Source organism: Ancylobacter sp. IITR112 (genome assembly GCF_041415945.1).
Classification (GTDB): domain Bacteria; phylum Pseudomonadota; class Alphaproteobacteria; order Rhizobiales; family Xanthobacteraceae; genus Ancylobacter.
The window spans coordinates 4,262,779-4,317,993 of sequence record NZ_JBGCUS010000001.1 but is presented as its reverse complement, the minus strand read 5'-3'; the positions used below and the strand labels follow the sequence as shown (position 1 = coordinate 4,317,993).

Genomic DNA, 55,215 nt, shown 5'->3' with positions numbered 1-55,215 from the left:
GTGGCGGCACCGAAGGCCGCCGCGTGGCGGTAGAACATGCCGAAGCCTTGCGCCGCGCCGAGCCAGGCGGCGCCCAGCACCAGCATCGGGAAGGCGCCGAGCGCCATCGCATAGGCCGCCATCAGCCCGCCGGCGACGCCAAGGCTGGCGCCGAGCGCGAAGGCGGCGCGCCGGCCGAAATTGTCGAGCAGGACGCTGGCGGGCAGGCTCGCCAGCGCCGCGCCCAGCAGCAGCGCGGCGAGCGGCAGGGCGGCGAGGTCCGGGCGCGGCGCCAGCATCGCCCCGGCGAGCGGCAGCGCGCCCAGCGTCAGCGCCTGCGCCAGCACCACGAGGGCGAAGCCGCCGGCCAGCCGCCCGAGCCCGAGCGAGCGGCGCAGCACGCGCGGCGCGTCTTCCGGGCAGGCGCAGCCGAGCCGGCCGGCGCGCGCCGCCTCGGTATCGGCGTCGAAGTACTCGCTCGCGCTCATGCCCGCGGCTCGCCGGTCAGCGCGTTGCGGTCCGGGCGCTCATGCCCCGCTTCGTGCAGATCGTCATCGGAGAGCACGCGCACCGCCGCGCCCTCGATATCGTCATACTGCCCGCTGCGCAGCGACCAGAGGAAGGCCACCAGCCCGAGCAGGCCGAGGCTCAGCGCCGCCGGCACCAGATAGAGCAGCACGCTCATGCCGCCTCCTTTTCCCCGGCGGCGAGGCCGCCCTGCCGCGCCCGCAGCGCGTTCAGCGTCACGATAACCGATGAGCCGGACATGGCCAGCGCCGCCACCAGCGGCGTCACGAAACCGGCCACCGCCAGCGGCACGGCGACGAGATTATAGATCACCGCGATGACAAGATTCTGCCGCATCAGATGCCGCGCCTGCCGCGCCACCTTCAGCGCGATGGCGACAGGCGCCAGCTTATCGCCGAGAAACACCGCGTCGGCCTGCGCGCGCGTCACATCGGCGGCGCTGATCGGCGACAGCGAGACATGGGCGCTGGCGAGCGAGGGCGCGTCATTGAGGCCGTCGCCCACCATCAGCACGCCGTGCCCCTTGGCGTCGAGGCTTTCCAGAACGGCGATCTTGTCGCCCGGACGCATCTGCGCCCACCAGTCGCTGACGCCGAGTTCGCCCGCCACCGCCGCCACCGCCGCGCGCCGGTCGCCGGAGAGCAGCACCACCTTGAGCCCGGCGGCGCGCAATTCGTCGATCACCGCACGGGCGTCGCGCCGCAGCGCCTGGCGAATGTCGAGCACGGCGCAGGCCTCCCCCAGCCGCACCGCGACCAGCGAGGCTTCCGGCGCGCGGGCGGCGCGTTCGGCCGCCAGCGCCTCGCAGCCGCAAAAGGCCGGGCTGCCGAGCCGCGCCGTCACACCGTCGATCTCCACCTCGACACCCGCGCCCGGCACCTCGCGCACGCCGTCGAGCGGCAGGGCGTCGGGATGCGCGGCGGCGATCGCCCGCGCCAGCGGATGGGTGCTGGAAAGCGCCAGCCGCGCCGCGATGGCGAGCAGCGGCGCCGGCACATCGCCCGCGTCGGAAAGGCTCGGCTCCGGCAGGGTCAGCGTGCCGGTCTTGTCGAAGGCGACCGTGTCGATTTCGGCGAGCCGCTCGAACGTGTCGCCGGAATGGATCAGCACGCCGGCGCGCATCAGCGTGCCCGCCGCCACCACCTGCACCGCCGGCACGGCCAGCGCCAGCGCGCAGGGGCAGGTGATGATCAGCACCGCCACCGCGATCAGCACCGCCTGGTGCAGCGAGGCGCCGGCGATCAGCCAGCCGATCAGCGCCAGCAGCGCCGTGGTGTGGACCATCGGCGCGTAGAGCCGGGCGGCGCGGTCGGCGAGGCGGATATAGCGCCCGCGCGCGGTCGAGGCCTTGTCGAGCAGCCGCTCGATCTCGTCGAGAAACGTGTCCTCGCCGGCCGCGACGGTCTTCAGCCGCAGCACGCCGTCATGAATGAGGCTGCCGGCATGCACCGTGGCGCCGACGCTGAGGCTGCGCGGCAGCGTCTCGCCGGTGACGAGGCTTTCATCGACCGAGGCGGTGCCGGAGAGCACGAGGCCGTCCACCGGCGCGCGTTCGCCCGCCCGCAGCATCACCTCGTCGCCCGGCTTCACCGCGGCGGCGGGCACGGTGACGAGCCGCCCGTCCGGTTCGATGCGGTTGGCGGACACGGCTTTCAGCGCCGCGAGATTGCCGGCCTCCGCCCGCGTGCGCCGGCGCATCGCATGGTCGAGATAGCGGCCCGCCAGCAGGAAGAACAGCAGCATCACCGCCGAATCGAAATAGGCGTGCTCGGCATGGTGCAGCGTCTCGAACACGGAGACACTGAGCGCCAGCAGCACGCCGAGCGTGATCGGCACGTCCATGTTCAGCGCGCGTAACTTCAGGGCGCGGATCGCGCTCTGGAAGAAGGGCTGGCCGGCATAGGCGGCGGCGGGAAGCGCGATCAGCGCCGACAGCCAGTGGAAGAAATCGCGTGTCTCGGGGGTGATGTCGGTGACATTGCCCGACCACACCGACACCGAGAGCAGCATGATGTTCATCGCCGCGAAGCCGGCGACGCCGAGGCAGCGCAGCAGGTGCCGCGAGGTGGCGTTGTCGATCTCCTCCAGCCGGTCGGCCTCGAAGGGATAGGCGCGGTAGCCCGCCTTCGCCAGTGCCTCCAGCACCCGCGCCGGGGCGGGCTCCGCCTTCGCCTCCCAGCCGATGGTGAGGCGGTGGGTGGTGTAGTTCAGCCGTGCCCGCGCGATTCCGGGCAGCGCCTCGCAGCCATCCTCGATCTCGTCGATGCAGGCGGCACAGTCGATCCCCTCCACCGCGAAGGCCATTTCCGCCTGTCCGGCCGGGTCGCGGCGCAGGAACAGCGAATAGTCCTGCGCCGCCGGGGTAGCGGGCAGGGAGGCGGTCGCCGGGAGAGAAAGAGCCTGCGCAGCCATGGTACGCTCTGGTCTAGCGGATGACGACGCGGTTGGTGGAGCGGAACAGTCGCTCGCCGTCGCGGGAAAGCTCGATCACCAGTTCCCATTGCCCGGCGGTGACGGCATCGCTGGCACGCCACTTTCCAGCGCCGATGACGACGGGATCGAGGGTCACGTCGAAGCGGCGGTCGGTCGGGTGGCGCAGTGTCGCCGCGAGGTCGACATCGGCGAGCGGGCGGCCGCTGGCATCGCGCGCGGCGACCTCGACACGGCCCGGCTCGACATGGGCGTCGACCTGCCAGTGGCGGGCGGCCTGCGCGGCGGCGGCCTCGGCCTCCGCCTTGAAGGCGAGCCCGGCCTTGTAGGAGCTTTCCGTCTCCACCCCGCCGAAGCTGGTCACCGCCGCCCGCACCAGGAAGAAATTGGCGGTGAACACCACGCCGAAAAAGGCGATGAGGCAGACCAGCACGGTCCGGCCGGTCAGCGGCCGACCGGCCTGCGGCTCGCGCGCGCTCATGGGTGGGGCCATGTCATCCTCCGCTTCGGCTCAGGGGCCCTTGAAATGGTCGGGTGCGGTCGAGGTCTCGCCGCCGACGACATCGGTGACGGAGAAGGTGACCGGCAGCGAGGCATTGGCCGGCAGCTTGGCCGAGGTGGAGACGAGCGCCCGCAGCTCATAGGTCTGGTCCGGCCCGACCTCGACCACGGGATGGCCGTTCTCGGTCTCGGAAATGCCGCCCACCACCTCCAGCCGCGCCTCCGGCACACCCTCGACCGCGATGGCGAAGCGGCGCGGCAGCGACTGCTTGTTGACGATGCGCAGCGTGTAGGCATTGCGCAGCGAGCCGTCCGACAGCCGCACGAACAGCGGGTTGCGGTCATGGATGACCGAGACGCCTTCCGAGCCGCGCATCGCCAGCGTCGCCACCATGATGCCGCCGACGATGACGATCAGCCCGGCATAGAGCAGGGTGCGGGCGCGCAGCACCCGGGTCACCGGCGCCAACCCCTTCATGCGGCGCTCGACATTCATCTCGGTGTCGTAGGCGATCAGCCCGGTGGGGCGGCCGACCTTGTTCATCACCGTGTCGCAGGCGTCGATGCACAGGCCGCACTGGATGCAGGCGAGCTGGCTGCCGAGGCGGATGTCGACCCCGGTCGGGCAGGCGGCGACGCATTGCTTGCAGTCGATGCAGTCGCCGGCCGCCACGCCCGCCGCGCGCAGCGCCTCGGTCTTCTTGAACGAGCCGCGCGGCTCGCCGCGATCATAGCGGTAGGTGACGTTGAAGGCGTATTCGTCTGTCAGCGCCGCCTGGATGCGCGGCCAGGGGCACATATAGGTGCACACCTGCTCGCGCATATGGCCGGCGAGCACATAGGTGGTGAAGGTGAGAATGCCGATCCAGAGATAGGCCATCAGCGGCGCGGTGCCGGTGAAGAGCTGCCACACCAGCGTCGGCGCGTCGGCGAAATACAGCACCCAGGCGCCGCCGGTCCACCACGCCACCATCAGCCACAGCGAATGCTTGGCCGCCGCCTCGAAGGCGCGCTGGGTCCGCGAGGCGGTCTTCAGCTTTTCGCGCCGTTCGCGCGGGTCGCCCTCGACCATGCGCTCGATCGCCTGGAACAGGTCGGTCCACACGGTTTGCGGGCACAGATAGCCGCACCACAGCCGCCCGGCGACCGCGTTCATCAGGAACAGCACCAGGGCGGCGAGGATCAAGAGGCCGGTGACGTAGTAGATTTCCTGCGGCCAGATTTCGATGAAGAAGAAATAGAACCGCCCATTGGCGAGGTCGACCAGCACCGCCTGCGAGGGCGCGTTGGGCCCGCGGTCCCAGCGCAGGAAGGGCAGAAGGTAGTAGATGCCCAGCGTGATGATCAGCAGCGCCCATTTGATCCGGCGGAAGGTGCCGTGCACGGCGATGGGGTAGATCTTGCGTCGGGCCTCGTAGAGCGGGGCATCGTCGTCATATTCCGGCTCTTCCAGCCGTTCCACCTTGGTCGCCATGTTCATGTCGGTCCCCGAGCCTCGCGCCGGTGAGGGTTCGCGCGTCGCATGGAGCTGTTCTAAACCCGGCTGCGGAAGCCGTTGATCCGGGGCTTGCCGGGCGGAAAAATGCTTATGCGGCGGGACGTCGCTGAAACGCCCCGCCGCATGGCCTCAACCCGTCAGGGTGCGCGCGCTACTGTCCACCCCCGAGCGCGTGCACATAGACGGTGAGGGCCTTGATGGTGGTCGGATCGAGACGCCCCGCCCAGGCCGGCATGATGCCGGCACGGCCATTGGTGAGCGTGGCGATGATGGTGTCGCGGTCCGAGCCATAGAGCCAGATGCCATCGGTCAGGTTGGGCGCGCCCATCTCGACATTGCCCTTGCCGTCGGCGCCGTGGCAGGCGGCGCAGTTGGCTTCGAACACCTCCTTGCCCTTGGCGAGGTCGGGGGTCACGCCCTTCGGCACCGGCAGGTTGGACAGCGAGCGCACATAATCCGCCACCGCCACGATCTCCGGCCGCTGCAGAATGCCGTCGCGGCCGAAGGCGGGCATGTCGCCGACATGGGCGTCGGCATCGGTGGAGCGGATGCCGTGCAGGATGGTCTGCTGAATCTGCGCCAGCGAGCCGCCCCACATCCAGTCGTCATCGTTCAGGTTCGGATAGCCCTTGGAGCCGGCGGCACCCGAGCCGTGGCAGGGAGCGCAATTGTCGCCGAAGGCGGCGCGACCCTGGGCGCGGGCGAAGGCCAGCAGTTCCGGGCTCGCCTCGATCTGCTGCAGTGAGGCGGCGTCCAGCTTCTCGGCGAAGGCGCCGCGCTGCGTGCGAAGATCGGCGAGCTGCACCTGCACGGCCTCGCGCGACTTCCAGCCGAGCACGCCCGAGGTGTAGTTGGACACCAGCGGCCAGGCAGGATAGGCGATCCAGTAGAGAAACGCCCAGACGATGGTGGCGTAGAAGGTCCACAGCCACCAGCGCGGCAGCGGGTTGTTCAGCTCGCGAATGCCGTCCCACTCGTGGCCGGTCGTCGACACGCCGGTGACGGCGTCGACTTCGTTCTTGTGATGCTCGGCCATGATCAATCCTCGCGCAGCGGCATGCGGGCAGCGTCCTCGAACTGCGCCTTGCGCCGCGGCGAGAGCGCATAGGCGAGCACGCAGAGGAAGATGCCGACGAAGTAGAGAAGCCCCCAGGTCTGAGCGAATTCGGCGAGGGCGCGATAAGTCTCGTTCATCCCAGCCTCCTCAGCGGATGTTTGCCTTGTCGTCGTACAGCTTGAAGTCGACCATGGTGCCGAGCGCCTGCAGATAGGCGATCAGCGCATCGGCTTCCGACAGCACCTTGGGATTGCCGTCGAAGTCGCGCTGCTGCGCGCCGGGATAGCGCTCGGTCAGCCCGTCGGCATCGGCGTCGGGGTTGGCCTGGGTCCGCAGGTCGGCCAGCGCCTCGGCGATCATCGTCTCGGAATAGGGCACGCCGAGCACGGCGTTGACCTTCATGTCGTCGGCGATCTCGTAGGTCTTGAGCGGGGTCTGCGCCAGGAAGGGATAGCCCGGCATGATCGAACCCGGCACCACCGAGCGCGGATCGGCGAGGTGCTGGCGCTGCCACTCGTCGGAATATTTGTTGCCGACGCGGGCGAGGTCCGGCCCGGTGCGCTTGGAACCCCACTGGAACGGGCGGTCATACATGCTCTCGGCCGCCAGCGAATAGTGGCCGTAGCGTTCCACCTCGTCGCGCAGCGGGCGCACCATCTGCGAGTGGCAGTTGTAGCAGCCCTCGCGGACATAGATGTTGCGGCCGGCGAGTTCCAGCGGCGTCCAGGGACGCACGCCGGACACCTTCTCGATCGTGCTCTTGAGGTAGAACAGCGGCACGATCTCCACGAGGCCGCCAATGGCGACCACGAGCAGGATGCCGATCACCAGCCAGATCGAGTTCTTCTCAAGGAAGGCGTGCTTGGCCCAGAGGGATTTCTTCGGAGCGACGGCTTCAGCCATGATCTTGTCTCCTCACTCGGCCGGCACAAGGGACGGGGTGGGGGCACCGGAACCGGCTTCCGCCATATCCGGCTGGCGGATGGTCATGATCAGGTTGAAGGCCATGATCAGCCCGCCGATCAGGAACAGCACGCCGCCCACCGCGCGGATGATGTAGAAGGGGTGCATCGCCTCGACCGTCTCGATGAAGGAGTATTCGAGGAAGCCGAGCGAGGTGTAGGCGCGCCACATCAGGCCCTGCAGGATGCCCGCCACCCACATCGCCGAGATGTAGAAGACGATGCCGATGGTCGATATCCAGAAGTGCCAGTTGACGAGGCGGAGCGAATACAGTTCCCGCTTCTGCCAGAGCCACGGCACCAGGCAGTAGACGGCGCCGAAGGAGATGTAGGCGACCCAGCCCAGCGCGCCGGAATGCACATGGCCGATGGTCCAGTCGGTGTAGTGGGACAGCGAATTCACCGCCTTCACCGACATCATCGGGCCTTCGAAGGTCGACATGCCGTAGAAGGCGACCGACACCACCATCATGCGCAGCACCGGGTCGGTGCGCAGCTTGTCCCAGGCGCCCGAGAGCGTCATCAGGCCGTTGATCATGCCGCCCCAGGAGGGCATCCACAGGATGATGGAGAAGGTCATGCCCAGCGTCTGCGCCCAGTCCGGCAGCGCCGTGTAGTGCAGATGGTGCGGGCCGGCCCAGATATAGATGAAGATCAGCGCCCAGAAGTGGATGATCGACAGCCGGTAGGAATAGACCGGCCGGTCGGCCCGCTTGGGGATGAAATAATACATGATGGCGAGGAAGCCGGCGGTCAGGAAGAAGCCGACCGCATTATGGCCGTACCACCACTGCACCATCGCGTCCTGCACGCCGGACCAGACAATGTAGGATTTGGGCGAGAACACCGAGACCGGGATGCTGGCATTATTGCCGAGATGCAGCATCGCGATGGTGACGATGAAGGCGAGATAGAACCAGTTCGCCACATAGATGTGCGGTTCCTTGCGGCGCCAGAGCGTGGCGAGGAACACCAGCAGATAGGTCACCCACACCACGGTCAGCCACAGATCGGCGTACCATTCCGGCTCGGCATATTCCTTCGACTGGGTGATGCCCAGGAGATAGCCGGTGCCGGCGATGACGATGAAGAAATTATAGCCCAGCACCACGAACCACGGCGCGAGATAGCCGGCGAGGCGGGCGCGCGAGGTGCGCTGCACCACATAGAAGGAGGTGCCGATCAGCACGTTGCCGCCAAAGGCGAAGATCACCGCCGAGGTGTGCAGCGGGCGCAGCCGGCCGAAGGCGGTCCAGGGCAGGTCGAGATTCAGCCAGGGGAAGGCGAGCTGGAAGGCGATGATGACGCCGACCAGGAAGCCGGCAATGCCCCAGAACATCGCCGCCACGGTGGCGAACTTCACCGGGCCGAAATTGTAGTTCGGCTTGCCGTCGATCTCCAGCGCCGGCAGCGCCGCCGGGCGGTCCACATAGCGGTTGAGGATGACGAACACCGCCGCGAGGCTGGCGAAGGCCGAGAGATAGGCGTGGAAGGCATAGGCGGCATCGTGCGTCTTTGCCGCCACGGTGATGCAGGACAGCGCCAGGACCGCGAACACGAAGGCAAGGCCGCCCTCGCCGAAGGTCATCTTCTTTCCGCTCTGGTCGACGCCCGGCTCGGTGGCACCCGAGCCGCGTCCAGCGGAGCCTTGTAGCTGCGTCATTCGACCCTCCACGTTCCGATCGGCCGATCTGGAACGACTCCATGATGTGGAGGGAGCTTTCGCGCCGCGGGCGAGCGGCAACCTTGATCCACATCAAGGCTAAGGGTCTTCACGGACCCGCGAGGCAGGCGGCGGAATGCCGCGCGCGGGCAGGCTTTGCGCCGCGCTCGCGGCCCCGCCGCGCGGCGCGCGGGCCTTGCCTCCCCCGCCCGCCCCGCCTACAGACGGTCGGACGCGACAGATGCGCCCATCGCGCATGAGGACCGGGACGCCGCGCATGATCCGCTTTTTCTTCCGCTTCGTCGGTCTGTGGGTTCTGGCCGGCGCTTTCGTCGCCCTGGTGCTGGACGGGGTGCGCTCCATCGCCTCGGCGGAAATCGTCACCACCCCGCTCGGCGTCACCTGGCTTTCCGTCGCCCCGGACCTGCTCACCCGCTTCCAGGCCTTCGTCACCCGCACCCTCTCCGCCACGGTGTGGGACTATCTCGTGGTGCCGGTCCTGGGCGCGCCGCTCTTCGCCGTGCTCGGCGTCGCCGGCGCGCTGCTTCTGCTGATCGGCCGCCGCAAGGCGGGGTGATGCCGCGCGCGTGAACGCCGCCGCCGGCCGGCGCCCTCGCGAAACGCCGCCGCCCTCCCCATATCGGCGCCATTCCAGCAAGGGATCTGCCCCATGTTCTTCTTCAAGAAGAGTATCGACCTGCCGACCCCCGCGCAGGCGCTGCCCGGCCGCGCCCGCCCCCTGCCCACCGCCGAGACCCATTTCGTCAATGGCCATGCGCTCAAGGGCCCCTATCCGGAAGGCTTCGAGACCGCCATTTTCGCGCTCGGCTGCTTCTGGGGCGCGGAGCGCAAGTTCTGGCAGACGCCGGGCGTGCATGTCACCGCCGTCGGCTACATCAACGGCATCACCCCGAACCCGACCTATGAGGAAACCTGCACCGGCCTTACCGGCCATGCCGAGGCGGTGCTGGTCGTGTTCGACCCCGCCAAGGTCAGCTACGCGCAGCTTCTCAAGCTGTTCTGGGAGAGCCACGACCCGACCCAGGGCATGCGCCAGGGCAATGATGTCGGCACCACCTACCGCTCCGGCCTCTATGTCACCTCCGCCCAGCAGCGGGCGCAGGCCGAGGCCAGCCGCGACGCCTATGAGGCGGCGCTGAAGGCCAAGGGCTTCCCGGCCATCACCACCGAGATCGTCGATGCCCCGGTGTTCTACTTCGCCGAGGACTACCACCAGCAATATCTCGCCAAGAACCCGAACGGCTATTGCGGGCTCGGCGGCACGGGGGTCTCCTGCCCCGTCGGCTCGGGCGTGACGGCCTGACGGAGGCGGGCGCGGCGGCGCGTCCGCCGTGCCTTCCGCCCGTCTATTCTTGGTCGCATCGCCATCTGCGTCTTCCCCTCGTCGTCGGCCGCGCCTTACCTTTCGCGCCTCGCTGACTGAACGAGGAACGACCGTGACCCTTTCCCGCTCCCTTCTCTCCGCCCTGTTCGGCCTGATGCTCCCGCTCACCGGCGGCGCCGCGCTGGCGCAGCAGCCGATGCCGGGACCCACGCCGACGCCGAAGCTGCCGGCCGTGCTGCGCGATGCACGCTATTGCGAGCTGGTGGCGGTGCATGTCACCATGGACGGCCTCCTGGCGTCGGTGTTCAACACGCTCGGCTTTGACGACTGCCCCGCCGACAAGTGGAATGCGCTCACCCGGGTCGAGCTGTTCCGCGCCTTCGACACGCTCGCCGTGGTCATGAACGGCCCGCGCCATTTCATCATGGACGGCATCTCCGCCTCGGGCGACACCAAGACCGGCGAGATCATCTCGGTCGGCGGCATCGTCATGGCCAAGCGGGCGGAAGTGGGCCTGTCGCTGCATCAGGCGATGGGGCCAAGCTATACCGAGCAGACCATCGACCGCGACACCACCTACCGCTTCGACGCCGGCAAGCCGATCTTCCAGCTCACCGCGCCGGACGGCGCCGTCTATGTGATGCAGTCCTATGCGCAGATCGTCGAGCCCACGCTCAGCTATGCCGACCTGCCCGGCCTCGGTGCCAAACTGAAGCCGCCGGCGGGCTGGAGCTACAGCACCCGCACCCCGGACAAGGACCTGCTGCTGGTTGCCAAGGGCACGGCCATCGTCATTCAGGACGAGCTGAAGAACACCTACCAGAAAGTGACGGCGAACTAGAGCCTGATCCGATCAGCTTGAATCAAGCTGATCGGTGAAACAGTCTCTCGATTATTGCTAGAGAACGTTTTTCCGATCTGATTGCGATGCAAACCGATCGGAACGTTCTCTAGCCCGCCGTCGCCCGCGAGGGACGCACGACGCCCCACATGCGCCACTCGCACCTTCTTCGCACCTCCTGCGCAAAGCCCCCGCCCCAGCGCACCGACCTCACCCCTTGCCGCCGTCGCGGCGCCATGGCACCCCTCTCGCATCCGCGCGAGGCGCGGTCCTCTCGAAGGCGACGGGCGCATGGAAAAGGTCATCGAGCGTTTCATCTTCGTCAGCCGCTGGATCATGGCGCCGTTCTATCTCGGGCTGGTGATCGCGCTGCTTGTTCTGCTGTTCAAATTCGGCGTCGAGCTGCTGCATTTCGTCACCCACGCCACCGAGTTCGACGAGAGCGACACCATTCTCGGCATATTGGCGCTGATCGACCTCACCTTCACCGGCTCGCTGGTCATCATCGTCATCTTCTCGGGCTATGAGAACTTCGTCTCCAAGATCGACGCATCAGGCCATTCCGACTGGCCGGAATGGATGACCAAGGTCGATTTCTCCGGCCTCAAGCAGAAGCTGCTCGCCTCCATCGTCGCCATCTCCGCCATCGCGCTCCTGAAAGCCTTCATGAATCTCGACCGCGGGGTCGACGAGAAGCAGCTCATGTGGCTGGTCATCATCCATGTCGTGTTCGTGCTGTCCGGCGTGGTGCTGGCCTGGACCGACAAGCTGTCGGAAAAGGCGCACTGATATTTTCCGCGAAAATTTCGTTCATTGACTTCAATAGACGTTATTCTTGTGTGATAAAGCGCAGGACCCTTTACGGACGACCGCCGCGATGACCGATTTCGCCTCCCCCACCCCGCCCGGCGAACGCCGGGCCCGCCGCGCTTCCGGGCGCATGGACCCGCTCGCCCGCCTGCCGGTGTTTTTCGCGCTGGCCGGGCGCCGCGTCGTGCTGGCCGGCGGCTCGGAGGCGGCGGCGTGGAAGGCGGAGCTGCTCTCGGCCGCCGGCGCGCGGGTGGAGGTGATCGCCCCCGCCTTCTGCGAGGATCTGGTCGAACTCGCCGCCGCCCCGCCGGACGGCGCGCTCATCCTCATCGCCCGCGACTGGACTCCGGCCGACCTTGACGGCGCGGCGCTGGCCATCGGCGCCATCGAGGAAGACGAGGAGTGCGCGCGTTTCGCGCAGGCCGCGCGGCATGCCGGCGTGCCGGTCAATGTGGTGGACAAGCCGGCCTTCTGCGATTTCGCCTTCGGCGCCATCGTCAACCGCTCGCCGCTGGTGGTCGGCATTTCCACCGACGGCGCCGCGCCGGTGTTCGGGCAGGCGGTGCGGGCCAAGATCGAGGCGGTGATTCCGCAGGGTTTCAAGCGCTGGGCGGAAGCCGCGCGCGGCTGGCGCCCCGCGGTGTCCGCCCTCGCGCTTTCCTATCAGGGCCGTCGCGGCTTCTGGGAGCGCTTCACCCGCGCCGCGCTGGAGACGCCGGAAGCCGAGCCCTCCGACACGCTGCGCGCGGAGCTTCTCGCCCGTGCCGAAACCGACCGCACGGAGACCCCGCAGGGTTCCGTCGCGCTGGTCGGCGCCGGCCCGGGCGACCCGGAACTCCTCACCCTGAAGGCGGTGCGCGTGCTGCAATCCGCCGATGTGGTGCTATATGACGATCTCGTCGCCCCGGCGGTGCTCGATGTCGCGCGCCGCGAAGCCCGCAAGATGCTGGTCGGCAAGACCGGCTACAAGGCCTCCTGCAAGCAGGACGACATCAACGCGCTGATGGTCTCGCTGGCCAAGCAGGGCAAGCGCGTGGTGCGGCTGAAGGGCGGCGACCCCATGGTGTTCGGCCGCGCCGGCGAGGAAATCGCGGCGGCACGCCATGCCGGCCTGCCGGTGGAAGTGGTGCCGGGCATCACCGCGGCGCAGGGGGCGGCGAGCCGGCTCACCACCTCGCTCACCCATCGCGACCATGCGCGGCGGCTGCAATTCGTCACCGCCCATGCCCGCGACGGCAAGCTGCCGCGCGATCTCGACTGGGCGGCGCTCGCCGATCCCGCCGCCACCACGGTGGTCTATATGCCCCAGCGCACCTGGGGCGAGCTGGCGGGCAAGGCGATGGCGGCCGGTCTCGATCCGGCGACGCCGGCCATCGCCCTGTTCTCCGCCACACGGCCGGAGGAACGGCAGGTGCCGGCCACCGTCGCCACGCTGCAGGCGGCGCTGGAGGCAGCCGTGGCGGACGGCGCCACCGGCCCCTGCCTCATCCTGTTCGGCCACGCCATCGGCGAGGCGGCAGCCTTCGCGGTACCTGTCGAGGCGGCGGAAGAGGCACACGCCGCGCGGGGGTAAGGCCCCTTCATCGTCATCCCGGACGGCCGCAGGCCGATCCGGGATCGCGCGCCAATACTGAGGACGATCCCGGCTCTCCGCTGCGCTTCGGCCGGGATGACGGGACTATCCCTCCCTCATCCCCGGGCTTGACCCGGGGATCCAGCCTTTGGACCCGTCAAAGCGGTTCCCGGCGGTGCTGTTCCTGGGTGGCCGGGTCAAGCCCGGCCATGAGGGGGCAAGGACCGCCCGCCCCTACCCGATCCGCTCTTCCAGCTTTTCGTAAAGCGGGTTCTCCGCCGCGAACACATAGTCGAGCGGGCCGACCGAGACGGTGGCCGCGCCCTGTTCGCGCAAAAACACCGCCAGCGGGTGCAGCGTGTCCGGCGGGCAGTGCAGCGTCACCATGCCGGAGGAGGTCGGCGCGCCGAACGGCGCCAAGGCGCGGAAGCGGCGCACCGCCTCCTGCACTACGCCGGCATCGCAGGCGGCAAAGCGCGTCTTCACCTCGCGCATGGTGGCGGCGCGCTTGGCCGCCGTCACCCGGTCGAGCAGCGCCCGCGCCGCCGCCTTCGCCGCCGGATTCCAGTCGGCATTGAGCGAGGCGACGAGATTGGCCTCGGAGCGCAGGATCACCCCGTCCTCGATCACCTTCAGCGCGTTGGCCGCCAGCGTCGAGCCGGTCGTGGTGATGTCGACGATCAGCTCCGCCGTGCCCGCCGCCGGCGTGCCCTCGGTGGCGCCCAGGCTTTCCACGATGCGGTAATCGACAATGCCGTGGCGGGCGAAGAAGCCGCGCGTCAGGTTGAGATATTTGGTCGCCACCCGCACCCGCCGCCCGCGCGTGGCGTGGAAATGCGTCGCCACGTCATCGAGGTCGCGCATGGTGCGCACGTCGATCCAGGCCTGCGGCACCGCCACCACCACATTGGCGTGGCCGAAGCCGAGCCCTTCCACCAGCAGCACCTTGGAATCGGCGTCGGGGATGCTCTCGCGCACCAGATCCTCGCCGGTGACACCGAGATGCACCGCGCCGGCCGCGAGCTGGCTGGCGATCTCGGAGGCGGAGAGATAGGCAACCTCCACCCCTTCAACCCCGGTCAGCACGCCGCGATAGTCACGCGCGCCGCGCGACTGGGTCAGCGACATGCCGGCGCGGGCGAAGAAGCCGGTGGCGTTTTCCTGCAGCCGGCCCTTGGACGGCACGGCGACGATCAGCGCGCTCATAGACGAGCCTCCACGGCATCGAGCCGGCCGAGCCAGACGGCGAAGCCGACGGCGGGAATGGGCTCGCCGGCGCCGAGCCGGCCGAGCAGCCCGTCATAACGCCCGCCGGCGACCAGCGGGGCCCCCGCGCCGTTTTCGTGCAGCTCGAACACCATGCCGCTGTAATAGTCGAGCGGCCGGCCGAAGGCGGTGGCGAAGGAGAGGCGCTCGGGCTCGATGCCCTGCGCGGCGATGAAATGGGTGCGGGTCTCGAAGGCGTCGAGCGCGCCGTCCAGCTCCAGCCCCGCCTCGCCCGCCAGCGCCCGCAGCCGCGCCGCCGCCTGGTCGGGCGTGCCGGCAATGGCGAGATAGCGCTCGATCACCGCCACCTTCTCCGGCGACAGGCCTTCGGCATCGCCGGGCGCCGCCTGTTCGAGAAAGCGCTCGGCGATTTCCGACACGGAACGCCCGCCGACGGTGGAAATGCCGGCGATGGAGAGCAAATCCGTCACCAGCGCCCGCGCCGCCGCCGGGTCGGAGCCCGCCAGTGCCGAGAGCACGCCGGCATGGGCGGTGACGCCGCCGGCCTCCGGGCGCTGCTTCAGCAAAGCGAGATCGGCGCCGAGATCGCCGGAGCGGGCGAAGTCCTTGATCAGCCGCCGCCGCCAGACCGGGGGCAGGGCCAGCGCGTCGAGCAGCGTGGCGAAAAGCCCGGCATCGCCGAGCCGGATGGTGGGGTCGATCACCCCCCACAGCGCCGCCGTCTCCAGCCCCAGCGCCAGAAGGTCGGCATCCGCCGCCTCGCGGTCATGCCGGCCGAGGGATTCGACACCGGCCTGCAACAATTCGCCGCCTGCCACATCGGAGCGGAACACCGGGCCGAGATAGGCGAAGTCGCGCGGCTGCGCGGCGCCTTCGGCAATGTAATGGCGGCACACCGGCAGAGTGAGGTCCGGCCTCAGGCACAGTTCGCGCCCGTCCGGGTCCATGGTGATGAACATGGTGCGCCGCATTTCCTCGCCCGACAGGTCGAGAAAGGCATCGGCGGGCTGGAGCACCGGCGGCTCGACGCGCGTGAAACCGGCGCGCGCATAGAGCGCGAGCAGTTCCTCGGCGTGGCTTTGGTCGGCGGGCATGGGCGGGTCCGGTCTGCGGGAAACGGGGCGTTTATAAGCTGCGCGCTTCTAGCAAAGCCCCGCGCGCGGGTCCATGCACGGGGCGTGACATGGTTTCGGGGTGGGCGACGCGCCGCCCGTTACCGTGCGCCTCTCGCCCTCTGGCATCCCGGCGGGTCCGCGCCTATCTCCTCGCCGCTTCTGTATCCTGCCAAGGACTTCCGCGATGAAAGGCGCCCTCGACGAACTCTCCGCCTGGCTTCAGGCCAACGGACTCAACCCCGCCGATTTCCGCCTCCGGCTGGAGGCGAAGACCATCACCGCCCAGCGCGACGCGCTCAAGGCGTTCAAGGCCGAGGTTGAGCCCCACCTCGCGCCTCCCGCCGCGCCCCATCGCAAGGGCACGCTGAATGGGGTGGAAATCTCCGTCGAAGGCCCGCTGCACGGCTTCTGAGAGAGGCCGGCGGCTGGCGCTGCGCCGGCGCCGGCCTCACGCCAGCTTGTCACCATGCGGCACGCCGTGATGGTCGAGCAGCTCGCGCACCTTTTCCACCAGCTCGGCCTCGGCGCAGGCGAACTGCGCCGGGCGGCTTTCGCGCCACTCGGCATTGTCGGTGATGGCGGCGGCGGCCTTGGCGCCCTCGATCAGGTCCTTGATCTGCACCTGACCCGCCGCGCGCTCGTCCGAGCCCTGAATGACCACGCAAGGCGAGTTGCGGCGGTCGGCATATCTAAACTGGTTGCCGAGATTTTTCGGGTTGCCGAGATACATTTCGGCGCGGATGCCGGCCTGCCGCAGCTTCGCGACGAGGCCCATATAATGCGCGGTCTGGTCGCGATCCATGACGACCACCACCACGGGGCCGAATTCCGGCGTGGCGTCGGTCTTGAGATAGGACAGCGCCGAGGCGAGCCGCGAGACGCCGATGGAGAAACCCGTAGCCGGCACCGCTTCGCCGCGGAAGCGCCCGACCAGCCCATCATAGCGCCCGCCACCGCCGACCGAGCCGAAGCGCACCGGGCGGCCCTTCTCGTCCGTCACCTCGAAGGTCAGCTCGGCCTCAAACACCGGGCCGGTGTAATATTCGAGGCCACGCACGACGGAGGGATCGATCTTCACCCGGTCGCCATAGCCGGCGCCGTTGATCAAATTACTAATCTCGTGAAGCTCGCGGAGACCGTCAGTAAACGAACCACTTGCCATGAGAGCGTCTGCACCAGCCCATCCCAGTCCAGACACCTCAGTAAATTGTCCAGTCGTAGGCAAGGAAGCAGGGCCGCCACGGACAATTTGGGCAACATGACCGTTAGGATCAATATAACCTAAGATTACGGAGCTCTGCCCCTCATCCAGCCCCGCGCCCTTGGTGAAGTCGCCGCTCTTGGCCTCCGGGTTCTCCCAGCGGCCTGCGCCGAGCAGGTCGCGCACGCCCGCAATGCCCACCTTGTCGAACTTGTCGATGGCGCGCAGCACCGTCAGCCGGCGGCCGGCATTCTCCTCGCCCCCGAGGCCGATGGCTTCCAGCACGCCGTCCAGCACCTTGCGGTTATTGACCTTGATGACGAACTTGTCCTTCAGCCCCAGCGCTTCCAGCGTGTCCGCCATCATCATGCAGATCTCGGCATCCGCCGCCACCGTGGGGGCGCCCACCGTGTCGGCGTCGAACTGCATGAACTGGCGGAAGCGGCCGGGGCCGGGCTTCTCGTTGCGAAAAACCCAGCCGGCGCGGTAGCTGCGGAAGGGTTTTGGCAGCTTGTCGAAATTCTCCGCCACATGGCGGGCGAGCGGCGCGGTCAGGTCGTAGCGCAGGCTCAGCCACTGCTCGTCATCGTCCTGGAACGAGAACACGCCCTCATTTGGCCGGTCCTGGTCCGGCAGGAACTTCCCCAGCGCGTCGGTATATTCGATGAAGGGGGTTTCCAGCGCCTCGAAGCCATAGAGCTCATAGACCTTGCGGATCGTCTCCAGCATCGCCCGCGTGGGGGCCAGCTCCGCCGGGCCGCGATCGGCGAAGCCGCGCGGCATGCGGGCGCGAAGCTTGGTGGGTTTGTCCTTGGCCATGGGCGCCGTCCTTCTCGAAGTACGGCGCGGGTTTAGAGGATGGGGCGCGTGGCGGCAATGCCAGTGCGGGAGACGCGCCTCAGTCGAACAGCTCCGCCACCGCTTCCTCGGCAAGGGCGAAGCCGGTGGAGGCGCCGGTGCCGCTGGTCACCACCACGAGGCGGATATGATCGTGCGGCCGGTCGATGAAGGCCAGCCGGTCGGAAGCCGAGGCATAGGTGCCGATCCAGCGTTCCGTCACGCGCGGCCGGCGGCCGAACAGGGCTTCATATTCGTCGAGGATCAGCTCATCGACGAAATCCGGGGCAAAGGGGTCGGGCGTCGCGGCGTAGTGGTGGCTGTCGCCGACCACGAGCGAACCGTCCGCCGACTGCACGACGATGAGATGAACCCCATGCGCGAGGTGCTCGGCCTGCTCGGCCTGCAGCACGCGCTTCAGCGCCTCCGCCTCCGGCAGTTCGGCATAGCCGAGATAGCGCCCGAGCGAGAGGTCGGTCATCACCGAGCCCGGCAGCCGCCCGAGCGCCGGGTCGCTCACGCGCAGCATGTGCAGCTTGCAGCGTGTGACGCCATAGGCTTTGAACCGGTCCTCGAACAGCGTGTGGAAATCGTCGCCCGGCGCCACCACGATGCGCTCGGCCGATACCGTGCCGGACGAGGTGACGACGCGCCCCGGCTCCACGGCGGTCACCGCGCTTTCGCGGCGGAATTCCACGCCCTCGCTCGCCAGCCAGGCGGCGAGGCGGGGAATGGCGTCGCGCGATTCCACCCGCATGTCGTGCGGGCTCCACAGCCCGCCGGAAAGCGGGCCGGTCAGCGCGGGCAGCCGCTCGCGCGCCGACTCGGGGGTGAGCAGTTCGCAGCCCTCGCCCATTTCCGTGGCAAGGAAGGCTTCCAGCACCGGCATCGCCTCCGGCCGGCGCACGGCGACCAGCAGGCCGCGATGCTCCACCGCGATGCCGGCCTTGGGCGCCACCTCGGCCCAGATGTCGCGCGAGCGCATGGCGCGGCGCCAGCACTCACCGCGCTGCTGGCCGGTGACGGTGACGAAGCCGAAATTGCGCACCGAGGCGCCATTGGCCTGCGCGTCGCGGTCGATGACGACCACCTTCAGCCCGCGACGGCGGGCGGCAAGGGCATGGCCGAGGCCGACGACGCCCGCACCGACAATGGCGAGATCGAAACTGTCCGACATGAGAGGGGTCCGCGTGGAAGGGGTGATCCGGGCGGACCAAGCCTATAGCCGCTTCGGCCCGCCCGCGCCACGCGACCTTGGGCGCGCCGGCGGCGCCGGTTCAGTTCGCCGCGGCGGAATCGTGCCGCTTCAGCCCGAGAGCGGCGAGATCGGCCCGCACCTTGCGGGCGACGCCGGCATCGGGGAAGAAGCGGGCGATCATGGTGTCGGGATCGCGGCCCCAGGCGGGGGAAATGGCGACCAGCCGGGCAAGGTCGGCCCGCGCCGCCTCATCCTCGCCGGCGAGATGGCTGGCCAGCGCCCGCGCCAGCAGCCCGGGCGCGTAGCCCTCGCCCATCAGATGGTCCGCGGCGGCGGCGGCGCCGGGCGCGTCGCCCCTGAGATAGGCGGCGATGACGCGGTGATAATCCACCCACGGCGGCATGCCCGGCGCGGCATGGGCGGCCTGCGCCAGCATCGCCTCGCCGCGCGCCGTGTCGCCGAGCGCGATCAACCGGCCGCCGAAATCGGCGATGATGTCGACATCATAGGGGTTGAGTTCCAGCGCGGTGCTGCCCGCCGCCAGCGTCGCCGCGCGCTCGCCGCGAAAGAAATGCACATCCATCAGCACCCGGCGGGCGAAGGCGCTGGTGGGGGCGAGTTCCACCGCCTGCTCCGCCGCCGCCAGCGCGCGGTTGAGCGCCGGGGTGGCGGCGCGCGAGGGGGCGCCGGCGCGGATCTCGTCGAGATAGAGTTCGGCCAGCAGCGCATAGCCGAGGGCGAAGGTGCGGTCCTCCGCCACCGCCTTTTCCAGGCAGGCACGCGCCGCCTCATGCTCGGCGGGGAGGTAGGAGCGCCAGTAGGCATAGGCGGTGAGCACGCAGCCATAGGGCCCGGCGGCGCCCGGCCCGCCGGCGGCGGTGACGCGGGCCCGCGCCCGCGCCTGGATCACGCCATAGGGCTCGGCGATTGCCGCCATGATGTCGCGCACCAGCCCGATTTCCAGCGCGGTCGCGTCGCCGCCGCGCTTGAGGCTGTCGAATTCGCGCGACCAGACAATGGTGCCATCGCACAGGTCGGAAAGCCGCAGCAGGACGGAGAGCGTGCCGTCGTCATGATTCTCCACCAGCCCGCCCAGCGCGAAGGCGGAGCTGGCGGAGGCGCCCTCGCCGGCGCAGCGCAGCGCCGGCCGCGCATCCGGGCTCGCCAGCACGTCGAGCAGGTCGAAGCGGGCCAGCGCGTCGCGCACCCGCACCTCGATCCCCTCGGCGGTGAAGTCGCCGCTGCTGCCACTGGCCGGCGGGCGGCCGGCGGTCTCGAAGGCCCGCACCTCGATCATCGGAATGCCGAGCCGGTTGGTCCGCTCCAGCGGCTGCCAGCCGGAGCCGGCAAGCCATTCCCGCAGCCCGAACGGGTCGCGGCTGCCGGTGACGAGGCCGATCGCGACCACCGCCAGCGCCAGCGCCAGCAGGCCCATGGCGACAGCGCGGCCGAGGCGCCGGGCCGCCTTCTGCGGGCGGGCCGGCACGCCTGCGGGAGAGCCCGCCGCAATGCCCGCCGGCGGGACGGGGGGCGGGGTCACGGCATCCACATTGGCGTCGAGGCCCGCGGACTCCACCTCGCCCACCTCCCCGCCCGCCGCCAGGCGCGGCAGGAACTGCGGCACATAGCTGCCGCGCGGAATGGCGATCTCAATGTCGTCGCCGGCCCCCGCGCCGGCATAATAGCGCTCCAGCGCCCGGCGCAGCCTCGTGGCCTCCACCCGCACGATCGGGTCGGCCTGCGGGTCGAAGGAGGGGTCGCGCCCCAGCGCCTCGACGGCGATGGTATAGCCCTTGATCGCCTCGCGGCGCCCGTCCAGCGTCGCTTCCACCACGAAGCGCAGGATAGTGGCGAGCTGGGGCGAGGAGCGCAGCTCGTCGGAGGCGAGCACGAGCGACAGCGCGTGGCGCACCGCCTCGGGGCTGGCGGCGCCGGCGTCGGGCAACTCCATTGTCGTGCTCTCGGGCACCGCAACGTCCTATTCTGCGCCGTCCCCGGCTCCCCCGCCCGGGACACGGCAGAAACGCTTCCTGGGAAACCCGCCACGCCACCGGCTGACGCAACGTGACCGCTTTCCCTCTGCCGCGCCTTGATGGCCGCGATGAGGCCGCCGGGTCAAGGCGGCCAGTGACGCAGACCCCCGGCAGAAAGGAAAGTGATCACATCATGATTATTTCTCGTGAGCCTAAGCTGCTTACGTATTATACATGACTAAAAAAGCGCGGCTTGTCCCCTTTTCGCCGTATCAGCCGGAGACCTCCATGTCTGCTTACTCATCCGCAGCCGCCAGCCCCAACGATCTTGACGCCTTCTTCATGCCGTTCACGCCCAACCGGGCGTTCAAGGCGCGGCCGCGCCTGCTGTCCCGCTCCAAGGACATGCACTACTACACGCCGGAAGGGCGCGGGGTGCTGGATGCCACCGCCGGTCTGTGGTGCGCCAATGCCGGCCATAACCGCGACCCCATCGTCGAGGCGATCCAGAACCAGGCGGCGGAGATGGATTTCGCCCCGCCCTTCCAGTACGGCCACCCCAAGGCGTTCGCCGTCGCCGCCCGCATCGCCGCGCTGGCGCCGGGCGATCTCGACCATGTGTTCCTGTGCAATTCCGGCTCGGAGGCCGGCGACAGCGCGCTGAAAATCGCCCTCGCCTACCACGCCACGACAGGCAATGCGACGCGCACCCGCCTCATCGGCCGCGAGCGCGGCTATCACGGCGTCGGCTTCGGCGGCATCTCGGTCGGCGGCATGTCGCCCAACCGCAAGATGTTCGGCTCGCTGCTGCCGGGCGTCGACCACCTGCCGCACACCTATAACCGCGAGAAGCAGGCCTTCTCCAAGGGCGAGCCGGAATGGGGCGCCGAGCGCGCCGACGCGCTGGAGAACATCGTCGCCCTGCACGATGCCTCCACCATCGCCGCCGTCATCGTCGAGCCGATGGCCGGCTCCACCGGCGCCATTCCCGCCCCGGTCGGCTATCTCAAGCGCCTGCGCGAGATCTGCGACAAATACGGCATCCTGCTGATTTTCGACGAGGTCATCACCGGCTTCGGCCGCCTCGGCTATGCCTTCGCCGCCGAGCGCTATGGCGTGGTGCCTGACATGATCACCTTCGCCAAGGGCGTCACCTCGGGCGCGGTGCCGATGGGCGGCGTGCTGGTGCGCAAGCACATTTACGACGCCTTCGTGAAGAGCGACGCGCCAGTCATCGACCTGTTCCACGGCTACACCTATTCGGCCCATCCGCTGGCCTGCGCCGCCTCGCTGGCGACGCTGGACCTCTACCGCGAGGAAGGGCTGTTCGAGCGCGCCCGCGCGCTGGAACCGGTGTGGGCGGACGCCTTCCACTCGCTGCGCTCCAAGCCCGGCGTGCTCGACATCCGCACCGTCGGCCTCGTCGGCGCCATCGACTTCGCCTCGCGCGAGGACGGGGTCGGCCGCCGCGCCTATGAAGGCATGGAGCGGCTGTTCCACGATGAGGGCATGATGGTGCGCACCGCCGGCGACACTTTCGCCGTCAGCCCGCCGCTCATCGTCAGCGAGAGCCAGATGGGCGAGATCGTCGAGAAGATCGGCCGCACGCTCGACCGGATCTTCTGAGCCGGGCGGCCTTCCGCCTCCCTCATCCCCGGGCCTGTCCCGGGGATCCAGCGGTCCCGCTTTGCACCGCTGAGAAGCCTGGGTGGCCGGGTCAAGCCCGGCCATGAGGGCACAGTGGGCGGCAGGCGTCTTGGGTCCGCCCGTTCCCGCGCACGGCAACAGGCTGTATAGCCCTGCGCCATGCCCGCGCCCCTTGCTCCCCTCCCCATCGACGACGCCCTGCCGGAGCTGACCGCCGCCCTGCGCGCCGGTAATGCTGCCGTGCTCGTCGCCCCGCCCGGCGCGGGCAAGACCACGCGGGTGCCGCTGGCGCTGCTGGATCAGCCCTGGGTCGCGGGGCGGAAAATCCTCGTGCTGGAGCCGCGCCGGCTCGCCGCCCGCGCCGCCGCCACCCGCATGGCGCAGACGCTGGGCGAGGAGGCCGGGCAGAGCGTCGGCTACCGCGCCCGCTTCGGCTCGAAAATCGGGCGCGCCACCCGCATCGAGGTCATCACCGAGGGCATCTTCACCCGCATGATGCTGGACGACCCGGAGCTTTCCGATGTCGCCGCCGTGCTTTTCGACGAATTCCACGAGCGCAGCCTCGACGCCGATCTCGGCCTGGCTTTGGCCCTCGACGCGCAAGGCGCCCTGCGCGAGGATCTGCGCATTCTCGTCATGTCGGCGACGCTGGACGGCGCCCGCGTCGCCCGTCTGCTCGCCGGCGCGCCTGTGGTGGAAAGCCTCGGCCGCGCCTTCCCGGTGGAAACCCGCTATGCCGGGCGTACGCCCGGCGCCCCGGTCGAGCGGCAGATGGCCGATCTCATCGCCCGCGCATTGCGCGAGGAGACCGGCTCGCTGCTCGCCTTCCTGCCGGGCGCGTCCGAGATCCGCCGCACCGAGCGCTTTCTGCGCGAGATGGTGCACGACCCCGCCCTCGACATCGCCCCGCTCTATGGCGCCCTCCCCCCGGCGGAGCAGGACCGCGCCATCGTCCCGGCCCCGGCCGGCCGGCGCAAGGTTGTGCTCGCCACCTCCATCGCCGAGACCAGCCTCACCATCGAGGGCGTGCGCGTCGTCATCGACAGCGGCCTCGCCCGCGTGCCGCGCTTCGAGCCCGGTGTCGGCCTCACCCGGCTGGAAACGGTGCGTGTCTCCCGCGCCGCCGCCGACCAGCGGCGCGGCCGCGCCGGGCGCACCGAGCCGGGCCTGTGCCTGCGGCTGTGGAGCGAGCCGGAAACGGCGAGCCTGCCGGCCTTTGCGACGCCGGAAATCCTCGCCGCCGATCTCTCCCGCCTCGTGCTCGACCTCGCCGTGTGGGGCGTGCGCGATCCCGCCAGCCTCGCTTTTCTCGACCCGCCCCCCGCCCCGGCGGTGAAGGAGGCGAAGGTGCTGCTCGCCAGCCTCGGCGCCTTTGACGCCGACGGGCAGGTGAGCCCGCTCGGCCGGGCCATGGCAAGGCTGCCGCTGGAACCGCGCCTCGCCCGCATGGTGATCGAAGGCGCCCGGCGCGGCGCGGGGGAAGAGGCCGCGCGCATCGCCGCCCTCGTCTCCGAGCGTGGCCTCGGCGGCGACGCCCCCGACCTCGCCCACCGGCTGATGGATTTTTCCCGCGACCGCTCCCGCCGCGCGGAAGAGGCGCGCCGTCTGGCCGAGCGCTGGGCGGAGGAGGCAGCGCGGCAGCTAGCGGGGACGCGAGGGGCCGGGTCGCGGGCGGCGGGCGAGGCCCCCTCGCCCGCCGCGCTGCTGGCGCTGGCCTTTCCCGACCGGGTGGCGCGCGGGCGCGGCGACGGGCGGCGCTTCGTGCTGGCCAATGGGCGCGGCGCGGCCATCGACCCCGCCACTTCCCTCGCCCGCGCCCGCTTCCTCGCCATCGCCGAACTCACCGGCACGGCGGATGAGGCCCGCATTCTGCTGGCTGCTGAACTCTCCGAAGCCGATATCGAGGCCGAATTCGGCACCGCCATCACCGAGGGTGTCGAGACCGCCTTCGACCCCGCCTCGGGCGCCTTGCGCGCGCGCCATGTCCGCCGGCTCGGCGCGCTGGTGCTGGCGGAGCGCACCGCGCCGCTGAAGCCGGGACCGGAGACCGCCCGGGCGCTGGCCAGCGCCGCCGCCATGCGCGGGCTGGAGCGGCTCGCCTGGTCCGACGCGCAGCGGCAATGGCTGGACCGTGCGCGCTTTCTCCACGCCAGCGCGCCCGATCTCTGGCCGGACCTGTCATGGGAGGCGCTGGCGGGCACAGTCGAGGACTGGCTGGCCCCGGTGCTGGACGACATCACCTCCCTCAGTGCGCTCGACGCGGAGCGGCTCGGGCGCGCGCTGTCCGGCCTGCTGCCATGGGAATTGTCGCGCGGCATGGAGGCGGCGGCGCCCACCCATTACGAGGTGCCGACCGGCTCGCGCCTGCCCATCGACTATGCCACTGACGGCGGCCCGACGCTGCATGTGCGGGTGCAGGAACTGTTCGGCCTGAAGACCCACCCCAGCATCGCCGGCGGGCGTGTGCCGCTGGTGCTGTCGCTGCTCTCCCCGGCGCACCGGCCGATCCAGCTCACCCGCGACCTGCCGGCCTTCTGGGCCGGGTCCTGGCGCGATGTGCGGGCGGAAATGCGCGGGCGCTACCCGCGCCATCCCTGGCCGGAAGACCCGGCGCAGGCCGAGCCGACCCGCCGGGCCAAGCCGCGCGGCTGAGGGCTCCGCCGCGACAAAGTATTAACCATGCCGTTCTGGCAAACATTAACCACAGACCAAGAGGAGCACCGCGCAAGGCTGGCTTTAACCCACGGTCAAGGTGTGAGGCGCAAGCTGACCTCACAACAAAATCTGTCCCAAGACAGATGTCACGTGGATGATTTCAAGCAGAGACAGGCCCATGCGCGAAATGGTGGAACGGGAAATGGTCGGGCAGTCGATGGCATCGCGCCGCCGCACCGCCGTCGCACGCCGCCCGCAGGGCACCGGCCTTGAATATGGCCTGATCGCCGCCGCGCTCGCGGTCGCCATCGTCACCGTCGTCGTCGGCGTCGGCACCCGCTATGGCGGGCTGCCGGCGGCGCCGGCGGCGCTCTCCGCCGACATCACGGTGCGCTGAAGGCGCGTCAGCCCATCAGCGGCGCCCGCCGGCGCGGCACCACGGCGCGCGAGACCAGCAGCTTGTCGACGCGCCGTCCGTCCATGTCCACCACCTCGAAGCGCCAGCCCATCGCCTCGAAGGCGGCGCCTTCCGCCGGCAGCGCCTTGAGCTCATGCAGCACCAGCCCGGCGGCGGTGTGGAAGCCGGCATCGCGCGGGAGCTGGATGCCGAGCACCTCGGCCAGTTCGTCGAGCGGCGTCGAGCCGGCGACGAGATAGCTGCCATCCGCCCGCTCCACCACATCGGGCTTGGCCTGCCCCGCCTCGTCCAGCACCACGGTGCCGGCGATGGCGTCGAGCAGGTCGGCGGGGGTGAGGATACCGACCATGGAGCCATATTCGTCCACCACCAGCGCCAGCGGCGTCTCGGCCTGGCGCAGCGACTTCATGGCGTCGAGCGCGCCGGCCGTCTCCACCAGCACGGCGGCGGGCTTGACGAAGCGGCGCGGATCGGGGGTCTGGCCGTCGAGATAGGCTTCCAGCAGGTCGCGAATGTCGATGACGCCGACGCTTTCCTCCGGCGTGCCCTCGCAGGCCGGCATGCGGGTGTGGCGCGTCTCGCGAATGGTGCGGCGGACCACGTCGGGGTCGTCGGTCAGGTCGATCCAGTCGACATCGGTGCGCGGCGTCATCACCGCCCGCACCGGCCGGTCGGCGAGGCGCATCACCCCGGCGATCATCTTGCGCTCATCCGGGTCGATCACCCCCGCCGTCTCCGCTTCCATCACGATGGCGCGGATTTCCTCGTCGGTGACATTGCTCTCCTCGCCCTTGCCGTGCTCGCCGAGCAGGCGCAGCACGAGGCGGGAGGAAATGTCGAGCAGCCACACCGCCGGCGCGCCAATCCGCGCCAGCATCACCATGCCCGGCGCCACCAGGCTGGCGAGCTTTTCCGGGCTCTGCAGGGCGAGCCGCTTGGGGATGAGTTCGCCGATGATGAGCGAGATATAGGTGATCGCCGCCACAACGAGCGAATAGCCGAGGCCGCCGGCGAGGCCGGGCGACATGCCCTGTTCCTGCAGCCATTCGCCCAGCATGGTGCCGAGCGTGGCGCCCGAAAACGCGCCGGCGAGAATGCCGATCAGCGTGATGCCGATCTGCACGGTGGAGAGGAAGCGGCCGGGGTCGGCGGCGAGTTGCAGCGCCATGCGGGCGCCGTGGGAGCCGCCATCGGCCATGGAGCGCAGGCGAGCCGGGCGGGCGGAAACGACGGAAAGCTCGGCCATGGCAAGCACGCCATTGATCAGCACGAGCAGAAGGACGACGGCGATTTCAAAAAGGGGCATTGGCTCGGGTTGGCAATCACGAAGAGCCGAGATGTAGCACGAAAGCCGCCATTCTCCATGCGCCGCCCCGCCCCCGCCGGTTTGACGCCCGCCGCGCGGGCGCCTAGAAGCGCCGTGATCCCTCCCCTGCCGCCGGCGGAACCGCTATGTCGTTCAACAGTTTCGGCCATCTCTTCCGCGTCACCACCTTCGGCGAGAGCCATGGCCCGGCCATTGGCGGGGTGATCGACGGCTGCCCGCCCGGCATCCGCTTCCGGCTCGACGAAGTCCAGGCCGCGCTCGACCGCCGCCGGCCCGGCCAGTCGCGCTTCACCACCCAGCGGCGCGAACCGGACGAGGTGAAGATCCTCTCCGGCACGCTGGCGGAGGAAGACGGCACGCTCATTTCCACCGGCACGCCGATCGCCTTCCTGATCGAGAATGTCGACCAGCGCTCCAAGGATTATTCGGCAATTTCCGAGAGCTACCGCCCCGGTCATGCCGATTATGCCTATGACGTGAAATACGGCCTGCGCGACCATCGCGGCGGCGGGCGCTCCTCCGCGCGCGAGACGGCGGTGCGCGTCGCCGCCGGCGCCATCGCCGCCAAGGTGCTGCCTGATGTGACCATCACCGGCGCGCTGGTGCAGATGGGCGAGATCGGCATCGACCGCGCGAACTGGGACAGCGCCGAGATCGGCCGCAACCCGTTCTTCTGCCCGGACGCTGAGGCGGCCGCGCGCATGGCGGACTATCTCGACGGCATCCGCAAATCCGGCTCCTCGGTCGGCGCGGTGATCGAGGTGGTGGCCGAGGGCGTGCCGCCCGGCCTTGGCGCGCCGCTCTATGGCAAGCTCGACGCCGATCTGGCAAGCGCGCTGATGAGCATCAACGCGGTGAAGGGCGTGGAAATCGGCGAGGGCTTCGCCAGCGCCACCCTCACCGGCGAGGACAATGCCGACGAGATGCGCATGGGCAATGACGGCCGCCCGGTCTTCCTCGCCAACCATGCCGGCGGCGTGCTCGGTGGCATTTCCACCGGCCAGCCGGTGGTGGTGCGCTTCGCGGTGAAGCCCACCTCCTCCATCCTCACCCCGCGCCGCACGGTGACGCGCCATGGCGAGGATGCGGAAATCGTCACCAAGGGAAGGCACGACCCCTGCGTCGGCATCCGCGCCGTCCCCGTGGGCGAGGCGATGGTGGCCTGCGTGCTCGCCGACCATCTCCTGCGCCATCGCGGCCAGGTGGGCACCCCCCCGGTCTGGCCGTTCCCGCGCTGAGGCCGGCGCTTGCGAGCGGGGCAGCGGCGCCGTGACGACGCCATACAAGGGTTGAAGCTGGAGGTTGCAGATGTCACGCCGCTCGCTGACACTGCGACGGCGCCAGGTTGCGGCTGCACCCCTCAGGCCTCCGGGAGGATCGACCCATGCGACGGCTCCTCAAGCTGATTGACCTGCTGCTTCCAAATGATGAGGTCGAGCCGGATAACTTGGTGGCACTCCCTCACTATCCTTGATCCCATTTGGTGCCATCGGCTGGTCGGCTTTGTGCCGGCCAACCTCCTGCGGCTTTGGCGGCGTCGACAGCATGCGCCTTAGCACATCCTCGCGGCGTTTCTCGTTATCATAGGTGTCGCTCATGTCGCCCCTTCCCGAGCCTGCGTTCGCGCTTCCGCTGCAGCCCGCTGAGCTAGAACTTATCGGGCGGATAGCCCTCACATTTGCGCAGATTGATGATTTTGTCGCGAAACTAACGGGCCATTTGTATGGCATTCCACTAGATAGGCTCGACGCGCTAGTGGGCGAAAAGATGTTGTCTGCGCGGCTAGACTACCTCAAGGAGGCGTCAAAGTGGGCGATCCCTGCTTACGCCGAACAGCTAAACCGCTTCGTAGCCGACATGAAGGCTATCGTGCCGCAGAGGAATCTGATGCTCCACGGCACATGGGGACGCTTCACGGACGATTACGCCAACTTCAAAGCGGGCCCATGGAGCAGATTGAAACCCTCCAGAAGGCTCTACGTCGAAGAGCTTCCTGCGCTCCACGAACGCGCATGCGCTGCATCCCACGCCTTGCAGCTACTCCTAACGCCGTTTGGCGCCATAATCCCAGACGGCATGGCCGCAACCATCACCTACACGACCTCAGACAAACCTCCCGACAAAGGATTTTGGACACGAGGGTCGATAGTGTTTTATATACCACCTCCGGTTTATGGGAAGAAAGACTAAAAGTATCCTCGGCCTCCGATAAGATTTAGGAGTAATTAAGACTTCAACTAATTCAAATTTATCAAGAGTTTCAGCGCCACCCTGTTGCAAATCACTATGCATTTCAAATCCGCCTTGTCATGCCCTTTGTTGAGAAAAAAATCCTAGACAGGGATATTTTCCTCTGGCATCCTTGCCTCACCTCATCCCGACGAAGGGGGCGCAACCGGAGCGGCCGGCTCGCGCGGGGTGGGGGGCGGTGGCCGGGCGGCGGGGATAACGCACCCCAAGGCCCGGCGGCCCAAGCCATGCGTCCCCGGTCGGTCTTCCCACCGGCCACGGGGCGACGCGCGCCGACCCGTCCGCAAGGGCGCGCCGGCGCGTCAAGCACCCCACAGGGGAGGATAGAAAGTGACAGTCCTCCCGGGCGCGCATGGAGCAAGCCTAGAAACACCGCGTTGCGGGGCGCCGGCGGCGGCGCGTCGGACGGTTGAAGACCTGCTTGCACCACCTTTTCACACATGGTGCAGGCGACCGCCGGGGTTTCCGCCCCGGCGCCCCGCACGCCCTTCTCAAGGGGCGGCAGGCGACGTGCCGTCCCAAAGCTCCGCGCCGGAACCGGCGACGGGGTGCTTTCGGCTGCCTGCCCTGCCGCGTTCACCACGCGCCATTTTCAGTATCACTGAAAGCCGCGCATCTTTTCATTGCGGACGAAAGCGGGACGGCCTAGCCTGCCTGTCATGAAACTCGCGGACTGGCTCACCACAACAGGCACGACCAAGAGCGCCTTCGCGCGCGCCGTCGGCCTGTCGCCCGCCAGCATCACCGCGCTGTGCAAGGACCAAACGGCCTGGATCTCGCGGGAAGCGGGCGCGCGCATCGCCGCCGCCACCGGCGGCGCGGTGACGCCGAACGATTTCCTCGGGCTGGCGAGCGTGGAAGCGATACTCATGACCGACAATCTGCAGGCCCGCGTCGAAGCGGCCATCGAAGCCTTTGCCCGTGGCGAGATGCTGGTCGTCACCGATGATGACGACCGCGAGAATGAGGGCGACCTCATCGTCGCCGCCCAGTTCGCCACCCCGGAAAAGCTCGCCTTCATCGTCCGCCACACCTCGGGCATCGTCTGCACCCCGCTCACCGCCGAGCATGCCAAGCGGCTGCGGCTCAACCCGATGGTGACGGATAACGACGCTCCGCACGCCACCGCCTTCACCATCTCGGTCGATTACCGCCACGGCACCACAACCGGCATTTCCGCCGAGGACCGCACCGCCACCGTGCGCGGCCTCGCCAACCCCAATGCCGGCGCGGTGGATTTCGTCCGCCCCGGCCACATCTTCCCGCTCATCGCCAAGGAAGGCGGGGTGCTCATGCGCTCCGGCCATACCGAGGCGGCGGTGGATCTGTGCCGGCTGGCTAATCTGGAGCCGGTCGGCGTCATCTGCGAACTCGTCAATGACGACGGCACGGTGATGCGCGGCCCCAAGGTCACGGATTTCGCCGCCGCGCATAAGCTCACCCGCATCTCGGTGGCCGATCTCATCGCCTATCGCCAGTTGCGCGAGAAGCTGGTGAGCCGCACCGCCGAATTCGCCGCCCCCACCGTGGTCGGCGAGATGCACGCCATTTCCTATGTCACGCCGTTCGAGCCGGTGAACCATATCGCCCTCGTCTATGGCAAGATCGGCGACGGGCGCGACGTGCTGGTGCGCCTGCACCGGGCGGACCCGATCGGCGACGTGTTCACCGGCGGCAAGGCGCTGCGCGCCTCGCTGGAGCGCATCAAGGCGGAAGGGCGCGGCGTGCTGGTCTATCTGCGCGACGGCACGACAGGCGTGCCGCTGTCCACCGTCGGCGGCGAGGACAAGATCGAAAGCGCCAAGCTGCGCGACCAGAACTGGCGCGAGGTCGGCCTCGGCGCGCAGATCCTGCGCGATCTCGGCATTTCCTCCATCCGCCTCATCGCCTCGCGCGCCCGCACCTATGTCGGCGTCGCCGGCTTCGGCATCGAGATCACAGGCACCGAGACGCTGGACGGCTGAGCACGGCGGGCGCGGCCTATCGCTGTAGGGCCCGCTCACGCGAACGGCATCGGCGGGCGGCGCCCGCCCGCACTTTGGGCTCGTGCCTCCGCGCCCCTCATGTCACCATGATGACGGGCTCCTGACATGTCGGGGGGCCGTCAAGGACGGAGGTCGCGATGTCGCGCATGCGTGCGTTTCTCGCCCTGCTTGCCGCCCTGTGCAGCCTGACGGCCGCCGGCGGCGCCCGCGCGGATACTCCGGTCGATGTCGAGCTGGTGCTGGCGGTCGACGTGTCCTACTCCATGGACCTCGATGAACTCGCCTTGCAGCGCGAGGGCTATATCGCCGCCGTCACCTCGCCGGAATTTCTCCAGGCCCTGCGCCTCGGCCCGCATGGCCGCATCGCCATCGCCTATGTCGAATGGGCGGGCGCGGACGAGCAGAAGCTGGTGGTGGACTGGATGCTGGTCGGCTCCGCCGCCGAGGCCCGCGCCTTTGCCGACGCCATCGGCCAGGCGCCGCTGCGGCGCGTCTACCGCACCTCCATTTCCAGCGCCATGACCTTCAGCGCCGACCTCATCGACGGCAATGCCATTCGCGGCCTGCGCCGCGTGATCGACATTTCCGGCGACGGCACCAATAATCAGGGGCCGCTGGTCGACGTGACGCGCGACGGCGTGGTGGCGCGCGGCATCACCATCAACGGCCTGCCGCTGATGCTCAAGGAGGCCAGCGGCTCGCTGCTCGATATTGGCGACCTCGACATCTATTACGAGGATTGCGTGATCGGCGGGCCGGGTGCTTTTGTCATTCCGGTGCGCGGCACGCATGAATTCGCCGACGCCATCAAGACCAAGCTGGTGCTGGAAATCGCCGGCATCCGCCCACCCCCCGCGCCGCTTTTGCGGCCCGCCTCCGCCACCGAGCCGCGGGTGTCCTGCTCCATCGGCGAGCGCATGTGGATGGAACGCTGGGGCAATTGACGCCGCTCAGCGCCGGAACAGCCCCACCAGCTCCACATGCGCGGAATAGAGGAACTGGTCGACCGGGGTGACGCGCTCCAGCCGGTAGCCGCCCTCGGTGAGGATCTGCGCGTCGCGCGCGAAGGTGACGGGGTCGCAGGACACGCCGATCACCAGCGGCACCGCGCTCGCCGCAAGCTGGCGCGCCTGCGCCTCCGCCCCCTGGCGCGGCGGATCGAACACGGCGACATCGACGCCTTTCATCTCCTGCGCCAGCAGCGGCCGGCGGAACAGGTCGCGCACCTCGCCCGCCACCGGCTTGAGCCCCGCAACCCCGCGCACCGCCTTGTTCAGCGCCTCGATGGCGGGGGCGGAGGATTCGAAGGCGCTCACCCGCACCCGCTCGGCCAGGCGCAAGGCGAAAGTGCCGACGCCGGAGAACAGGTCCACCGCCCGCGCCGCGCCGCGCGCGCTATCAACCGCTTCCATGACCAACCGCGCCAGCGCCGCCTCCCCCGCCGCCGTCGCCTGCAGGAACGAGCCGGGCGGCAGCGTGACGCGGGCGCGGCCCATGGTGAGCAGCGGCGGCTCGCGCTGCAGCACCAGTTCGCCATGGCGGGTCAGCCGCGCCAGCCGGTGCGCGCCGGCGATTTCCGCCAGAGCGGCGACCCGGTTGGGTTTCAGCGGGCCGCTGCCGCGCACGTCCATGTCGAGCCCGGTCTCGGTCGCCGTCACCTGGATGTCGAGCGGCTTGGCCAGCGGCACCAGTTCCTGCGCCACCGCCCAGGCGGCGGTGAGCGCGCCATCGAGCCCGGGGGCCAGAATGGGGCAGGCGTCGATCGCCACCACCGCATGGCTGCGTCGGCCGGCAAAGCCGACAGCCAGCGTGTCACGGCCCTTCGGCGCGCTGCCGCCGGTGCCGCGCGCGTGGAACACCGCCCGGCGCCGCCCCTCACCATGCGCCGCCACAAGCGGGCCGACCTCCGTTGCGAGATCGGCGCGCGCCAGCGCTTCCACCACCAGCACCCGCTTCCACGCGGCATAGGGCTCCGGCGCCCAATGCTGCAGCGCACAGCCGCCGCAGGGGCCGACATGCGGGCAGATCGGCGCGATCCGCTCCGGGCTGGGCGTGCGCACGCCCAGCAGCCGCGCGCGATCATGGTCGCGCGCGACTTCCACCACCTCGCCCGGCAGGGCCAAAGGCACGAAGACCGGCCCGTCCGGCGTATCGGCGATGCCGTCGCCCCGATGCCCGAGGCGGGCAATCTGCAGCGATGTCACATTCATCGGGTGGGCCGCTCCCTCATGCGCCATGGTCGCCTGCCGCGTTGCTCCGCGCGGCCACGATCAGCCATTCCTCATTGCCGTCGCCGCCGAGGATCGGCGAGACGAGGCGATGCGTCGCCTCCCAGCCCGCCTGCTCCAGCAGGGCGACGATGCTGTCCGCCGCCTCCGCCCGCGCGCCCGCGTCCCTGACGATGCCGCCCTTCGACAGCTTGTCGCGCCCCACCTCGAATTGCGGCTTCACCAGCGCTACCAGATGCGCCTGCGGCGCCGCGTGGGCAAGGATCGCCGGCAGCACCTGGCGGAGCGAGATGAACGAAACATCGACGGTGATGATGCCCGCCGCGGGCACCGCGCCGGCGGAAAGGTGGCGTATGTCGGTTCCCTCATGGGAGACGACGCGCGGATCGCCCTTCAGCCGCTCATGAAGCTGGCCATGGCCGACATCCACCGCGTGAACCCGCGCCGCGCCGCGCGCCAGCAGCACCTGTGTGAAGCCGCCGGTGGACGCACCGACATCCAGCGCCTCGCGTCCCTCGACGGAAAGCCCCGCCGCGTCCAGGGCCGCCTCCAGCTTCAATCCCGCTCGCGACACCCATTCATAGGCCTCGCGCGCCTCGATAGCGGCATCGGCGGCAATGGTCTCGGAAGGCTTGGCAACCCGCTTGCCATCGGCGCTGACGAGCCCGGCGGCAATGGCCGCCTGCGCGCGGGCGCGGCTGTCGAAGAAGCCACGCTCGACCAGCACCCGGTCGGCACGACCCCGGCCGGCGGGAGCGGGAGGTGCGCTCGTCATGAGAAGGCGGCGGCCGGCTCAGCCGCGCAGCAGCGCAAGCGCGGCGTCTTCCTCGCGCCCCAGAGCGCCGAACACCCCGCGCACGATGCCTTCCGCGTCGAGCCCCGCCTCATGCATCTGGCTGGCCGGGGAGTCCTGCTCGATGAAACGGTCCGGCAGCGCGAGGCTGCGCACCTTGGGTCCTCGGTCGAGCGCGCCGGCTTCCGCCAGCAGGGTCAGCACATGGCTGCCGAAGCCGCCGACGGCACCTTCCTCAACCACGACAAGCACCTCATGCTCGCGGGCGAGCCGCAGAACGAGGTCGCGGTCGATCGGCTTGGCGAAGCGGGCATCGGCGACCGTCGTCGACAGGCCAAATCCGGCGAGTTGGTCGGCTGCGGCAAGGCAGGCGCCAAGCCGCGTACCGAGCGACAGCAGGGCGACCTTCGAGCCTTCGCGCACGACCCGTCCACGCCCGATCGCCAGCGGCGTCCCGCGGGCCGGACGTTCCACGCCGACGCCTTCGCCGCGCGGGTAGCGGAAGGCGATCGGGCCCTCATCATAGGCCGCAGCGGTCGCCACCATATGCACCAGTTCCGCCTCGTCCGCCGCCGCCATCACCACCATGCCCGGCAGGGTGGCGAGCATCGGCACATCGAAGGCGCCGACATGGGTGGCGCCATCCGCGCCCACCAGCCCGGCACGGTCGATCGCGAACCGCACCGGCAGGCGCTGGATCGCCACGTCATGGACGATCTGGTCGTAGGCGCGCTGCAGGAAGGTGGAATAGATCGCGCAGAACGGCTTGTATCCCTCCGTCGCCAGCCCGGCGGCGAAGGTCACGGCGTGCTGCTCGGCAATGCCGACATCGAAGGTGCGGGAGGGAAAGACCTCGCCGAACAGGTCGAGCCCGGTGCCGGCCGGCATGGCGGCGTTGATGGCGACGATCCGGTCGTCGTGGCGGGCTTCCTCGATCAGGCTGTCGGCGAAGACGCGGGTATAGCTCGGCGCATTGGACGGCGCTTTCTTCTGCGCCCCGGTAGCGACATCGAAGCGCTGAACGCCATGATATTTGTCGGCGGAAGCTTCGGCGGGCGGATAGCCCTTTCCCTTCTGCGTCACGACATGCACCAGCACGGGGCCGGTCTCGGCGTCGCGGACATTGCGAAGAACGGGAAGCAGGTGATTCAGATTATGCCCGTCGATCGGCCCGACATAATAGAAGCCCAGTTCCTCGAACAGCGTGCCGCCGGTCCAGAACCCGCGCGCAAACTCTTCCGCCCGCGCGGCCTGACGGCCGAAGAATTTCGGCAGGCTACCGGCGAGTTGCTTGGCGGTCTCGCGCAGCGAACGATAGGTGCGGCCGGAAAGAAGCCGTGCCAGATAGGCCGACATCGCGCCCACCGGCGGGGCGATCGACATGTCGTTGTCGTTGAGGATGACGATGAGGCGCGAATCCATCGCCCCCGCATTGTTCATCGCCTCATAGGCCATGCCGGCCGACATGGCGCCATCACCGATCACACACACCACATTGCGCGCGTCGCCGGAAAGGTCGCGCGCCACCGCCATGCCGAGCCCGGCGGAGATCGAGGTGGAGGAGTGGCCGGCACCGAACGGGTCGTAGGTGCTTTCCGTCCGGTTGGTGAAGCCGGAAAGCCCGCCGCCCTGGCGCAACGTCCGCATGCGCTCGCGGCGCCCGGTAAGAATCTTGTGCGGATAGCACTGATGGCCGACATCCCAGATCAGCCTGTCATTGGGCGTGTCGAAGACATGATGCAGCGCCACGGTCAGTTCGACCACGCCGAGCCCGGCGCCGAGATGGCCGCCGGTGACGGAGACCGCGTCAATCATCTCCTCGCGCAGTTCTGCTGCGACCTGCGGCAGATGCTCTTCCGGCACGCGGCGCAGATCGGCCGGCTCCCGGATCGTATCGAGTAGCGGCGTGGCGGGACGGGTCAAGAACGGCTCCGAAAACACACTCGCCGAGGGTGCGCGCACGGGCGCGCACCGCCGGGCGAAGTCCAACGGCATACACAGGATCGGCGAGGGGCGCAACGCACGCTCGCGCGACCGCGGGCGCCGTGCCGCCGCAACGGCATGTGGAGACCGGCGGGCCGGCGCGATGTGGCGTTGGCCTCCGGGACTGGCTTCCTTTAGAAACACGGCATGGAAGCACGAGTCGCCACGTCGATGCCGAGGGACGACCGGCCGGCCGCACCCGCCGCGGGGGAGGCCGCCGATGGGCTTCCCCACGCCGACGAAGCCGGCGGCGCCCCGGCAACCGGCCGGACGTTGCGACGGCTGATGCTGTTCTTCCCCGGCCACGACCCAACCGAGATGGACTATCACCACGGGCGCTTTGCCAATCAGGCGGAACGCTTCGGCGCGCTCTGGTCGGTCGGGGTGCAGGTGTCGCCACGGCTGGATGACGGCGCGCAGCCCTATGCGCGCTGGGCGGTGGAAGCGCACGGACCCAACTGGTCCACCCGGACCGACTACCGCATCCTGCGATGGGAAGACATTATCCAGAAGCTCGATGCCCGGCCGGACCCGGTGCGGCTATGGCGCGGCCTCGGCGGGCTCTGGGATTTTCTGCGCGGGGGGGCGGCACGCGGCTATTTTCGCGCCAGCCCGCGCTATGGTGCCTTCTTCTTCTTCCCCTATCTGATCTGCGCGCTATTCCTCACCGCCGGGCTCGCAGCGGGCGGGCTCGTGCTGTGGGGCGCCGGCCTGTTCCTGCCGGCGCCACTCGCCTGGGCCGGAGGGATTGCCGCCGGGATCGGGACCTTTTTCGCGCTCTTCCGCCGCCCAGGGCGCGACTGGCGCCTGCATCAAGCCCTCGATGACTGGGATCTGGCGCGCGACTATCTGCACGACGCCACGCCGCATGTCGATGCGCGGCTCGACCGCTTCGCGCAGGTGCTGGTGGACGCGGTCAGCGCCGGAGACCAGGACGAGATCATCCTCGTCGGCCACAGCCTCGGGGCGACGCTGATGCTCGGCGTGATCGACCGCGCGCTCGACCGATATCCCGGCCTGGCGGACGGGCCGACCCGGCTGAACCTTCTCACCTGCGGCGCCACCATCCCCAAGCTCGCCCTTCACGCCAAGGGCGGCAAGGTGCGCCGGCAGGCAAACCGCATCGCGCAGACGCCCGGCCTCACCTGGGTCGAATATCAGGCCCGCCACGACGCCATCAATTTCTACAAGTTCCATCCGGTGACGTTGCGCCGCGCCAGCTTCGACGTGCCGGAGCCGAGCCCGCCCCTGCTGCGCAACGCCAACATCAAGGAAATGCTCACCCACGCCAAGCTGCGGCGGCTGCGCTGGCATGCCATGCGGCTGCATTACCAGTTCCTGCTGGCGAATGAGCAGAAGGCGCCCTACGACTATTTCATGTTCGCCCTCGGCCCGCTGGCCTTCGCCGAACTCGCCTCGCGCCCGGAGGGGCCGGTCGGGCGCTTCGCGGCGGACGGCTCCCTGATCGCCTGAACAAACGGACGCTTCATGAACCTTCTCGTCGCCGCCAAGATCGTGTGGGCCGCCGGCTGCATCGGCTGGTACGTCATCCGCCTGCCCTTCGAGCGCAAGGTGAAGCGCGAGCGCGTCATCGACGCCCGCGACCGGCTGCGCGAGTTGATCCTGCTGTCCTGCTCCACCGCGGGCCTCGGCATCGTGCCGCTGCTGTGGGCGACCTCGCGGGTGTTCGATTTCGCCAACTATCCCTATTCCGTGCTGCAATTCGCGCTGGGGACGCTGACCTTCCTTCTGGCGCTATGGCTGTTCCGCCGCACGCACAGGGACCTCGGCAAGAACTGGTCGGTGACGCTGGAAATCAAGGACGCGCACAAGCTCGTCACCGGAGGCGTTTACCGTCATGTGCGCCACCCCATGTATTCGGCCTTCTTCCTGTGGGCGCTGGCGCAGTTGATCCTGGTCCCGAACTGGGTCGCCGGTCCGGCGGGCTTCATCGGATTCGGCATTCTCTATGCCTTCCGCATCGGGCGCGAGGAGAAGATGATGCTCGACACTTTCGGCGACGAGTACCGGGCCTATAGTGAGCGCACCGCGCGGCTTATCCCCGGCGTCTACTGAGGAAAGGACCTGCCCCATGCTGGAACTTCGGCCGGGCTGCGAGTGCTGCGATCGCGACCTTCCGCCGGAGTCGCGCGACGCCCGGATCTGCACCTTCGAATGCACCTTCTGCGCGGACTGCGCCGAGAGCGTGCTGGGCGGAATCTGTCCGAACTGCGCGGGCGAGTTGGTCCCTCGCCCCATCCGCCCGCCCGCCGCGCTGGCGCGCCACCTCGCCTCCGCGCGGCGCGTGTTCAATCCCGGGTGCAGGAGCCAGCAGGCGATCTGAAAGCCCGAGCCTACTCGTCGAGAGGCTGCGTGCCGGCCGGCCGGCCATCCACCCCGAGCGTGATCTTCTCGACGCGCGCTTCGGCATCTTTCAGCAGCGCGTCGCAGCGCGCCTTCAGCGCCTCGCCGCGCGCGTAAAGCGCGATCGACTCCTCCAAGGGGACATTGCCGCCTTCGAGCTTGGCGACGATGGTTTCAAGCTCCGCCAGCGCCTTCTCGAAGCTCAGCGCGTTCACGTCCGCCGCATCCATCATCGCCATCTCCTCTTGAGTCGCTCCCTTATACAGGGAGCAGCGACCGCACTCACCCCCTGGCGATCAGCCGCGCATCAGCGCCATGACATGGGCGGAAGCCGAGCGGGCCAGACCTTCGAGGTCATAGCCGCCCTCCAGGACCGAGACGATCTTGCCGCCGCAATGCGTGTCGGCAAGGTCCATCAGCTTCTTGGTGACCCAGGTGTAGTCGTCTTCCAGAAGGTTGATGTTGGCGAGCGGGTCGCGCGTATGCGCGTCGAAGCCGGCGGAGATGATCAGCAATTCCGGTCCGAACGCCTGCAGGCGTGGCAGAATGCGGCTCTCGAACGCCTCGCGGAAATGCACGCCGTCATCGCCGGAGCGCAGCGGCGCATTGACGATGTTGTCGCTGGTGCCGCGCTCGCCGACGGCGCCGGTGCCGGGAAACAACGGCATCTGATGGGTCGATGCGTACATCACGCTTGGGTCCGACCAGAAAATCTCCTGCGTGCCATTGCCGTGATGCACGTCGAAATCAACGATGGCGACACGGCCGATGCCGTGCACCTTCTGGGCGTGGCGGGCGGCGATGGCGACATTGTTGAACAGGCAGAAGCCCATGGGCGTGCGCGTCTCGGCATGGTGGCCGGGCGGGCGCATCGAGACAAAGGCATTGGCCACCTTGCCGGACAGCACCTCGTCGACACCAAGCACCGCGCCGCCGACGCCGCGCCAGATCGCCTCGCCCGTGCCCGGCGACATCACTGTGTCGCCGTCGATCCGGACCATCCCCTCTTCCGGCATCGCCTCTTCCAGCGCGGCGACGAAATCCTCGGGGTGGACGCGCACAATATCCTCGCGCGCGGCGATGGGCGCCTGTTCGCGCGCCAGCGTGGCGAACTGCTCACCCTCAAAGACCCGGTTGAGCACCCGCACCCGATCCGGCCGCTCGGGATGACCCGAGGGGGTCAGATGTTCGAGGCAGGCGTCGTGCGCGATCAGCAGCGTGGTCATGGCGTTCCCTTGGCGTCGGTGAGGCTTCCGGCCGTTCATTGTTCTGGCCCGGCGGTGGTGGACGATATGCCACGTCGCCGTGCGGGGCCAGTCTTGCCCCCGCCGAGGACGGCAACGTTTCCCCGGTGTCCGCAACCGCGCCGCCATTGACCGCCCCGCCGTTGACCGGCCCGGCGGGACGTCCTATCGGAGCGCGCCTGAGCGGGAGATGCAAGCGGTGGCCGAGAAAACCAGCGAGGAAGCAGGCGCGCCCATGCGGGCGACGCGCCTCGTGACAGCCGACGCTGCCGGCATCGCCGAGGCGGCGCGGCGGCTGCGCGACGGCGGGCTGGTGGCGCTGCCGACCGAAACCGTCTACGGCCTTGCTTGCGACGCTACCGATCCGCGTGCTGTCGCCAGCCTCTACGCCGCCAAGGGCCGGCCGAGCTTCAACCCGCTCATCGCCCATGTGCCGGATCTCTCCGCCGCACGGCGCGTGGGAATGTTTCCGCCAGCCGCCGAGACATTGGCCGGCCGCTTCTGGCCTGGGCCGCTGACGCTGGTCGTGCCGGCGCGGGAGGAGGCCACCAGTGAACTCGCCCGCGCCGGCCTCGCCAGCGTCGCCATTCGCGTGCCGGCTCACCCGGTGGCTCGGGCGGTGCTGGCCGCCGCGGGGCGCCCCATCGCAGCCCCCAGCGCCAACCGTTCCGGCCATGTCTCGCCGACGACCGCGGCCCATGTCCAGGCCGACCTCGACGGACGCATCGACCTGATCCTCGACGCCGGCCCCTGCACGGTCGGCGTGGAATCCACCATTCTCGACTGCACGGGCGCCGCGCCGGTGCTGCTACGGCCGGGCGGGCTGACCCGCGAGGCGATTGAGGCGGTGCTCGGAGCGCCCCTTGCCGCCTTCGTCGCGGTTTCACCTGATAAAGAGGCGGCGCCTCTGGCGCCCGGCATGCTGGCCTCCCATTACGCCCCCTCCGTGCCAGTGCGGTTAAATGCCCGCACGGTGAATGCCGGCGAGGCCCTGCTGACCTTTGCCGGCGCCCGCCCCCCCGGCAGCGCAGCGGCGGCGGGGGTGCGCGATCTCAGCCCGTCCGGCGATCTTGTGGAGGCTGCTGCCCATCTGTTCGCCTTCCTGCGCGAACTCGATCATGCAGGCGCCGAGGGCATTGCCGTGGTGCCGCTGCCCCGGCACGGGCTGGGCGAAGCCATTGCCGACCGCCTGCGCCGAGCGGCCGCGCCCCGTTCGGCTGACCGATCGCCCGACCTGACGTTCCGGCATTAACGCTCGGGCAAGGTTAATGCGCGACAACTAGGGAACCGGATGCACCCGCCCTTGCCTGTGGCGAAGCGGGCACGCAGCGGGTTCCGACGGGTCGAGTTGCGTAAGGGCGGCGGGCGGACATGCGATTCTCAGCGCGTGTACAACGGATGGGCACGACTGGCGGGATGGCACTGGCTCTCTTCCTCGTCGGCGCGTCGTCCATCGGCCATCAAGATATTATAAGCCGGCTAACACACCAGCCGGGGGTTGCCGAGCGGGCCCGCATCTCCATTCTCGGCGAACCGGTACGCCTGCTCAAGGCTTCGACCATCGCCTGGCCGTCCCGTTCCGCGCTGCTGGCGCCCGCTGAAATCATCGCCCCCCCTCAAACGGCCCTGGGGGTCGACATCAACCGCTCCACCAAGGCGGATCAGCTTGCGCTGAAGCCGCTGGCGCCATTGGATGTCGACCCCTTCGCCGTCTCCGGCGTTGGCACACCCCCGAGTCTCTTCGGTGCCGGCACGAGCACCGGCGCCTCGTCCGGCGGGACAGGAACCGGCACTGCAACGATGGACGCCGCCGGAACGGGTACCGACCCGCTGGAGACAGAGGAACCTGCCGCCTTGGCCATGGGCAGCGACAGCGAGCGTTACAGCGCGTCGGCGGGTGATCCGACCGGCGACCCGGCCCAACTGGAACAGGAGAACCCGTCGCTCGGAGCCGTCAATGGCGAGGCGAGTGAGCCGGGCGAAGACGCCCTGGCGGCATCGCCCGGGGGCAGCCAGGGGGCGGAAGCGAGCGGCTATACAAGCGACCCATCCCTGCCGCTCTATCGGCAGAGCGCTTTCATCTTCGGCCTCGGCGAGAACGCCCTCCCGCCCCAGCCCTTCCTGCATATGACCGCCCTGCCCGGTGGCGACGCCGGCATCACCGAAGCGTCGAAGACGGCGGACGACTCTACCCGCGTCGCGCTCGGCCCGACGCCCGCCGAGCGGCTGGGCCTTGCCGGCAAGCGGCGCGAGCGGGCGGAGAAATGCTTGGCCGAGGCCGTCTATTTCGAGAGCCGCGGTGAGCCCCGTCGCGGACAGGTGGCTGTGGCGCAGGTGGTGATGAACCGCGTCTTCTCTGGCTACTACCCGGCCGACATCTGCCGCGCCGTCTACCAGAACGCTCATCGGCGCTTCGCCTGCCAGTTCACCTTCGCCTGCGACAATGTGCGCGATGTGGTGACAGAGCCCGCGCTGTGGGATCAGGCCAAGGACATCGCCAGCGCCATGCTGGACGGCCGGCTCTGGGACGAAAAGGTCGGTCGCGCGACCCATTATCACGCCCGCTCGGTGCGGCCGAACTGGATTCGCGAGATGCGCAAGCTCGACCGGATCGGTGAGCATACCTTCTACCGCCCCCGTCGCTGGACCAGTTGACGCTGGCATCGGGCGTGAGGTCAGCCCGGGGGCAGCCTCGTCCTTCACCATGGCCGCTTCGGCGGCGCGACCTGACGGGATCGAACCGGCGCCGCCGATCGCATCTCCCATCAGTCGAGACCGCTCCTGTCCGGAGGGGTCGGTGCCAAGGACGCCCTATCCATGTGCCAGGAATGCCTCAATCGACATACCCTGTCGCGCCGCTCGCTGCTGCGCGGCGTGACCTCCGCCACGCTCTCCGCCGGCGCCCTGTTATGGACCGGGCAGGCCGGCGCGAACTCCAGCCCCTCCGCCGCGCCCTCGCCTGATCAGGTGATGACAGAGCTCATGGCCGGCAATGCCCGCCATGTCGGGGGCGTCCAGACCTGCACCGATTTTCTGGCCAACCGCGCGGCTCTCGCCAAGGGTCAGCATCCCGTGGCCATCGTGCTCGCCTGCGCCGATTCGCGCGTAGCCCCGGAATATGTGTTTGATCAGGCCCCCGGCCGGCTGTTCATTGTGCGCGTTGCCGGCAATTTCGTCGATGAGGAAGGTCTTGCCAGCATGGAATATGCCGTCGAGCATCTCGGCGTGCCGGTCGTCATCGTGCTTGGCCATTCGAGTTGCGGCGCCCTGACGGCCGCGGTCCAGGTGGAACAGCAGCATGTTGCGCTTCCCGGCCATTTGCCGGCGCTGGTGGAGCATCTGAGGGCGCCAGTGCGGACGGCGCTCGCGCTAAAGCCCGCCGATCCGGTGGCGGCGGCAATCCGGCAGAACGTCATCTACTCGATGGATCGGCTGGCTACCGAACGCTCGCTGGTTGCCAGCGCGGTGGATGAAGGCAAGGTGCGGATCGTCGGCGGGGTCTATGATCTTGCAACCGGCCAAGTCGCCCTGACCGGTAATTGACGCGACATCGCGAAGTGCTGTCCGGCGCGCGATCGCGCCCATCCGGAACCGCCGGCCACATCGGCGGGCCCGACCCTTTCCGGCCGGGTCTCATCGGTGTGCCCGGCCACAAGGTACGCTCTTTCACAGCCGGGCCGCGCGCATTCAGTGGCCGCAATGGGCGCAGGCGGCAATGACCGGCTGGCCGAGCTGCCGCGCCAACAGCAACGCCTCGTTGCGCGTATCCGCCGCGTGCCAGCGCGCCGTGCGATCGGCGGCGCTGGCGGCAAGGCCCCGTCCGTTATTGCACATGCAGCATGTGCGGCGATGGACCCGGACATAGCCATGCGTCCGGCTCTCATAGACCCAGAACTCAGCCATCGACCTTCCTTTGAGGCACCCCATTACCGTTTCAAGATCAAGAAAAAGCCCGGCGCAGGGCCGGGCTCCACTCTCCAGCGTCGGGACGCTCAGTTCAGCTTCGACTTCACCTCGGCGACGGCCGCGTCGAGCACGCGATCAGCCGTGTTACCGGTGAGTTGGGCTGCCAGCAGGAACTCAGAGGCCTTCACTGCGGCATCGGCGGCGGCGGCCTTCACATCGGCCATCGCCTGTGCCTCGGCCTGGGCGATCTTCTGCTCGGCCATCTGAGTGCGGCGCTGGATGAGATCCTCCAGCTTCTGCTTGGCTTCAGCGGCAAGGCGTTCGGCCTCGGCCTTGGCGGTGGTGATGATCGCCTCGGCCTCTTCCTCCGCCTCGCGCTGGCGGCGCCTATATTCGGCTACGAGCTTCTGCGCCTCTTCCTTCAGCCGGCGCGCCTCCTCCAGCTCGTTGCGGATGCGCGCGCCGCGCGCATCGAGCTTGGCGGCCATGCCGGAAAAGGCGCCCGCCCGGGCAACCAGGATGAAGAAAATGACGAAGGCGACGGCGACCCAGAAAGTATCGCTACCCATGGTGCGCTCCCTCAGCCCTTAATGGCGGTGTCGACCGCCTCCTCGACCGCGCCGGACGCGGGCGTGGTGCCGATCAGCGTATTGACGATGGCGCCCGCCGCATCGACGGCGATGCCGCGGACATTGGCCATGGCCGAGGTCTTGGTGGCGGCGATCTGCACTTCTGCCGCGGCGAGCCTGACGTTCAGCTCGGCTTCCAGAGCCTTGCGGCGCGCCTCGGCTTCGGCCGCGAGCGTATCGCGCGTTTCGGTGGCGATGCCGTGGGCCTTGTTGCGGGCGCTGGCCAGCGCCTTCTCATAAGCCTCGGCAGCCGCTTCACTCTCCGCCTTCAGCTTGCCGGCCTCCTCGATATCGTCGGCGATGCGGTCATGCCGCTCTTCGAGGATGGTAGCGATGCGCGGCAGGGCCACGCGGCTCATCAGCAGGTAGAGCGCGGCAAACGCAATCGCCAGCCAGAGAAGCTGCGAGGGAAAGGTATGGACATCAAAGGGAGGGAAGTTGCTACCGTGTGCTTCTGCTGCGGGCACGGCAATCTCCACACCGCTTGCGGCCGGCAACGTGCCAGTCTCCGCCTGGGCAACGATGATACCGGCCGGACCGTTGGGCTCGGACATGGGTTCAGACTTCCTCGATCACTGCTGATGCGGTCCCTACCCGGCCGCGCGGACCCGCAAGGGTCGCGCGACCGGGTGAGGCCTCAGACCACGAAGAGGAGGACGAGGGCGACGACGAGCGAGAAGATGCCCAGACCTTCGGCGAGCGCCGCGCCGATGAAGGCGCGGGCGAACTGGCCGTCAGCCGCCGACGGGTTGCGCAGGGCGCCCGAGAGGAAGTTACCGAAGATGGTACCGACGCCGATGGCGGCGAGGCCCATGCCGAGCGTGGCGAGACCGGCGCCGAGGAACTTGGCGGCTTCCGCTTCCATGATCTTCTCCTGTTGGAATAGTCAGATTGGTTGGATGGCTGGATGAGCTTCCCGCGACGCGCAGGTCAGTGACCCGGGTGCAGCGCGTCGTTGAGATAGATGCAGGTCAGCACCGCGAAGACATAGGCCTGCAGGGCGGCGACCAGGAATTCGAGGGCCGTCAGGGCGACCACCATGAACAGCGGCAGCACGGCGCCAAACCAGCCCACCACGCCGGACGCCGTCATCATCACGATGAAGCCGGCGAACACCTTCATTGCGATATGACCGGCCAGCATGTTGGCGAAGAGACGCAGCGAGAGACTGATGGGCCGGGAGAGGAAGGAGATGACCTCGATCACGACCATGAAAGGCAGCAGGAAGGCCGGCACACCCGACGGCACGAAGAGATGGAGGAAATGGGTGCCGTGGCGCACGAAGCCGTAGATGATGACCGTAAGGATGACGAGCAGCGCCAGCGCAGCGGTGACAATCAGATGACTGGTGACGGTAAAAGAGTAGGGGATCATGCCCACCATATTGGCGGTCAGCACGAAGATGAAGAGCGAGAAGACGAGGGGGAAGAACTTCATCCCCTCATTGCCCGCCGAGCCGCGCACCGTGGAGGCGACGAATTCGTAGGACAGTTCCGCCATCGACTGCAGCCGGCCGGGCACCAGGGTGCGGCCGCGTGTGGCGAAGGTGAGGAAGAAGAACACCAACGCCACAATGCCGAACATGAAGGCGGCGGAATTGGTGAAGGCGAGCTCGATGCCGCCAGGCTGCCCCAATTCCACGATCTTGTGGATCTGGAACTGATGGATCGGATCGATCACGTTGCCGCTGGCCATCGCCGGTCGCTGCCCTCAACACGCGGCGCCATGGGCGCCCGCCCCCATCTCAAGCACCGCCGAGGCGGCACCGTCTTGTCCTTTGGCGCCCAGCACAGGCCGGGACCGAAATCTCTCAGGCGCCACCTTGCGGCGGACCCTTGCGACCGAATTCTCCGGCCGCGCGCATCATGTTCACAATGCCGGCGCCGAAGCCCAGCAGAATGAACACGATCATTCCCCACGGCGCGACGCCGAGAAAATGATCAATCGCCCAGCCCAGACCGGCGCCGACCAGCACACCCGCAACGAATTCGGCACCGAGCCGAAACGCCAGCGCCATGCCGGCCGAAGAGGATGTCCTGTCCGCGCCGGCGGAAGCTTTCTTTTCGGCTTGCCGCTCGGCCTGCACCTTGTCCAGCGCACTGCCCAGCCCGCGCAACCGGCCGGAAAGCTCGGCGTCGGAAACATCCGGCCGCCCCGAGTCGCTATGGCCGTCCGTCTTGTCTCGGTCGTCCATCATCCGCACTCAAGCCTGACCGGAGAAGGATTTCCCGACCCCGAAGACGGGCGCACCATAGTGTTCGCCCCTAGGGGTGTCAAGGATGTGATCGCATCTTTTAAGTCATTGCAAAACAATGACAAAAGCAAATTGTGGACGCTCTGTCGCAGGCGTTTCGATCGCTTCCCGCACCAAGGGAAGGGGGCAGCCATGTTTTTGGCATGCCAGCTGCGCATCCGAAATTACCCGTACCGTGGGGCCGCGTGCGGCGTGATCAGCTCGCCTCGAGGAAGCGCTCTGCGGTCGCAAGGTCGACGGAGACCAGCTTGGAGACCCCGCGCTCGGCCATCGTGACGCCGAACAGCCGGTTCATCCGGCTCATGGTGATAGGGTTGTGGGTGATGGTGACGAAGCGCGTTTCGGTGAGACGGCGCATCTCGTCGAGCAGATTGCAAAAGCGCTCTACATTCGCGTCGTCGAGCGGCGCATCCACTTCGTCCAGAACGCAGATCGGCGCCGGGTTGGTAAGGAACACAGCGAAGATCAGCGCCATCGCGGTGAGCGCCTGTTCGCCGCCGGACAGCAGCGAGAGCGATTGCGGCTTCTTGCCCGGCGGCTTGGCGATGATGTCGAGACCGGCTTCCAGCGGGTCGTTCGAATCGGTCAGCACGAGCTGCGCCTCGCCACCGCCGAAAAGCGTGGTGAAAAGCTGGCGGAAATGCCCGTCGACGACGTTGAAGCTGGCCTGCAGCCGCTCGCGCGCCTCGCGGTTCAGGCTGTAAATACCCTGGCGCAGCCGCTTGATCGCCTCGGTAAGGTCGTCGCGCTCGCCGGTCAGTCCCTTCTGCTGGGTCTCGATCTCGGCCAGTTCCTCCTCGGCGCGCAGATTCACCGCGCCCAGCCGCTCGCGGTCGGCGCGCAGCCGGCCCAGTTCGGCTTCGAGGTCGGGCAGATACGGCAGGGCCGTGTCCGGCGCGAAGCCGGCAATGTCGCGCGCCGTCTCCGGCGGCCCCTCGAGCGCCTCGGTCATTTCCCGCGCCAGAACCTCGCGGCGCTGGCGGGCCGCCTCCACTCGCGCCTCGGCACGGGCGCTTTCCTCGCGGGCGGCGGCGAGAGCGTCGAGCGTTGCACGGGCCAGCTTGTCGCCTTCCGCCTGCAGCGATTCGGCACTGGCCAGCCTGTCGGCCGCCTCCCGGCGCCCCGCCTCGGCACGGGCGATCTCATCGAGCAGCGCCCGCCGCCGGGCGGCGAACCGGACCGGCGCATCCTCAAGGTTCTCGCGCTCGCTCATCGCCTCGGCGACGCGCGCCTGCAGCGCGGCCACACGCTCGCCCGTGCCGCCCGCCCGCGCTTCCCAGGAAGCCCGCTCCGAGGCGATGGTGGAGAGGCGGCGCACGCGCTGCTCGCGCTCGCGCACGAGCGCATCCGCACGGACCCGGGTTTCCGCCACGACGGCGCGGTCCCGGGCGACGCGGGCGCGGATTTCCACGAGTTGGGCCTCGCCCGCAGCAGGAGGCGGCAGTTCGGCGACATCCGCCCGGGCCTCTTCCAACGCGATAGCCGCGATCTCGCGGTCTTCCTGCAGGCGCACGAGATTGGCCCCGAGCGCCGCGAGCCGGGCGGCGTGTTCGGCTGCGGCGCGCTCGGCGCGGGCGAGTTCGTCACGCGCCGCCTCCATCGCTCTCAGGTTGGCGCGACGCGCCTCGCGGGCAGCATTCTCGCGGGCGCCGGCGGCGCGCAACGCAGCCTCCGAGGCTTCGAGCGCGCGGCGATGGCGGCTCACTTCGGCGCGGGCGCCTTCGAGCTGCGCTTCGATGTCGGCGAGACGGTTGCGCTCCGCCAGACGCCGGGCCGCAGCGGTGGGCGCGTCGGCGGCCGCAACCAAGCCGTCCCAGCGCCAGAGATCACCTTCGCGGGAGACGAGGCGCTGGCCGCTTTTCAGTTGCGCGGCGAGACGCGGCCCGTCGCGGTGGTCGACCACGCCGATCTGCTGGAGCCGGCGCGCCAACACCCGCGGCGCCACCACATGGGCGGCGAGCGGCTCGGCGCCTTCCGGCAGTGGCGCGTCGCCGGCGGCGGGCAGCAGCGTCCAGTGAACCGGGGCCTCGCTGTCGGAGGGCGCCTCGAGATCATCGCCGAGCGCCGCGCCCAGCGCGGCCTCGAAGCCGCGCTCCACCTCGATGAAGTCGAGCACCGGCGACCAGCGGCGCGGCGTGCCGACATCGAGCAGCTTGGCGAGGGTGCGGGCCTCGGTGTCGAGCCGCTGCGCCGCCCGCTCCGCCTCGCTCAGCGGGCGGCGGGCCTGGTCGAGCGCGGCGCGGGCGGCGGCATGCGCGTTCTCCGCCTCCTGCGCCGCCGTCTCGGCCGCCGCGAAGGCCTCCTGCGCCGCCTCGGCGCGGTCGCGCCGCTCTTCGAGGCGGGCGGCGTCGACATTGGCGTCGAGCTGACGCTTCTGGCCGGCGAGCTGTTCGACATCGCGGTCGAGCCGCGACAGCCTTTCCCCCGCCTCGCGCAGGGCGCGTTCCAGCGCCCCGCGCCGCGCCGCCGCTTCAGCATTGGCAGCGGTCGCATCGGCAAAGGCGCGCTCGGATTCGGTGAGCCGGGCCACGGCCTCGCCATTGCGCGCCAGCGCCTCTTCTTCCAGTTGCGCCGCCTGTTCCTGGGCGATGGCGAGTTCCTCCGCCTCAAGGGCGAGGCGCTCCAGCATCTCGCCGGCATCCTGTTCCAGCGCCCGCTCGCGCTCCATGTCGCCCGACAATTGAGCGAGGCGACGGTCGAGTTCCTCGCGCCGGGCGCCGGCCCGGGCTTCCTCGCGCTCGAGTTCGCCGCGGGCGAGGGTCAGCCGCTGCAGCGCCGCAGCGGCGGCGGCATCGGCCTCGCGCAGGGCGGGAATGCCATGGGCGGCGACAGCGGCGGCGCGGGCGGCTTCCCCCTGCTGCAGCGTGCGGGCAGCGACTTCCCGAACCGCAAGGTCAAGCGCCCGGCTCGCCTCGCTGAGCCCCGCCTCCGCTTCCAGCCAGCGCAGCCAGAGCAGCGCAGCCTCGGCCTTGCGGATGTCGGCAGAGAGCACACGATAGCGCGACGCCTGCCGCGACTGCCGCCGCAACGCGTCCAATTGCCCGGAAATCTGGCCGATAACGTCTTCCAGACGGGTGAGATTGGTCTCGGCCGCGCGCAGGCGCATCTCCGCCTCGTGCCGGCGCGCATGCAGCCCGGCAACGCCGGCGGCTTCCTCCAGCAGGCGGCGCCGCGCGGTCGGCTTGGCGCCGACGATCTCGCCAATCTGACCCTGCCGCACCATGGAGGGCGAACGCGAGCCGGAGGAGGCATCGGCGAACAGAATCTGCACGTCGCGCGCCCGCGCCTCGCGCCCGTTGATACGGTAGGAAGAACCCGCCTCGCGCTCGATGCGGCGGGAGATCTCCAGCATGTCGGCGTCGTTGAACACGGCGGGCGCCGAGCGGTCGCCATTGTCGACCACCAGTACGACTTCGGCGGTGTTGCGGGCGGGCCGCGTAGTGGAGCCGCCGAAGATAACGTCGTCCATGCCCTCGGCGCGCATGGCCTTGTACGAGCTCTCGCCCATCACCCAGCGCATCGCCTCGACGAGATTCGACTTGCCGCAGCCATTCGGGCCCACAATGCCGGTAAGGCCGGGCTCGATCAGCATTTCGGTCGGCTCAACGAAGGTCTTGAAGCCGGTGAGGCGCAGGCGGGTGAATTTCATGCCCCTAGGGTGCCGCCCGCCTGACACAAGTTCAAGTGGTCGAGCCTCACCGATCCACGACATGTTGCGGTTTTGCGGGCTATTTCGCGCCGGTTTCGCCGGCGCCGTTCAGCGCCGCCTAGGATTGCCAGCCGAGCCAGCGGCGCAGGCGCGCATTCACCAGGAGCGCGGCCAGCGACAAGCCGCAGCCGAGGCTGATATCGACGATCCGGTCGGCTGCGGCATGGATGGGGATGTGCATTAGCGTGCCCACCAGTTGCAGCAGCAGGATGATGAACGCCGCCATCGCCGCCATGCCGAGCGCGCCGTGCAGAAGCTGCCCGGGCCAGCGCACCAGCGCCGCCAGGGTGAGCCCGACCATCAATCCCGCCGGCGAGGTGAAGAGCGCGCCGTAGAGAACCGCTGCCCCCGCCCCGAGCACCGTCCCCAGGGCAAGATCGCGCATCATTTGGCGGCTGGACTGTGTGTCGTCGCGCAGAACGATCACCACCGCGAACACAGCCCAGTGCGGATGCGGAAGGCCGAGCAGCCGCCCGGTAAGGAAGGAGAGCGCCACCGCCACGGCCACGATGCCGGCGAACAGCGCGCCCTCGCCTCGCGTTGCCCGCAGATGCGCAAGGATGGCGGCAAGAGTCGGCGCTGTTGACGGCCGCCACAGGCCGGTCGCCATATCCCATCCTACCGACACCAGCCAGGCATAGGCGGCGAACAGGGCGATGATCACGACATCGCTCGGCTGAAATGGCACGTCGAGCGCGGCGATCGCTGTGGCGAGGCAGAAGAAGCGGGCCGCGAAGGCCGCGCTCGGGTGCACCGCCTCCACCAGCGCATAGAGCGCCGCGGCCGCCACCACCGCCATCGCGGTGAGCCAGAGATGGCCGGCCACACCGGCGCCGAGCGCCGCGCCGGCAAGCACCACCAGGCCGGCGGTGGCGAAAAGCACCGCGCGCTGCGCGGCGGTGCCGCCCGTATCCAGCGTGAAGCCGAGGATGCAGGTGAGCAGCGCATAGCCGACCCAGTAATTTTGGTGCAGCGCAAGCCCCGCGGCCATGGGCGCCATGATCGTCGCTGTGAAGCGCAGCGAGCGGCCGGCGAGCCCGTCGCCATGCCAGCGCGGGAACGGCGCCGAAGCAGCAAGCGGAGATGAATGTCGATTTGGCGGCATCGCTTTACCCGGTCTTTACCCTGTCCGTCGGAGATTGTGGATACACGAGTTCCGTTGCGTCCGTTACGAGTAGGGTAGAGCGTTCATGAAGGTCGTTCGCAACGGGGAGACCCGCCGGGCTCCCCGATCCGGCATTGCCCGCCCCGCAGGCCTCTCCTCCCAACTGCCCCTCGACAGCATCCTTCGCGGCGATTGTGTCGCCGCCCTGTCACGGCTCCCCGCCGCCTCGGTGGATCTGGTCTTCGCCGATCCGCCCTATAATCTCCAGCTTCAGGGCGAGTTGAAGCGCCCCGATGACAGCCGGGTCGACGCGGTGGACGACGCCTGGGACAAATTCGACAGTTTCGAGGCGTATGACGCCTTCACCCGCGCCTGGCTGCTGGCGGTGCGACGGGTGCTAAAGCCCACCGGCACGCTGTGGGTAATCGGCTCCTATCACAACATCTTCCGCGTCGGCGCGCTGCTGCAGGATCTCGATTTCTGGATCCTCAACGACATCGTTTGGCGCAAGACCAATCCGATGCCTAATTTCCGCGGCCGGCGCTTCACCAATGCCCATGAGACGCTGATCTGGGCGGCGCGCGAGCCGGGGGCGAAGGGCTACACCTTCAATTACGAAGCGCTCAAGGCGGCCAATGAAGACGTGCAGATGCGCTCCGACTGGCTGTTCCCGATCTGCTCCGGCCATGAGCGGCTGAAGGACGGCAGCGGCTATAAGGTGCACCCCACGCAGAAGCCGGAAGCCCTGCTGGCCCGCGTCATTCTTTCCGCCTCCAGGCCCGGCGACGTGGTGCTCGATCCCTTCCTCGGCTCCGGCACGACGGCAGCGGTGGCCAAGCGGCTGGGCCGCCATTTCATCGGCATCGAGCGCGACCCCACCTATGCCGACGCCGCGCAGGCGCGCATCGACGCGGTCGAGCCGCTGCCCGATCTCGCGCTGGTGCCGGCGCCGACAGCGCGCGAGGCGCCGCGCATCGCCTTCAACGCGTTGGTGGAGCGAGGCCTGCTCGCCCCGGGGACGCTACTGACCGACGCCAAGGCGAAGGTGCGGGCTCTGGTGCGCGCCGATGGCACGCTGTCGTTGGAAACGGCTCCCGGGCTGGGCCAGATCGGCTCGATCCACCGCGCCGGGGCGCTGGCGCAGGGGATCGAGGCCTGCAATGGCTGGACCTATTGGCACATCGCCACCCGTGAGGGTCTTCGCCCCATCGACACGCTCCGAGCCGTGGTGCGGTCGGAAATGGCGATGGCGGCGGAGTAGAGTTCACACCCGCGACGGCTCACACAGCAAAAGGCCGCCCTCGCGGGCGGCCTCGTTTTGTCGGATACACCCAGATCAGAGATTGCCGGCCTTCTTGACCGATTCCTTGACCTCGCCCTTGGCCTGCTGGGCCTCGCCCTTCAGTTCCTGGGCCTTGCCCTCGGCCTGGAGACGCTCGGAATCGGTCATCTTGCCGACGCCCTGCTTCACATTGCCCATGGCCTCGTTGCCCATGCCCTTAGCCTTGTCCATCGTGCTACCCATGGTCGTATCTCCTGTTTTCATCCGCTCCTAGCGGCTTGCAGGAACAACGATCCGCACCCTGAAAGGTTCACTCACGCCGGCGTCATCCCCGCCGCCCAGGGGGACAAGGTTCGAGATGCGCCAGCACCTTGCGCATGACGGAAGGGAAGGCTTCGGTGTCGAAACCTGTCGGCGCCACCCAGCGGTGCCCCTCCGGCGCGGGCTGTCCGGCCGGGAGCTCCGCTCGCCAGAGTGTGAGTTCCAGCGCGAAATGGCTGAACACATGAGTGACGGTGGCATTGAGCGCCGTCCAGCCGGTCTTGAACGGGGCATGGACAGCGGGATGGGCGACCCCGCCCGGCTCCCACGGAGTCGACGGCACCTCGCTCATGCCGCCCAGCAGCCCCTTGCGCGGGCGCGAGCGCACAAGCACTGCGCCATCCGCGCGTATGGCGAGGAAAGCGACTCCCTGCCGGATCGGCCTTGCCGCCTTCGCCGCCTTGACAGGATAGCGCTCCGGCACTCCCCCGGCGCTGGCGGCGCAGGCGCCCTGCCATGGGCAGAGCGCACAAGCGGGCTTGCGCGGGGTGCAGATGGTGGCGCCAAGGTCCATCATCGCCTGGGCGAAATCGCCATGGCGCGCCTGCGGCAAAATGCTCAGTGCCAGGGTGCGCAGCCGGGGGCGGGCCTTGGGCAGCGCGTCCTCCACGGCGAAAAGCCGCGCCAGCACCCGCTCCCAATTGCCGTCCACCGGAGCGGCGCGGCGTTCGAAGGCGATGGCGGCGATAGCAGCCGCCGTATAGGGGCCGATGCCGGGCAACACCAGCAGTTCCGCTTCCGTCGCGGGAAAGTGGCCGCCATGACGCTCGACCACCGCCTGGGCACAGGCATGCAGATTGCGGGCGCGGGCGTAATAGCCAAGGCCCGCCCAGGCGGACAGCACCTCGTCCAGCGGCGCCGCAGCCAGCGCGGCGATGCCGGGCCAGCGGCGCAGAAACGCCTCGTAATAGGGCGCGACCGTCACCACCGTGGTCTGCTGCAGCATGATCTCGGACAGAAAGACGCGATAGGGGTCCTGTCGTACGCCGGGGAGAGCGCGCCAGGGCAGGCGCCGCCGGTGGCGGTCGTACCAGGTGAGCAGCGCGCTCGGATCGGGCGAGGGTGGGTAAGCGATGGCTGGATTGGCGGCGGCAGGCATGCGATCCTCGGCGATAATGCCGGCACCGTGGCCGCTTCGGCCGCGCCGGGCAAGACGTGAGTGACAATGGCCCCGCGTTCCCCCACCCGCCCGCTCGCCGATCTCATCGACAGCGCCATTGCCGAATGCTGCCGCCGGCGCGGGCTGGCCTCGGTGGAGATCGTCACCCGCTGGGCCGATATTGTCGGCGAGACGCTGGCGGCGCGGGCTGTGCCGATCAAGCTCGCCTGGCCCTCGCATGGTGAGAGCGGCGAGCCGGGCGTGCTGCATGTCCGCGTCGAGGGCGGCTTCGCCATCGAGCTGCAGCACGACGCGCCCATCGTGATCGACCGGGTGAACCGCTATTTCGGCTGGCGCTGCATCGGCCGGCTGGCATTGAAGCAGGGGCCGGTGCCGCGCCCGCGCCCGCGCTTTCGCTTTCAGGAGCCGGACGCAGCCGAATGCGGCGCCACCCGCCAGCGCCTGGCCGCCATTGCGGGTTCGTTCGAGGACGACGCCCTCGCCGCTGCGCTGGCACGGCTCGGCGCGCTGGTGGCGCGCGAGACGCGCGGCGGCCGGCCCCGGCGGCACCGCGGCGACCGTGGCTTCACGCAGCGGTGAGGCAGGTCCCGGCTGGCCCCCGTTGCCAGGATCGCGCATGGGCTGTACGCGCTAGGGAAAGGCGCAAGGCGCGGACACATATTTTCACGCCGGCGGGCCTGTCCGGCTGCTTCTGGAGACCGACCATGATCGACCGCCGTCGCTTCCTCGAAGGTGCGGGCACCCTCGCCCTTTCTCTCGCCGCTTTCGGTCTGCTGGGCGGCAGCCTGATCGGGGCCGCCGAGGCGCAGACGGTCGACACCGCCAAGCTCATGGCACCGGGCGCCCTGCCCGATCAGGTGCTCGGCAAGGCCGACGCACCCGTGACCATCGTCGAATATGCCTCGATGACCTGCGGCCACTGCGCACATTTCCACGAGACCACCTATCCGGTGCTCAAGGAGAAATATATCGACACCGGAAAGGTGCGCTTCATCCTGCGCGAATTCCCGCTCGACATCGTCGCCAAGGCGGCGTTCATGCTGGCGCGCTGCGGCGGCGAGGGCAAATATTACCCGATGACCGACACGCTGTTCGAGACCCAGAAGAACTGGGCGTTCTCGAACAATCCGGCACAGGCGCTGCTCGCCATCGCCAAGCAGAGCGGCATGACCGAAGAGCAGTTCAATGCCTGCCTCAACGACACCAAGCTCGCCGGCCAGATCGACGAGGTGGCCAAGCGCGGGGCCGAGCTGGGCA

The 55,215-nt window shown here is 69.0% G+C and carries 53 protein-coding genes (2 of these 53 cut by a window edge); 22 read left to right on the top strand and 31 right to left on the bottom strand.

From position 1 onward, the window contains the following. The 9 genes from AAC979_RS20485 to ccoN all read right to left on the bottom strand — a co-directional run. On the bottom strand, positions 1-467 hold the 5' portion of the coding sequence (locus AAC979_RS20485) for an MFS transporter (RefSeq protein ID WP_371348728.1). It extends 685 nt beyond the left edge of the window; only the first 467 of its 1,152 coding nucleotides appear in the window; its start codon is at positions 465-467; its stop codon lies beyond the left edge, outside the window. Further along, positions 464-664, bottom strand: a complete 201-nt coding sequence (gene ccoS, locus AAC979_RS20480; protein WP_371348727.1) for a cbb3-type cytochrome oxidase assembly protein CcoS — start codon at positions 662-664, stop codon at positions 464-466. Before ccoS ends, AAC979_RS20485 begins: the two co-directional genes overlap by 4 nt. Beyond that, on the bottom strand, positions 661-2,919 hold the full coding sequence (locus tag AAC979_RS20475) for a heavy metal translocating P-type ATPase (protein WP_371348726.1): 2,259 nt from the start codon (positions 2,917-2,919) through the stop codon (positions 661-663). The genes ccoS and AAC979_RS20475 overlap by 4 nt, the downstream gene beginning before the upstream one ends. 13 nt (positions 2,920-2,932) lie before the next feature. Continuing rightward, positions 2,933-3,430 (bottom strand): FixH family protein, encoded by a 498-nt coding sequence (locus AAC979_RS20470; protein WP_371348725.1) that lies wholly within the window; start codon positions 3,428-3,430, stop codon positions 2,933-2,935. A gap of 18 nt (positions 3,431-3,448) precedes the next feature. Next, positions 3,449-4,918 (bottom strand): cytochrome c oxidase accessory protein CcoG, encoded by a 1,470-nt coding sequence (ccoG, locus tag AAC979_RS20465; protein ID WP_371348724.1) that lies wholly within the window; start codon positions 4,916-4,918, stop codon positions 3,449-3,451. Positions 4,919-5,087: 169 nt separating this feature from the next. Beyond that, a complete protein-coding gene (gene ccoP / locus AAC979_RS20460; protein WP_371348723.1) occupies positions 5,088-5,972 on the bottom strand; it encodes a cytochrome-c oxidase, cbb3-type subunit III in 885 nt (294 codons plus the stop codon). A 2-nt stretch (positions 5,973-5,974) separates the two neighbouring features. Beyond that, positions 5,975-6,130: a cbb3-type cytochrome c oxidase subunit 3 gene (locus AAC979_RS20455; RefSeq protein ID WP_244379205.1), complete on the bottom strand. Its 156-nt coding sequence runs from the start codon at positions 6,128-6,130 to the stop codon at positions 5,975-5,977. Positions 6,131-6,140: 10 nt separating this feature from the next. Next, positions 6,141-6,896, bottom strand: a complete 756-nt coding sequence (gene ccoO, locus AAC979_RS20450) for a cytochrome-c oxidase, cbb3-type subunit II (protein ID WP_371348722.1) — start codon at positions 6,894-6,896, stop codon at positions 6,141-6,143. Positions 6,897-6,908: 12 nt separating this feature from the next. Next, positions 6,909-8,543 carry a cytochrome-c oxidase, cbb3-type subunit I gene (gene ccoN, locus AAC979_RS20445; protein ID WP_371349114.1) on the bottom strand — a complete coding sequence of 545 codons (1,635 nt, stop codon included), beginning with the start codon at positions 8,541-8,543 and terminating at the stop codon, positions 6,909-6,911. Between the two features lie 352 nt (positions 8,544-8,895). Here ccoN and AAC979_RS20440 point away from each other — a divergent pair, with 352 nt between their 5' ends. From AAC979_RS20440 to cysG, 5 genes are all read left to right on the top strand, one after another. Further along, positions 8,896-9,195, top strand: a complete 300-nt coding sequence (locus AAC979_RS20440) for a hypothetical protein (RefSeq protein ID WP_371348721.1) — start codon at positions 8,896-8,898, stop codon at positions 9,193-9,195. Between the two features lie 93 nt (positions 9,196-9,288). Continuing rightward, positions 9,289-9,942 (top strand): peptide-methionine (S)-S-oxide reductase MsrA, encoded by a 654-nt coding sequence (gene msrA / locus AAC979_RS20435; protein WP_371348720.1) that lies wholly within the window; start codon positions 9,289-9,291, stop codon positions 9,940-9,942. Positions 9,943-10,075: 133 nt separating this feature from the next. Beyond that, complete coding sequence (locus tag AAC979_RS20430; protein ID WP_371348719.1) at positions 10,076-10,804, top strand: hypothetical protein; 729 nt, start codon at positions 10,076-10,078, stop codon at positions 10,802-10,804. A gap of 291 nt (positions 10,805-11,095) precedes the next feature. Next, positions 11,096-11,593: a TIGR00645 family protein gene (locus AAC979_RS20425; protein WP_371348717.1), complete on the top strand. Its 498-nt coding sequence runs from the start codon at positions 11,096-11,098 to the stop codon at positions 11,591-11,593. Positions 11,594-11,681: 88 nt separating this feature from the next. After that, positions 11,682-13,187: a siroheme synthase CysG gene (gene cysG / locus AAC979_RS20420; RefSeq protein ID WP_371348716.1), complete on the top strand. Its 1,506-nt coding sequence runs from the start codon at positions 11,682-11,684 to the stop codon at positions 13,185-13,187. A gap of 234 nt (positions 13,188-13,421) precedes the next feature. Here cysG and hisG read toward each other — a convergent pair whose 3' ends face one another. Both hisG and AAC979_RS20410 read right to left on the bottom strand, forming a co-directional pair. Continuing rightward, the gene (gene hisG / locus AAC979_RS20415; RefSeq protein ID WP_371348714.1) at positions 13,422-14,393 is read right to left on the bottom strand and encodes an ATP phosphoribosyltransferase; all 972 of its coding nucleotides are present in this window, start codon (positions 14,391-14,393) and stop codon (positions 13,422-13,424) included. Further along, entirely contained in the window at positions 14,390-15,508 is a 1,119-nt protein-coding gene (locus tag AAC979_RS20410; protein WP_371348712.1) for an ATP phosphoribosyltransferase regulatory subunit, read from the bottom strand. Before AAC979_RS20410 ends, hisG begins: the two co-directional genes overlap by 4 nt. A gap of 205 nt (positions 15,509-15,713) precedes the next feature. On the opposite strand from AAC979_RS20410, the gene AAC979_RS20405 reads away from it, so the two are divergent. Next, positions 15,714-15,941 (top strand): hypothetical protein, encoded by a 228-nt coding sequence (locus tag AAC979_RS20405; RefSeq protein WP_371348711.1) that lies wholly within the window; start codon positions 15,714-15,716, stop codon positions 15,939-15,941. 36 nt (positions 15,942-15,977) lie between these two features. On the opposite strand, the gene hisS is transcribed toward AAC979_RS20405, so the two are convergent. The 3 genes from hisS to AAC979_RS20390 all read right to left on the bottom strand — a co-directional run bounded on the left by hisS (position 15,978) and on the right by AAC979_RS20390 (position 20,716). Continuing rightward, positions 15,978-17,549, bottom strand: a complete 1,572-nt coding sequence (gene hisS / locus AAC979_RS20400) for a histidine--tRNA ligase (protein ID WP_371348710.1) — start codon at positions 17,547-17,549, stop codon at positions 15,978-15,980. Between the two features lie 79 nt (positions 17,550-17,628). Continuing rightward, positions 17,629-18,744, bottom strand: coding sequence for a TIGR03364 family FAD-dependent oxidoreductase (locus AAC979_RS20395; protein ID WP_371348709.1), 1,116 nt, complete (start codon positions 18,742-18,744; stop codon positions 17,629-17,631). Between the two features lie 100 nt (positions 18,745-18,844). Next, entirely contained in the window at positions 18,845-20,716 is a 1,872-nt protein-coding gene (locus AAC979_RS20390) for a tetratricopeptide repeat protein (RefSeq protein ID WP_371348708.1), read from the bottom strand. A 310-nt stretch (positions 20,717-21,026) separates the two neighbouring features. Between AAC979_RS20390 and AAC979_RS20385 the strand changes: the two genes are divergently transcribed. From AAC979_RS20385 to AAC979_RS20375, 3 genes are all read left to right on the top strand, one after another. Next, the gene (locus tag AAC979_RS20385; RefSeq protein ID WP_371348707.1) at positions 21,027-22,364 is read left to right on the top strand and encodes an aspartate aminotransferase family protein; all 1,338 of its coding nucleotides are present in this window, start codon (positions 21,027-21,029) and stop codon (positions 22,362-22,364) included. Positions 22,365-22,544: 180 nt separating this feature from the next. After that, positions 22,545-25,037, top strand: coding sequence for an ATP-dependent helicase HrpB (gene hrpB, locus AAC979_RS20380; protein ID WP_371348706.1), 2,493 nt, complete (start codon positions 22,545-22,547; stop codon positions 25,035-25,037). A gap of 181 nt (positions 25,038-25,218) precedes the next feature. Continuing rightward, the gene (locus tag AAC979_RS20375; RefSeq protein WP_371348705.1) at positions 25,219-25,437 is read left to right on the top strand and encodes a hypothetical protein; all 219 of its coding nucleotides are present in this window, start codon (positions 25,219-25,221) and stop codon (positions 25,435-25,437) included. Between the two features lie 7 nt (positions 25,438-25,444). On the opposite strand, the gene AAC979_RS20370 is transcribed toward AAC979_RS20375, so the two are convergent. Beyond that, positions 25,445-26,764: a hemolysin family protein gene (locus tag AAC979_RS20370; protein ID WP_371348704.1), complete on the bottom strand. Its 1,320-nt coding sequence runs from the start codon at positions 26,762-26,764 to the stop codon at positions 25,445-25,447. Between the two features lie 146 nt (positions 26,765-26,910). On the opposite strand from AAC979_RS20370, the gene aroC reads away from it, so the two are divergent. Further along, on the top strand, positions 26,911-28,023 hold the full coding sequence (gene aroC, locus AAC979_RS20365) for a chorismate synthase (RefSeq protein WP_371348703.1): 1,113 nt from the start codon (positions 26,911-26,913) through the stop codon (positions 28,021-28,023). 159 nt (positions 28,024-28,182) lie between these two features. Here the strand turns inward: aroC and AAC979_RS20360 are convergent, their stop codons facing one another. Further along, complete coding sequence (locus AAC979_RS20360; protein WP_371348702.1) at positions 28,183-28,383, bottom strand: hypothetical protein; 201 nt, start codon at positions 28,381-28,383, stop codon at positions 28,183-28,185. Here AAC979_RS20360 and AAC979_RS20355 point away from each other — a divergent pair. The 3 genes from AAC979_RS20355 (at position 28,382) to AAC979_RS20345 (ending at position 31,964) form a co-directional block, all read left to right on the top strand. Continuing rightward, positions 28,382-28,975, top strand: coding sequence for a hypothetical protein (locus AAC979_RS20355; RefSeq protein ID WP_371348701.1), 594 nt, complete (start codon positions 28,382-28,384; stop codon positions 28,973-28,975). The genes AAC979_RS20360 and AAC979_RS20355 overlap by 2 nt on opposite strands. Positions 28,976-29,694: 719 nt before the next feature. After that, the gene (gene ribB / locus AAC979_RS20350) at positions 29,695-30,999 is read left to right on the top strand and encodes a 3,4-dihydroxy-2-butanone-4-phosphate synthase (RefSeq protein WP_371348700.1); all 1,305 of its coding nucleotides are present in this window, start codon (positions 29,695-29,697) and stop codon (positions 30,997-30,999) included. A 158-nt stretch (positions 31,000-31,157) separates the two neighbouring features. Further along, positions 31,158-31,964, top strand: a complete 807-nt coding sequence (locus AAC979_RS20345; RefSeq protein ID WP_371348699.1) for a DUF1194 domain-containing protein — start codon at positions 31,158-31,160, stop codon at positions 31,962-31,964. Between the two features lie 6 nt (positions 31,965-31,970). Here the strand turns inward: AAC979_RS20345 and AAC979_RS20340 are convergent, their stop codons facing one another. The 3 genes from AAC979_RS20340 to dxs are packed head-to-tail and all read right to left on the bottom strand — an operon-like array spanning position 31,971 to position 35,964. Continuing rightward, positions 31,971-33,230: a class I SAM-dependent RNA methyltransferase gene (locus AAC979_RS20340; protein WP_371348698.1), complete on the bottom strand. Its 1,260-nt coding sequence runs from the start codon at positions 33,228-33,230 to the stop codon at positions 31,971-31,973. A gap of 16 nt (positions 33,231-33,246) precedes the next feature. After that, positions 33,247-34,023 carry a TlyA family RNA methyltransferase gene (locus AAC979_RS20335; protein ID WP_371348696.1) on the bottom strand — a complete coding sequence of 259 codons (777 nt, stop codon included), beginning with the start codon at positions 34,021-34,023 and terminating at the stop codon, positions 33,247-33,249. Between the two features lie 18 nt (positions 34,024-34,041). After that, the gene (dxs, locus tag AAC979_RS20330) at positions 34,042-35,964 is read right to left on the bottom strand and encodes a 1-deoxy-D-xylulose-5-phosphate synthase (RefSeq protein WP_371348695.1); all 1,923 of its coding nucleotides are present in this window, start codon (positions 35,962-35,964) and stop codon (positions 34,042-34,044) included. A gap of 207 nt (positions 35,965-36,171) precedes the next feature. Here dxs and AAC979_RS20325 point away from each other — a divergent pair, with 207 nt between their 5' ends. The 3 genes from AAC979_RS20325 to AAC979_RS20315 are packed head-to-tail and all read left to right on the top strand — an operon-like array spanning position 36,172 to position 38,368. Then, positions 36,172-37,497 (top strand): hypothetical protein, encoded by a 1,326-nt coding sequence (locus tag AAC979_RS20325; RefSeq protein WP_371348694.1) that lies wholly within the window; start codon positions 36,172-36,174, stop codon positions 37,495-37,497. Positions 37,498-37,512: 15 nt separating this feature from the next. After that, positions 37,513-38,100: a protein-S-isoprenylcysteine O-methyltransferase gene (locus AAC979_RS20320; RefSeq protein ID WP_371348693.1), complete on the top strand. Its 588-nt coding sequence runs from the start codon at positions 37,513-37,515 to the stop codon at positions 38,098-38,100. A 16-nt stretch (positions 38,101-38,116) separates the two neighbouring features. Further along, positions 38,117-38,368 carry a DUF1272 domain-containing protein gene (locus tag AAC979_RS20315; protein ID WP_371348692.1) on the top strand — a complete coding sequence of 84 codons (252 nt, stop codon included), beginning with the start codon at positions 38,117-38,119 and terminating at the stop codon, positions 38,366-38,368. A gap of 10 nt (positions 38,369-38,378) precedes the next feature. On the opposite strand, the gene AAC979_RS20310 is transcribed toward AAC979_RS20315, so the two are convergent. Then, positions 38,379-38,621 carry an exodeoxyribonuclease VII small subunit gene (locus AAC979_RS20310; RefSeq protein WP_371348691.1) on the bottom strand — a complete coding sequence of 81 codons (243 nt, stop codon included), beginning with the start codon at positions 38,619-38,621 and terminating at the stop codon, positions 38,379-38,381. A 63-nt stretch (positions 38,622-38,684) separates the two neighbouring features. Then, complete coding sequence (locus AAC979_RS20305; protein ID WP_371348690.1) at positions 38,685-39,614, bottom strand: histone deacetylase family protein; 930 nt, start codon at positions 39,612-39,614, stop codon at positions 38,685-38,687. Between the two features lie 253 nt (positions 39,615-39,867). Here AAC979_RS20305 and AAC979_RS20300 point away from each other — a divergent pair, with 253 nt between their 5' ends. The 3 genes from AAC979_RS20300 to AAC979_RS20290 all read left to right on the top strand — a co-directional run bounded on the left by AAC979_RS20300 (position 39,868) and on the right by AAC979_RS20290 (position 43,175). Continuing rightward, positions 39,868-40,884 carry an L-threonylcarbamoyladenylate synthase gene (locus AAC979_RS20300; RefSeq protein WP_371349113.1) on the top strand — a complete coding sequence of 339 codons (1,017 nt, stop codon included), beginning with the start codon at positions 39,868-39,870 and terminating at the stop codon, positions 40,882-40,884. 164 nt (positions 40,885-41,048) lie between these two features. Further along, positions 41,049-42,287, top strand: a complete 1,239-nt coding sequence (locus AAC979_RS20295) for a cell wall hydrolase (protein WP_371348689.1) — start codon at positions 41,049-41,051, stop codon at positions 42,285-42,287. Between the two features lie 162 nt (positions 42,288-42,449). Then, entirely contained in the window at positions 42,450-43,175 is a 726-nt protein-coding gene (locus AAC979_RS20290; protein WP_371348688.1) for a carbonic anhydrase, read from the top strand. A gap of 144 nt (positions 43,176-43,319) precedes the next feature. Here AAC979_RS20290 and AAC979_RS20285 read toward each other — a convergent pair whose 3' ends face one another. From AAC979_RS20285 to AAC979_RS20250, 8 genes are all read right to left on the bottom strand, one after another. Further along, the gene (locus AAC979_RS20285; RefSeq protein WP_371348687.1) at positions 43,320-43,535 is read right to left on the bottom strand and encodes a hypothetical protein; all 216 of its coding nucleotides are present in this window, start codon (positions 43,533-43,535) and stop codon (positions 43,320-43,322) included. 89 nt (positions 43,536-43,624) lie between these two features. Continuing rightward, on the bottom strand, positions 43,625-44,107 hold the full coding sequence (locus AAC979_RS20280; RefSeq protein ID WP_371348686.1) for an ATP F0F1 synthase subunit B: 483 nt from the start codon (positions 44,105-44,107) through the stop codon (positions 43,625-43,627). A gap of 11 nt (positions 44,108-44,118) precedes the next feature. Then, on the bottom strand, positions 44,119-44,721 hold the full coding sequence (locus AAC979_RS20275; RefSeq protein WP_371348685.1) for a F0F1 ATP synthase subunit B: 603 nt from the start codon (positions 44,719-44,721) through the stop codon (positions 44,119-44,121). Between the two features lie 83 nt (positions 44,722-44,804). After that, complete coding sequence (locus tag AAC979_RS20270; protein WP_131833791.1) at positions 44,805-45,032, bottom strand: F0F1 ATP synthase subunit C; 228 nt, start codon at positions 45,030-45,032, stop codon at positions 44,805-44,807. A 65-nt stretch (positions 45,033-45,097) separates the two neighbouring features. Continuing rightward, positions 45,098-45,847, bottom strand: a complete 750-nt coding sequence (locus AAC979_RS20265) for a F0F1 ATP synthase subunit A (protein WP_371349112.1) — start codon at positions 45,845-45,847, stop codon at positions 45,098-45,100. Between the two features lie 130 nt (positions 45,848-45,977). Then, positions 45,978-46,361, bottom strand: coding sequence for an AtpZ/AtpI family protein (locus tag AAC979_RS20260; protein ID WP_371348684.1), 384 nt, complete (start codon positions 46,359-46,361; stop codon positions 45,978-45,980). Positions 46,362-46,617: 256 nt separating this feature from the next. Next, a complete protein-coding gene (locus AAC979_RS20255; RefSeq protein WP_371348683.1) occupies positions 46,618-50,070 on the bottom strand; it encodes a chromosome segregation SMC family protein in 3,453 nt (1,150 codons plus the stop codon). Positions 50,071-50,188: 118 nt separating this feature from the next. Beyond that, on the bottom strand, positions 50,189-51,121 hold the full coding sequence (locus AAC979_RS20250) for an FUSC family protein (protein ID WP_371348682.1): 933 nt from the start codon (positions 51,119-51,121) through the stop codon (positions 50,189-50,191). Positions 51,122-51,320: 199 nt separating this feature from the next. Between AAC979_RS20250 and AAC979_RS20245 the strand changes: the two genes are divergently transcribed. Further along, the gene (locus AAC979_RS20245) at positions 51,321-52,496 is read left to right on the top strand and encodes a site-specific DNA-methyltransferase (protein WP_371348681.1); all 1,176 of its coding nucleotides are present in this window, start codon (positions 51,321-51,323) and stop codon (positions 52,494-52,496) included. A gap of 75 nt (positions 52,497-52,571) precedes the next feature. On the opposite strand, the gene AAC979_RS20240 is transcribed toward AAC979_RS20245, so the two are convergent. Both AAC979_RS20240 and mutY read right to left on the bottom strand, forming a co-directional pair. Further along, positions 52,572-52,760 carry a CsbD family protein gene (locus AAC979_RS20240; RefSeq protein WP_371348680.1) on the bottom strand — a complete coding sequence of 63 codons (189 nt, stop codon included), beginning with the start codon at positions 52,758-52,760 and terminating at the stop codon, positions 52,572-52,574. An 82-nt stretch (positions 52,761-52,842) separates the two neighbouring features. Next, positions 52,843-53,937, bottom strand: coding sequence for an A/G-specific adenine glycosylase (gene mutY / locus AAC979_RS20235; RefSeq protein ID WP_371348679.1), 1,095 nt, complete (start codon positions 53,935-53,937; stop codon positions 52,843-52,845). A gap of 66 nt (positions 53,938-54,003) precedes the next feature. Between mutY and AAC979_RS20230 the strand changes: the two genes are divergently transcribed. Then, a complete protein-coding gene (locus AAC979_RS20230; protein ID WP_371348678.1) occupies positions 54,004-54,537 on the top strand; it encodes a DUF721 domain-containing protein in 534 nt (177 codons plus the stop codon). 125 nt (positions 54,538-54,662) lie between these two features. Continuing rightward, positions 54,663-55,215, top strand: the 5' portion of a protein-coding gene (locus AAC979_RS20225) for a DsbA family protein (RefSeq protein ID WP_371348677.1). 104 nt of this gene lie beyond the right edge of the window; 553 of the gene's 657 nt are visible here — the first part of the coding sequence; the start codon lies at positions 54,663-54,665; its stop codon lies off the right edge, out of view.

What these genes read in the sequence shown, in the direction of transcription:
- ccoS (WP_371348727.1), bottom strand. Translation starts at nt 664, where the DNA reads ATGAGCGTGCTGCTCTATCTGGTGCCGGCGGCGCTGAGCCTCGGCCTG.
- AAC979_RS20475 (WP_371348726.1), bottom strand. Translation starts at nt 2,919, where the DNA reads ATGGCTGCGCAGGCTCTTTCTCTCCCGGCGACCGCCTCCCTGCCCGCT.
- AAC979_RS20470 (WP_371348725.1), bottom strand. Translation starts at nt 3,430, where the DNA reads ATGGCCCCACCCATGAGCGCGCGCGAGCCGCAGGCCGGTCGGCCGCTG.
- ccoG (WP_371348724.1), bottom strand. Translation starts at nt 4,918, where the DNA reads ATGAACATGGCGACCAAGGTGGAACGGCTGGAAGAGCCGGAATATGAC.
- ccoP (WP_371348723.1), bottom strand. Translation starts at nt 5,972, where the DNA reads ATGGCCGAGCATCACAAGAACGAAGTCGACGCCGTCACCGGCGTGTCG.
- AAC979_RS20455 (WP_244379205.1), bottom strand. Translation starts at nt 6,130, where the DNA reads ATGAACGAGACTTATCGCGCCCTCGCCGAATTCGCTCAGACCTGGGGG.
- ccoO (WP_371348722.1), bottom strand. Translation starts at nt 6,896, where the DNA reads ATGGCTGAAGCCGTCGCTCCGAAGAAATCCCTCTGGGCCAAGCACGCC.
- ccoN (WP_371349114.1), bottom strand. Translation starts at nt 8,543, where the DNA reads ATGACCTTCGGCGAGGGCGGCCTTGCCTTCGTGTTCGCGGTCCTGGCG.
- AAC979_RS20440 (WP_371348721.1), top strand. Translation starts at nt 8,896, where the DNA reads ATGATCCGCTTTTTCTTCCGCTTCGTCGGTCTGTGGGTTCTGGCCGGC.
- msrA (WP_371348720.1), top strand. Translation starts at nt 9,289, where the DNA reads ATGTTCTTCTTCAAGAAGAGTATCGACCTGCCGACCCCCGCGCAGGCG.
- AAC979_RS20425 (WP_371348717.1), top strand. Translation starts at nt 11,096, where the DNA reads ATGGAAAAGGTCATCGAGCGTTTCATCTTCGTCAGCCGCTGGATCATG.
- cysG (WP_371348716.1), top strand. Translation starts at nt 11,682, where the DNA reads ATGACCGATTTCGCCTCCCCCACCCCGCCCGGCGAACGCCGGGCCCGC.
- hisG (WP_371348714.1), bottom strand. Translation starts at nt 14,393, where the DNA reads ATGAGCGCGCTGATCGTCGCCGTGCCGTCCAAGGGCCGGCTGCAGGAA.
- AAC979_RS20410 (WP_371348712.1), bottom strand. Translation starts at nt 15,508, where the DNA reads ATGCCCGCCGACCAAAGCCACGCCGAGGAACTGCTCGCGCTCTATGCG.
- AAC979_RS20405 (WP_371348711.1), top strand. Translation starts at nt 15,714, where the DNA reads ATGAAAGGCGCCCTCGACGAACTCTCCGCCTGGCTTCAGGCCAACGGA.
- hisS (WP_371348710.1), bottom strand. Translation starts at nt 17,549, where the DNA reads ATGGCCAAGGACAAACCCACCAAGCTTCGCGCCCGCATGCCGCGCGGC.
- AAC979_RS20395 (WP_371348709.1), bottom strand. Translation starts at nt 18,744, where the DNA reads ATGTCGGACAGTTTCGATCTCGCCATTGTCGGTGCGGGCGTCGTCGGC.
- AAC979_RS20390 (WP_371348708.1), bottom strand. Translation starts at nt 20,716, where the DNA reads ATGGAGTTGCCCGACGCCGGCGCCGCCAGCCCCGAGGCGGTGCGCCAC.
- AAC979_RS20385 (WP_371348707.1), top strand. Translation starts at nt 21,027, where the DNA reads ATGTCTGCTTACTCATCCGCAGCCGCCAGCCCCAACGATCTTGACGCC.
- hrpB (WP_371348706.1), top strand. Translation starts at nt 22,545, where the DNA reads ATGCCCGCGCCCCTTGCTCCCCTCCCCATCGACGACGCCCTGCCGGAG.
- AAC979_RS20375 (WP_371348705.1), top strand. Translation starts at nt 25,219, where the DNA reads ATGCGCGAAATGGTGGAACGGGAAATGGTCGGGCAGTCGATGGCATCG.
- AAC979_RS20370 (WP_371348704.1), bottom strand. Translation starts at nt 26,764, where the DNA reads ATGCCCCTTTTTGAAATCGCCGTCGTCCTTCTGCTCGTGCTGATCAAT.
- aroC (WP_371348703.1), top strand. Translation starts at nt 26,911, where the DNA reads ATGTCGTTCAACAGTTTCGGCCATCTCTTCCGCGTCACCACCTTCGGC.
- AAC979_RS20355 (WP_371348701.1), top strand. Translation starts at nt 28,382, where the DNA reads ATGTCGCCCCTTCCCGAGCCTGCGTTCGCGCTTCCGCTGCAGCCCGCT.
- AAC979_RS20360 (WP_371348702.1), bottom strand. Translation starts at nt 28,383, where the DNA reads ATGAGCGACACCTATGATAACGAGAAACGCCGCGAGGATGTGCTAAGG.
- ribB (WP_371348700.1), top strand. Translation starts at nt 29,695, where the DNA reads ATGAAACTCGCGGACTGGCTCACCACAACAGGCACGACCAAGAGCGCC.
- AAC979_RS20345 (WP_371348699.1), top strand. Translation starts at nt 31,158, where the DNA reads ATGTCGCGCATGCGTGCGTTTCTCGCCCTGCTTGCCGCCCTGTGCAGC.
- AAC979_RS20340 (WP_371348698.1), bottom strand. Translation starts at nt 33,230, where the DNA reads ATGAATGTGACATCGCTGCAGATTGCCCGCCTCGGGCATCGGGGCGAC.
- AAC979_RS20335 (WP_371348696.1), bottom strand. Translation starts at nt 34,023, where the DNA reads ATGACGAGCGCACCTCCCGCTCCCGCCGGCCGGGGTCGTGCCGACCGG.
- AAC979_RS20325 (WP_371348694.1), top strand. Translation starts at nt 36,172, where the DNA reads ATGGAAGCACGAGTCGCCACGTCGATGCCGAGGGACGACCGGCCGGCC.
- AAC979_RS20320 (WP_371348693.1), top strand. Translation starts at nt 37,513, where the DNA reads ATGAACCTTCTCGTCGCCGCCAAGATCGTGTGGGCCGCCGGCTGCATC.
- AAC979_RS20315 (WP_371348692.1), top strand. Translation starts at nt 38,117, where the DNA reads ATGCTGGAACTTCGGCCGGGCTGCGAGTGCTGCGATCGCGACCTTCCG.
- AAC979_RS20310 (WP_371348691.1), bottom strand. Translation starts at nt 38,621, where the DNA reads ATGATGGATGCGGCGGACGTGAACGCGCTGAGCTTCGAGAAGGCGCTG.
- AAC979_RS20305 (WP_371348690.1), bottom strand. Translation starts at nt 39,614, where the DNA reads ATGACCACGCTGCTGATCGCGCACGACGCCTGCCTCGAACATCTGACC.
- AAC979_RS20300 (WP_371349113.1), top strand. Translation starts at nt 39,868, where the DNA reads ATGCGGGCGACGCGCCTCGTGACAGCCGACGCTGCCGGCATCGCCGAG.
- AAC979_RS20295 (WP_371348689.1), top strand. Translation starts at nt 41,049, where the DNA reads ATGGCACTGGCTCTCTTCCTCGTCGGCGCGTCGTCCATCGGCCATCAA.
- AAC979_RS20290 (WP_371348688.1), top strand. Translation starts at nt 42,450, where the DNA reads ATGTGCCAGGAATGCCTCAATCGACATACCCTGTCGCGCCGCTCGCTG.
- AAC979_RS20285 (WP_371348687.1), bottom strand. Translation starts at nt 43,535, where the DNA reads ATGGCTGAGTTCTGGGTCTATGAGAGCCGGACGCATGGCTATGTCCGG.
- AAC979_RS20280 (WP_371348686.1), bottom strand. Translation starts at nt 44,107, where the DNA reads ATGGGTAGCGATACTTTCTGGGTCGCCGTCGCCTTCGTCATTTTCTTC.
- AAC979_RS20275 (WP_371348685.1), bottom strand. Translation starts at nt 44,721, where the DNA reads ATGTCCGAGCCCAACGGTCCGGCCGGTATCATCGTTGCCCAGGCGGAG.
- AAC979_RS20270 (WP_131833791.1), bottom strand. Translation starts at nt 45,032, where the DNA reads ATGGAAGCGGAAGCCGCCAAGTTCCTCGGCGCCGGTCTCGCCACGCTC.
- AAC979_RS20260 (WP_371348684.1), bottom strand. Translation starts at nt 46,361, where the DNA reads ATGGACGACCGAGACAAGACGGACGGCCATAGCGACTCGGGGCGGCCG.
- AAC979_RS20255 (WP_371348683.1), bottom strand. Translation starts at nt 50,070, where the DNA reads ATGAAATTCACCCGCCTGCGCCTCACCGGCTTCAAGACCTTCGTTGAG.
- AAC979_RS20250 (WP_371348682.1), bottom strand. Translation starts at nt 51,121, where the DNA reads ATGGCCGCGGGGCTTGCGCTGCACCAAAATTACTGGGTCGGCTATGCG.
- AAC979_RS20245 (WP_371348681.1), top strand. Translation starts at nt 51,321, where the DNA reads ATGAAGGTCGTTCGCAACGGGGAGACCCGCCGGGCTCCCCGATCCGGC.
- AAC979_RS20240 (WP_371348680.1), bottom strand. Translation starts at nt 52,760, where the DNA reads ATGGGTAGCACGATGGACAAGGCTAAGGGCATGGGCAACGAGGCCATG.
- mutY (WP_371348679.1), bottom strand. Translation starts at nt 53,937, where the DNA reads ATGCCTGCCGCCGCCAATCCAGCCATCGCTTACCCACCCTCGCCCGAT.
- AAC979_RS20230 (WP_371348678.1), top strand. Translation starts at nt 54,004, where the DNA reads ATGGCCCCGCGTTCCCCCACCCGCCCGCTCGCCGATCTCATCGACAGC.